The organism is Marinomonas sp. HM11-D (assembly GCF_057626615.1).
In genome coordinates this window covers 115,343-163,110 of sequence record NZ_JBMMKT010000007.1, presented here as the reverse complement: position 1 = coordinate 163,110, position 47,768 = coordinate 115,343, and the positions used below count along the sequence as shown (strand labels likewise).

The following is a 47,768-nucleotide window of genomic DNA, read 5'->3' as shown; positions in this document are numbered from 1 at the left end:
ATCTACCTACTTTATCACTGATAAATTTACATCTGCCCACGATTGTTTAACTCAGCGTATAAAACCAGTTCTTCATGAAACTGGTTTGTTTTTGAGACTTAGAAAGGCTTAGTGAATGGTCTCTTTTTAAGTTAGGTGGCTTATTACCACTTCACTGACAGCTATGCCCTGCCATCAACGCAATCCCATTCTTTGCCTTAGTTCGCCTGTTTGGCTGGAGCAGATTTGAGTACACTCCTAAAAAAAAGTACTTAGTTCAACTTTCAAGGAGAAAAGCAGCAATGACGCAAACCATAATTCCAGATAGAGATTGGTACATTCAGAAAAGCGAAGAAGCTGGCGTACCAGCTAAATGCCCTTATGCACACCATAAAAAATGCCCAAGGTATTGGGAAACAACTTCTTTGCTTATGGAGGCTCGTATGATTGCAGGAATCTCGAAGGAGGAAGATCAGGCGGCCTTACAATATTGGACTGATAATCAGATGCTAGCTGAATTGGAAGAAGATAAAACCACTGCAATGCTAGGAGAGTTTGGTGGTATTGATAGCATGTACAGGGCTTGCCCTGAAGTTGTATTTAAGTTTATGCATTACTATTCGGATAACTTGCTCAAATATATTGATGATGGTGATCGTGAGCATGGACATAGACTGATGGAAAGAGAAGGGCTTCAAAATAGCTGGAGGTCTAGATGGATGTATCTTCACGAAACTCATTATTTAGACTGTGAAGTCTTCAAAGATGTTCAGGCTTTCAATAAACAAAATACAACATCTTTTACTGATAGATTTCACTCCAGCATTAAACTCCAAATTAACCGTATGGATCGAGCAATGGAGGAGCGAGATGTTGGCGCAGCACTTCACGCAGTGGGATCTGCAGTCGAAGTTCTAGGCAAAGTTATTACTCAAAGTCCTGAAAAAAGAGGTAAATCTACCTTTCATTTTCGTGACTTCGAACAGTCAAGCAATCTTCCAAAAGAGATTAAGGAAGCCTGTAAAAAGCTATTCGTATTACGAGGTAATGAAAATAACGCAGGTCATGGCCATCTTGAAGAAACAAAGACAACCTTTGAAGAGGCGGCAGTTTTAGTTGCCTTGACTAAAGCAGTTATTGAAATGGAATATAGGCTAATGGTTGACTAGGCTGTTTCTGGAGCCTAGTTTCACATTCTAAATTATTGGACTTTGACAAATATTGCACCAAATGATGCCAAAAATCGTGACGCGTTACATTTACGCTATTAAACAATTTTTCAAAGTCTAGTCGTAACTCCCTATTTCTAGATTAAATGCTTTCTAAGAAAGCAAATTTTGGTCTAACGGAATAGACCAGCCTATGCTTAGAATACAATGAATAATTTATTGTTTTAAAAATTCTTCATGCTTCATTCCATGAGTTTGATTTGCGCTGACGGTCGAAGGGAGGAACGACCGGAGATGTGCGCAATCAAAGCTGGAAAGCCCGCAACCTCTGCGATCTACTTCAAATATGCGAGACCAATCGCCGAATACAATCGGCTCGTACAAATTAAGCTAGCTCAATTTTAAGTGTTTTGCCCAAGGCTTTTGCAGCGTTATCAAGGGTATGTAATGTCACCGAGGTGTTGTTCGGATCAAGCAGGCGATCTAATGCTGAACGGCTTGTGTTCATGCGCTTAGCCATGGTGCTTTTAGATATGTGCTCAAGTTCAATCTTTTTCTGGATTTCCCAAGCAATCACGCGTTTTATCGCAACGGCATTGGTTTCCGCTAATGCGCCTGTTTCTTCTAAAAAATCATCGAATGATGAACCAATATGTACATTGGGCATTTTCCACCTCTCACCTTAAGTACCAATATTGGTACAGATTCATTTTATTGCATGCTCAGAATTTGAGCAAATATTAGGCCTTACTATTTAGCTCAATCCCATGCGTTTGATTTGCGCTGACGGTCGAAGGGAGGAACGACCGGAGATGTGCGCAAGCAAATTGAATTGCATGGGAGGGAGCCGCAAAGCGGGTTGGGAGGCCGAGGTTGGAAGACCTGCAGCCCTGACGATCTATTTCAAAACTGCGATATCCATTCCCGCGGGAACCGCGGTCCTACAAAACTGCGATTTGCTTCAGATATGCAAATCCCAAACCGATGAAATCGGGGCAAGGATGCCCCTCCCACAAGGGCTAGTTTGCTGGAGAATAGCAGCTTCGGCAGTTAAGGGGTCAGAGCCCTTTTACACCGATATTGTTGGCGACGATCAGCTGATCTTTATAAGCAAGGGGTCTGACCCCTTGTCTATCGGCAATAAAAAAGGAGCACCGAGGTGCTCCTTTTAGGAAGTTAACGCGAAGTTAAGATTAGCCAGCTACGAATGCTGCTTTTTCTTCTTCTGTTACTTCTTTGATAGATAGCTTGATACGACCACGAGCGTCTACGTCAAGAACCTTAACGATTACGTCTTGGCCTTCTTCTAGTACGTCAGCTACTGCACGGATGCGCTCTTCAGCGATCTGAGAGATGTGTACTAGGCCGTCTTTGCCTGGAAGGATGTTCACGAAGGCACCGAATTCAGCTAGGCGAACAACTTTACCTTGGTAAAGTTTGTCTACTTCTGCTTCTGCAGTGATTTCATGGATACGTAGCATTGCCGCATCAGATGCTGATTTATCTGGCGCGTAGATACGTACAGTACCGTCGTCGTCTAGGTCGATAGAAGCGCCAGTGTCTTCAGTGATAGAACGGATTGTTGCACCGCCTTTACCGATAACTTCACGGATCTTCTCAGGATCAATCTTGAATGTCGCCATAGATGGTGCATTCGGAGATACTTCTGGACGAGCGTAGCCAATGACTTGAGCCATTTCACGTAGGATGTGCTTACGTGCTTCCATCGCTTGAGTTAGGGCGATGTCCATGATCTCTTCGTTGATACCTTCGATCTTGATGTCCATCTGTAGCGCTGTGATACCTTCTTCAGTACCCGCTACTTTGAAGTCCATGTCACCTAGGTGGTCTTCGTCACCTAGGATGTCAGTTAGGACTGCGAAGCCGTCGTCTTCTTTAACAAGACCCATTGCGATACCCGCAACTGGCGCTTTAAGAGGAACACCAGCGTCCATCATAGATAGAGACGCACCACACACAGACGCCATTGAGCTTGAACCGTTCGATTCAGTGATCTCAGATACTACGCGGATTGTGTATGGGAATTCGTCTTCTGAAGGAAGCACCGCTTGTACACCACGGCGTGCTAGACGACCGTGACCGATTTCACGACGACCTACACCGCCCATACGACCACACTCACCTACAGAGTAAGGAGGGAAGTTGTAGTGCAGCATGAAGCTGTCTTTCGATTCGCCCGCTAGACCGTCAGCGATCTGAGCGTCACGGCTTGTACCTAGTGTACAAGTAGCGATGGCTTGTGTTTCACCACGTGTGAACAAAGCAGAACCGTGAGTTTTCTTCAACATGCCTACTTCAACCGCGATTGGACGAACAGTGCTGTTGTCACGGCCGTCGATACGTGGCTTGCCGTCGATGACGCGACGACGAACGATGTTTTTCTCAAGCTTACCGAATGCACCGGCTACGTCAGCTTCAGAGAAAGCACCTTCTTCTGTTACTAGCGCTGCGATCGCTGCGGCACGAACTTCACCTAGTTTCGCGTAACGAGCCATCTTGTCAGAGATCGTGTACGCTTCTTCGATTTGCGCTGCGAAGCCAGAAGCTACCGCTGCTTTCAGTTCTTCGTTAGTCGCTTCTGGCGCCCAGTCCCAACGTGGTTTGCCAGCTTCTGCGGCAAATTCGTTGATCGCTTGAACAGCAGTTTGCATTTCTTTGTGTGCGTAAAGCACCGCACCTAGCATTTCGTCTTCAGTCAGCTCTTGTGCTTCAGACTCAACCATTAGTACGGCGTCTTTAGTACCCGCAACCACCATGTCTAGTAGAGATTCTGCTAGCTCAGAGTTTAGTGGGTTAAGAACGTAGCCAGACTCATCGTTGAAGCCAACACGTGCTGCACCGATTGGGCCGTTGAATGGGATACCAGAGATCGCCAGTGCTGCAGAAGTCGCAAGCATTGCTGGGATGTCAGCGTCTAGGTTAGTGTTCGTCGACATTACAGTACAAACAACTTGTACTTCGTTCATGAAGCCTTTCGGGAACAGTGGACGAATTGGACGGTCGATTAGACGAGACGTTAGGGTTTCTTTTTCTGAAGGACGGCCTTCACGTTTTAGGAAACCACCTGGGATTTTACCAACCGCGTAAGTACGCTCTTGGTAGTGTACAGACAGTGGGAAGAAGTCTTGACCAGCGTTTGCGCTCTTCGCGCCTACTACTGTTGCAAGAACCTGTGCATCGCCCATTGTACATAGAACAGCACCTGTCGCTTGACGTGCGATACGGCCTGTTTCTAGGGTAACTTCTTGATTTCCGTATTGGAAAGTTTTAGTCGTAATACTCACTCGTATTCCTTTAACTTATTTTTTGTAACTTTCTCCCAAAGACAATCTTTAGTAGCCAGTACTCAAATGTATTCTTAACTCTTTCAGCTCTTGATCGGGCCGCAAAACACATTTGAAGTACAGGCTGTCCCTTGGGAGGCCTATAAAGAAAAAAGGGCCATATTATATGGCCCTTTCTCTGTCTTAGCGACGTAGACCTAGCTTTTTGATCAAGCTAGTGTAACGTGCAGCGTCTTTACGCTTTAGGTAGTCCAGCAATTTACGGCGCTGGTTTACCATGCGAATTAGACCGCGACGAGAATGGTGATCGCCTTTGTGATCTTTGAAGTGATCTTGTAGACCTTCGATGTTCTTAGTTAGCAATGCAACTTGAACTTCTGGTGAACCAGTATCGCCTTCTTTTACTTGAAACTCAGCAACCAATGCTGCTTTTTGTTCTGCAGACAATGCCATAATCTTTATCTCCAATTAATATGCTATGAAAATGTCCAGGATAGCCGAGCATATTTTCAGTTACCCTAGGGCCGAGTATTCTAGCACTATTTTTTCGCTAACTCACTCGTATTTACTATTCGATGTGGCTTAATTTTGCCTTTTTTCACTTCGCCTAAGCCCATGAAAGCACGTGTGCCTTCCACGTATAGGCGTAGCAATTGACCTTCGTCGAAACCACGTGTGTCGTTCAGCAATCTACCAAACACTATATCTTGGGATTCTTGCACTGACATGACAACTTCCGGCAAATGCAACACGGCGGTATCCGAGCCCATTAGCTGTTGATCGAGGATGTCTTCACCTTGTTCGGCAAGGGCTTCAAAATCTTCGATGGTCAGCATGTCCGCCGGATCGTAACCCGCCGTCGACACCCGATGCAGGGTTTTAAGATGCGCGCCACAGCCCATGGCTTCACCGATATCTTCACCAATGGTGCGGATATAAGTGCCTTTGGAACAGCTAATGTCCAAAGTTAGGGTGTTTTCTGTGCGCTCTAGTACCTGCAAGTTTGAGATAAACACTTTACGGCGTTTACGCTCAATGGTGATGCCTTGGCGTGCGTATTCGTACAAAGGCTTGCCTTCGTGTTTCAACGCAGAGTACATCGGTGGTACTTGCTCGATCTCGCCACGGAAACGGTTTAATAGCGTTTCTAATTCGTCATCAGAAAGCTGGGGCACGGTTTCGTTGGTGAGGATATCGCCTTCTTTATCGCCTGTGGTGGTACGAATACCCAGTTCAATACAGGTGATGTAGCGCTTATCAGCGTCGAGCAGGAATTGCGAGAATTTGGTCGCTTCGCCTAAACACAGCGGCAGCATGCCAGTGGCAAGTGGGTCAAGTGCCCCCGTGTGTCCGGCTTTGGCAGCACGGAACACACGGCGAACTTTTTGTAACGCTTGATTAGAGCTCAGACCCAGAGGTTTGTTTAAAAGCACGACGCCATCAATGGCGCGCCATTGCGTTTTACCCATGGTAATCGCTTACTCTTCGTTTGAGTCTTGTTTCTGGTCCTTGCGAACAGCTTCGTCAATCAACGCTGACATGCGAGCACCGTTTACTACGCTGTTATCGTAGTGGAAACGTAGGTGCGGCATGATGCGCAGCTTCACTTCTTTCGCAAGACGGGAACGCAAGAAGTTTTTCGCACTTTCCAGTGCCGCTTGGTTTTCAGCCAAGCGCTCCGCGTTGTCATCAAGGCCTAGCACGGTGTAGTAAACATCCGCATACCCTAGATCTTTTGCAACGCGTACTTCGTTGATCGTTACCATACCCAGACGTGGGTCTTTCACTTCAAATTGTATTAGGGATGCCAGCTCCTTTTGGAGCTGGTCACCGATACGACTAGTACGACTGAATTCGCCTGCCATTATGTATCCCTGTATTAAAGTGTACGAGCGACTTCGATAGTCTTGAAGACCTCGATCTTATCGCCTTCTTTCACGTCGTTGTAGTTCTTAACGCCGATACCACATTCCATACCTTGACGGACTTCGTTAACAGCGTCTTTGAAGCGACGTAGAGATTCTAGTTCACCTTCGAAGATTACCACGTTGTCACGTAGGACACGGATTTTCTCGTTACGGTAAACCGTACCTTCAAGCACCATACAACCTGCTACTAGACCGAACTTAGGCGAACGGAATACGTCACGTACTTCTGCCGTACCTACGATTTCTTCACGTAGATCTGGCGTCAACATACCTGAAAGCGCTTGTTTCACATCGTCGATGATGTTGTAGATGACGCTGTAGTAACGTAGGTCTACGTTTTCACGTTCGATGAACTGCTTCGCAGAGTTGTCCGCACGTACGTTGAAACCGAAGATTACCGCGTTTGAAGCAAGCGCTAGGGTCGCGTCAGTTTCAGTGATACCACCGACACCGCTCGATACTACGTTTACTTTTACTTCGTCAGTACTTAGGTCAGTCAAAGACTTAGTCAAGGCTTCCAAAGAACCACGAACGTCGGCTTTCAATACGATGTTCAGCGTGCCCACTTCTTCTTGGCCCATGCCAGAGAATAGGTTTTCAAGCTTAGCAGAGTGCTGACGTGCGAAACGTACTTCACGGTATTTACCTTGACGGAAGTTCGCAACTTCACGGGCTTTACGCTCGTCGGCAACTACGATGAACTCTTCACCCGCATCAGGCGTACCGTCAAGACCTAGGATCTCAACTGGGATAGATGGACCAGCAGACTCAACTGTCTTACCGTTCTCATCCAACAACGCACGAACACGGCCCATTTGTAGGCCCGCTAGTACGATGTCACCTTTCTTCAGGGTACCGTTCTGTACTAGAACCGTTGCCACTGAACCACGACCACGGTCTAGGCGAGATTCAACCACTACACCTTTACCTGGAGCGCTTGGTACCGCAGTTAGTTCAAGTACTTCTGCTTGCAGAAGCACCGCTTCTAGAAGCTCGTCGATACCTTGACCAGACTTAGCAGAAACACCTACGAATTGAACGTCACCGCCCCATTCTTCAGGCACGACTTCTTGTGCTACTAGTTCGTTCTTAACGCGGTCGATGTCAGCCGCTTCTTTATCAACCTTAGTGATCGCAACCACCATTGGTACGCCCGCTGCACGAGAGTGCTGGATCGCTTCAATGGTTTGCGGCATTACGCCGTCGTCTGCCGCACACACTAGGATTACGATGTCCGTCGCTTGCGCACCACGTGCACGCATTGCTGTAAACGCCGCGTGTCCAGGTGTGTCAAGGAAGCTGACCATACCGTGGTCAGTTTCTACATGGTAAGCACCAATGTGCTGCGTGATACCGCCAGACTCGCCAGCAGCAACGCGTGTTGTACGGATGTAGTCAAGTAGCGATGTTTTACCGTGGTCAACGTGACCCATTACCGTTACAACTGGTGCACGCTTGATCGCTTCACCTTCGTAATCGATAGAGTCGATCATGTCGTTCTCTAGGGCGTTTTCATCGATGTACTTAACTTTGTGACCCATTTCTTCAACCACTAGGGTTGCTGTGTCACGGTCGATCGTTTGGTTGATGGTCGCCATCGCGCCCATCTTGAACATCACCTTGATCACTTCAGCCGCTTTGATGGCCATTTTGTCAGCCAATTCTGCAACCGTGATACTTTCAGGCAATGCTACTTCGTGAATGATCGGAGCCGTTGGCTTCTGGAAGCCGTGCTCTTGTTTCGCTGGTTTCTTAAGCTTGCGCTTGCCACCGCGACGAGAAAACTCATCGTCGTCATTCATAGAAATACGGCCGGAACGCTTCTGGTCCGCACGGCCACGTGGCTTGTCATCTTTACGATCGTTTTGTTGCTTAGGTGCAGCTTTCTTACCTTTCGGTGCTGGTCCGCTTTTGGCTTCACCAGCTGCTTGAGAAACCTTACGATTGGTTTTGGTCTCTTTCGAATTTTCCACGAGTTTATCCGCTCCCATATCGGAGTCGTTTGGCTCCGTTTGCTGTGCTGCTCGGTCTGCTGCTGCACGCTCTTGTTGTTGGCGTTCAGCGTCTTTACGAGCTAGTTCTTCAGCTTCGGCTTTTGCCTTAGCTGCCTGTTCGGCTTCAAGTTTTGCCGCCTCTTCGCGAGCTTTCTCAGCCTCGATACGTGCTTGCTCTTCTGCCGCGCGCTGCTCTGCTAGCACTTCTTGCTGGCGTTGTAGCTCTTCATCGACATCTGTGCGCTTCACGTAAGTGCGTTTTTTCTTAACCGCAACGTTAACAGTCTTGTTACCAGCCCCTGCTGAAAGCGTGCTCTTAGTGCGACGCTGAAGGGTAATGCGTTGCTCACCTTCGGCTTCACCTGAGTCGCCATGCTGACGCTTAAGGTAGTTTAACAGTACTTGTTTCTCAACATCAGACACTTCTTGGTCTGCGCTCTTATGAGGCAGACCAGCATCTTTCATCTGAGTTAATAGTTTCTCGACTGGTGTGTTCACCAGTTCGGATAATATCTTAACGGTTTGAACTGTCATTAAGTTCCCCCTTTTTACTCAGATTTTATTCAGATTCAGCAAACCATGGTGCACGCGCTGTCAAAATTAGTGCTGCGGCACGCTCTTCATCCATGCCATCAATCTCAATTAACTCGTCAACTGATTGCTCTGCCAAATCTTCCATCGTTACAACGCCTTTCGACGCTAGAACCAAGGCTAGGTGGTTATCCATGCCTTCCATTTCCAACAAATCTTGTGCTGGCTTCGCACTTTCAAGCTGCTCTTCTGCTTGCAGTGCTTGGTTCAATAGCGCTTCTTTGGCACGAGTACGTAGTTCGTTTACCAAATCTTCATCAAATCCGTCGATGTCTAGCATCTCTTCCATCGGCACATATGCAACTTCTTCAATGGTTGCAAAGCCTTCTTCGGCTAGCTGGATTGCTAGGTCGTCGTCGATGTCCAAAGCAGTCACAAATAGATCAATCAGCTTTTGTGATTCTTCTTGTTGTTTCGCTTGCGCATCTTCCGCTGTCATTACGTTTAGAGTCCAGCCAGTTAGAGCTGACGCCAGACGAACGTTTTGACCGTTACGACCAATCGCTTGAGCAAGGTTGTCACTCTTCACTGCTACGTCCATAGAGTGAGAGTCTTCGTCAATTACGATTGAGTCTACTTCTGCAGGAGCCATTGCGTTGATTACTAGCTGTGCTGGGTTGTCATCCCAAAGCACGATATCAACACGCTCACCGTTCATTTCGTTAGAAACGGCTTGTACACGTGCGCCACGCATACCGACACAAGCACCGATAGGATCAATACGACGGTCGCTGGTTTTCACAGCAATCTTCGCACGTAAACCTGGATCACGGGCTGCGCCACGGATTTCGATCACTTCTTCTGCGATTTCAGGTACTTCAAGACGGAACAGTTCCACCATGAATTCTGGAGAAGTACGTGAAAGCACCAACTGTGAACCACGGTTGTCTTCACGAATTTCTTGTAGCAACGCACGAATACGATCGTTTAGACGGAAGGTTTCGCGGTTGATTAGGGCGTCTTTTGGCAAAGATGCTTCAGCGTTTTCACCTAGGTCGATGATTAGGCTGTCACGGGTCACTTTTTTCACTTGACCGTGAACTAGTTTGCCTACTTTGTCGCTGTACTGAGCAACCATTTTCGCACGCTCTGCTTCACGTACTTTTTGTACGATTACTTGCTTAGCAGTTTGCGCCGCGATACGGCCAAATTCTTCTGATTCGATTTCTTCTTCGTAGATCTCACCAGCCGCGATGTTTAGACCCATCTCTTCCATGTCATCAGTGGTTAATTCTGAATCTGGAGCAGAGTAATCTTCGTCTGCGACGATGTCCCACTGACGGTATGTTTTGTAATCACCTGTACGTTGATCGATGGATACACGTACTTTTACTTCGCCTTCAAAACGACGTTTTGCAGCGCTTGCTAATGCAGTTTCTACGGCCTCAAAAATTACCTGTTTTGGTACATCTTTTTCGTTGGATACCGCTTCTACTACCAAAAGAATTTCTTTGCTCATCCTTTTAGCCTCTCTCAAAGGTTGAATAAATTAAAACTGAGGAACAATGTTTGCTTTTTCAATCAACTCGATTGGCAGCAAGTACTCTTCGCTATCTACGAGCAGCACCACTTCATCACCTTCAATGCCGGTGAGCTGACCTTTAAATTTGCGGCGACCATCAAACGGCACACGCAGGCGTAATGACACAACAGAACCAATAAAACGTTGGTACTGACTGAGTTCAAATAATGGGCGATCCAAACCAGGTGATGACACCTCTAGGTGGTATTCGCCAGAAATAGGGTCTTCTACATCCATAATCGCGCTCACTTGGCGACTGACGGATGCACAATCTTCTACATCAATTCCTTTCTCGGCATCTGTTTCTATAAAGACACGTAGAACAGAATCCTTGCCTTGAGAAATGTATTCGAGCCCCCAAAATTCAAAGCCCAAACCTTCAACAACGGGCCTGATAAGCTCTTCTAGTTGTGTGAACTTAGTAGACAAATGACTTCTCCGATAAAAAGCGTAGAAACAAAAAACGGGCTCGCGGCCCATTTAACAGTAGTTCAGATAGCAAAAAACCCCATAAAGGGGCCATCCAAACTATAAGATCTTCTCAGACCTTAATCTCATTATGTGAACATAATAAGACTAGGTTGGTTGCGGGAGCCGGATTTGAACCGACGACCTTCGGGTTATGAGCCCGACGAGCTACCAGACTGCTCCATCCCGCGTCAACGAGGGGCACATTGTACTACAACAATGCGCCCTTCTCAAGAAATGGTGCCGATGGCCGGACTCGAACCGGCACAGCCGTAGGCCACCACCCCCTCAAGATGGCGTGTCTACCAATTCCACCACATCGGCATTTTTTTGTAGAGCGTTACTCTACTGTAGGGATATCCTGGTTCGCTGCAGATTCTTCAGCGGCTGTATCAATCGCTGGCATTTCCACAGTTTCTTCCACTTGTGACGCGCTTGGTACGAAATCCAAACCGCCGTTCACAGTTTTTGCTTGCTCGCTTGCGAAAAACGCTAAGCCAAAGCTAGTCAAAAAGAATACAAGGGCAAAAACAGCTGTTAATTTACCGAAGAAGCTACCGCCACCTTGGCTACCGAACACTGTTTGTGATGCGCCACCACCAAAGGAAGCACCTGCATCAGCGCCTTTACCTTGCTGAATCAATACCAACCCGATGATAGCAACAGCAGCTAATACATGAACAACTAAAACTAAAGCTTCCATTTTTCTACTTCGCAGATTCTATGATCGAATTAAATTCTTGAGCATCCAGTGATGCACCCCCAACAAGAGCGCCATCGATATCAGCCTGAGCAAATAGCTCTGCGCTGTTAGATGCTTTAACACTGCCGCCGTACAAAATAGCGATTTTTTGCGCAATTTCAGCCGACTGAGTGGCAATGTTATCTCGAATACCTTTATGTACTTCTTGAGCTTGTTCTGATGTTGCAGACTTACCCGTACCGATCGCCCAAACAGGCTCGTAGGCAACTACAACTTTCTCGAACAACTCTACGCCGATTTCGTTCAACACTGCATCAACCTGAGCATTACACACTTCAAGAGTGGTACCTGCTTCGCGTTGTTCTAGTGTTTCACCGACGCATAGGATTGGCGTTAGGCCAGCAGCGATAGTTGCTGCGACTTTCTTCGCCACCTGAGCATCTGTTTCTGCAAACAGAGCACGACGCTCAGAGTGTCCCAAAATCACATGAGACACGGAGAAGTCTTGTAACATAGACAAGCTTACTTCTCCGGTGTAAGCGCCTGACGTGTATTCCGACACGTTTTGCGCTGCCAACTTAATCGGTGAATCCACCAATTGTTGTGCGACTAACGGCAAGTATACGAATGTTGGCGCCACCACCACATCAACGGTATCACAGGCGTTTAGGCCTTTAACCAGTTCAACTACGGACTCAGCAGAGCCATTCATTTTCCAGTTACCTGCGACTATCTTGCGACGTGTCATAGTGATACCCCTAATTTAGAGGCGCTCATTTTAGGCAATTGTCCAGCCCATATCAAGCGCTAATTACTGATTTTTAAGTTAAGAATCAGCCAATTGCTGACTCTTCTGTAGCGCAACCTGCTCTACTTCGGCAGCCAAATAGTCGACTAATTCGTCCACCATTTCTTGATCACGGCCTTCGACCATCACGCGAATCAGTGGTTCCGTACCCGAAGCACGCAACAAAACTCGACCAAGACCGTTGAGCTTTTCATTGGCCATGGCGATGGCTTTTTGCAAAGCAGGCTCTTCTGCCGGTGCGAAACGCTGGGCTACACGAACGTTTTTCAACTTCTGTGGAAACTTGATTAAGCCGGCAAGTAACTCATGCAGCGCTTTACCCTCTTCCACCATGGCACGCAACACTTGTAGTGCGGCGATAATACCGTCACCCGTCGTGGTGATGTCGCGGCAAACGATGTGACCCGAAGGCTCGCCACCCAACACCCAGCCATGCTGAATCAGTTTTTCGTTAACGTAACGGTCACCTACTTTAGCACGACTAAAGCCGATGCCATTTTCAGAAAACGCCAACTCAAGACCAAAGTTACTCATTAGCGTACCCACGACACCACCGTTAAAGCGACCCGTGTCCATCAAGTGGTTCGCTATGATGTAGAGAACATCATCGCCATCACAGACTTTACCGTTACGATCCACCAGGATCAGACGGTCACCGTCGCCATCTAGGGCAATACCGATGTCCGCTTGCTCCGCTAACACGTTTTTGCGGAGTAACTCCGGCTTAGTAGCACCACTGTCTTCGTTGATGTTCAAACCATCTGGGTTAACACCAATAGCAATGACTTCCGCGCCTAGTTCAGAGAACACACGCGGCGCCACGTGGTACGTCGCACCATCGGCACAATCGACCACGATTTTCAGACCTGACAACTGCAAACCAATTGGGAAGGTACCTTTACAGTATTCAATGTAACGCCCAGCCGCATCGTCGATACGCTTGGCACGACCAATTAGGCTTGAGTCGACCACTTGCATCGGCTGGTCTAGGTAATATTCGATCTTCTCTTCCATCTCATCAGACAATTTGCCGCCCTGAGCGGAGAAGAATTTAATACCGTTATCGGTGTACGGGTTGTGTGAGGCACTGATCACAATACCGGCACTGGCACGGAAGGTACGAGTTAAGTACGCAATCGCAGGTGTCGGCATCGGGCCTACCAGACGCACGTCCGCACCCGCCGCTACTATGCCCGATTCCAATGCTGACTCGAACATGTAGCCGGAAATACGCGTATCTTTACCAATCAGAATTTTCTTATCCTGCTCTTTGAAGACTTGGCCCGCAGCCCAGCCTAGTTTGAGCATAAACTCAGGTGTAATCGGCCCCTTGCCCACTTCACCGCGAATACCATCGGTACCAAAATATTTACGCATTACGGCTCTCTTCTATTTGATGCATCACTTTCAACATATCCACATGTGGCTTCACATCGTGTACACGGAAAATGCGCGCGCCTTTTAAATAGGTCGAAGCATTCGCGCCCATGGTGCCGTATAAACGTTCAGATACAGGCACACCTAGGATATCGCCGATCATGGTTTTACGAGACACACCAATCAGCACTTCATGACCTAAATTCAACAGACGCTCTGTGTGTTTAAGTAGGGTCGTATTATGGACTAGGGTTTTGCCAAAGCCGATACCCGGATCCAAGATAATGTTGTCTTTTTTGATGCCAGCACCGACACAGGCTGCAATACGCGCCAGCAAGTACTGCTCAACGTCTTCAATCAAATCTTCGTAAGACGGAGCGTCTTGCATATTCTGCGGTGTGCCGCGCATATGCATTAAGCACACCGGCAAGCCTGTCGCCGCTGTTGCCGCTAAGGCACCGTCACGTTCAAGGGAACGCACATCATTGATAAAGCCTGCCCCCAATTGCGCTGAACCAGTGATCACTGATGGGGTACTGGTATCGACCGAGACAATGGTGTCAAAACGCTGTTTGATGGCTTCCACCACAGGCAATACACGATCCAATTCTTCCTGTTCGCCCACCACCGCCGCGCCTGGACGAGTGGATTCGCCGCCTACATCAATAAAGTCGGCACCATCTGCGATCATGCGCTCTACTTGGCGCATGGCATCATCAAAGTTGTTGTGTTGACCGCCATCGGAAAAAGAATCAGGGGTGACGTTTAAGATCCCCATAACGCGAGGAAGCGATAAGTCCAATGACTTATCGCCAAATACCATTACAGACATTGGTTTGTTCACTTACTTTAGAAACAACACTGGCGAAGCTTACGCTTCGCCAGTTGGTTTTTGAGGAGCAGGCGCTTCATCTGGTGTGTCAGATGAGCCTGTCATTGGATCAGTAGAATCGGAGTTTTGTGGTTCAGCTGCTGGCGCCACTTCCGCTTCATTTTTGCTACTGTTACCGCCAGCCGATGGATCTGACCAGCCCGCTGGAGGGCTTGGTTTCTTGCCTTCCATGATTTCTTTGATCTGATGGGCGTCGATTGTCTCGTACACCATCAAGGCATCTGCCATCACTTCTAGCTTATCGCGGTTCGCCACTAGAATCTCAGTCGATTTCTGGTAACAACGATCGATAATGCCTCGTACTTCCGCGTCTAGCTTCTTACCCGTTTCAGGTGAGAAGTAGTTCGCTTTGGCACCCGTGCTGCCACCTAGGTAACCTGTTTGATCTTCTTCTTCGTAGGCAAATGCACCCAGCTCTTCCGAAAGACCCCATTTAGTTACCATGCTACGAGCAATGCTCGACGCACGTTCAATATCGTTTGACGCACCGGTCGATACACCGTCGAAACCGTGAATCAACTCTTCTGCAATACGACCACCGTATAGACTACAGATCTGCGACTCTAGGCCACGCTTACTTAAGCTGTACTTGTCTTCTTCTGGCAAGTACATGGTCACACCTAGGGCACGGCCACGAGGAATGATGGTGACCTTGTACACTGGATCGTGTTCCGGCATTAGGTAACCAACGATCGCGTGACCCGCTTCATGGTAAGCCGTGTTACGCTTTTCTTCTTCCTTCATCACCATGGACTTACGCTCAGCACCCATCAGGATTTTATCCTTAGCAAGCTCAAGCAATTCCATGTTGACTAGACGACGGTTAGAACGGGCTGCAAACAGCGCGGCTTCGTTGACTAGGTTAGCCAAGTCAGCACCAGAAAAACCTGGTGTACCACGGGCAATGTTCTTTGGCTCAACGTCATCTGCTACAGGCACTTTACGTAGGTGAACTTTCAAAATCTGCTCACGACCACGGATATCCGGTAGACCTACTGTTACCTGACGGTCGAAACGACCTGGACGCAATAGCGCTGGGTCTAATACGTCTGGACGGTTGGTCGCAGCGATAACGATGATACCTTCGTTACCTTCGAAACCATCCATTTCTACCAACAATTGGTTCAAGGTTTGCTCACGTTCATCGTTACCGCCGCCCATACCGGAACCACGGTTACGACCTACCGCATCGATCTCGTCAATGAAGATGATGCAAGGGGCGTGTTTTTTCGCTTGTTCGAACATGTCACGGACACGAGAAGCACCGACACCAACGAACATTTCAACGAAGTCAGAACCTGAAATTGTGAAGAACGGTACTTTTGCTTCACCGGCAATCGCTTTCGCCAACAAAGTTTTACCCGTACCTGGAGGTCCACACATTAGGATACCGCGAGGAATTTTACCGCCAAGGCGCTGGAACTTACCTGGCTCACGCAGGAAGTCGACTAGCTCTTCCACGTCTTCTTTCGCTTCATCACAGCCTGCCACATCGGCAAACGTGGTTTTAATTTGATCTTCTGGCAATAGGCGTGCTTTAGACTTACCAAATGACATTGGGCCGCCTTTACCACCGCCGCCACCTTGCATCTGGCGCATGAAGAAAATAAAGATCGCCAAGATCAATAGGATTGGGAAGCTGGCGACTAATAGCTGAGTCCAGAGGCTTTGTTGCTCTGGCATACGGCCTTCAACCACGACGTTGTTGCTGAGCAGGTCGTCCATGATTTTAGGATCCGCAGCCGCAGGGCGTACGGTTTCAAAGCTGTCGCCACCTGTACGTGAACCACTGATGGTATAACCATCAATAACCACTTTTGCGATACGGCCATCATGAACCTCTTGCACGAACTCGGAGTAAGAGATTCGGTTGGTATCCGAAGAGGTATTAAAGTTGTTAAACACTGTCAGTAGCACTGCAGCAATCACCAACCACAATAAAATATTTTTTAGCATATCGTTCAAGAGCACACCTCTTAACGGTTATTTCGCCAAGCGCCATCATGGTGCAGGAAAAGTAACCTTTAATTTGTCGTCCTAGTAAGTACGCTGGCAGCTCACGCTAACAGCATAGGGTTTACGGGTGACAACGAAACCTAGGGGTTCCGCATCGCTTTCAGGTACCTTGGTAACCTAAATTTGTCAGACCTCAACAAGCCACTGCTTGTGCGAAATCGGAAATCTCAATACACATATTGGGGCCAAGCCTGAAATTACAAGATATGGCGCTGGCTTTCCAACTTAACAAAGTAGTTTTTCGTATATAAAACGGCACAAAAGCTACCTACGTTGTCCATTAAGGTCATGGTAACGTCTAAATATACCAGATGCTACGAAGGCTCCGATATATCCGATCACTTATTGAGACTTTTTGACACGCTGATCGGCAAAATGTTCCGTCATTTAGAGATCGCTAGTTTTTGATCTTCTCGCGTTTCATCATACCTAATTCCATAGATATTCCGCTATAATATCGCTTAACCTCTGAAGCCTCCAATAAAGAGGGTCAACCAAGATGAGAAATTTTAACTATGAGTTTGACAAACGTTCAAAAAAAGCAATACCGCAACATTGGGCACTCACTTAACCCAGTGGTGACTGTCGCGGGTAACGGCCTAACGGAATCGGTTCTAACGGAAATCGACCGTGCCCTAGAAGACCACGAACTGATCAAAGTTCGCTACAGCGTGACTGACCGTGAAGCTCGCTACGAGTTGATCGAAGAAACCAGCAAAGTACTTAAAGCACAGATCGTGCAGACTATCGGTAAAGTAGCCTTGTTGCACCGCAAAGCACTTGAGCCGAACCCGAAGCTATCAAACTTGCTTCGCTAAGGATTCAAAATTAAGGCCAGCCATTGCTGGCCTTAATTTTTCCCGCCTCAACCTTTGAACTTCCGCGCCGATACAGTTTCAAATAAAGAAAAGAGTACGCGCCATGATTTTCATTGATACTGTAAATCGCATCACCCAGTTGCCAGAGCGTGAAGATCCAACCAACTTCCGCCGCCGTCGCTCGCGTACCGACAAGGACAGTTTGACTCTGAGCGAAGCCGCTGCACATGTGCAGCAAATCACCCTAACCTACGAAAGCGCCACGGATCTGACGCCCACTGATAGCATCATTGCCAATATGCTAGAGGCGATGCTGCAGCAAGTGGACGACTTGAACATTCATGTGGAAGCCCTGAGCCGCTTTGCCCCAGCCAATGATTCTTGGCAATTAACCCTGCAAACCCCACCGGTTAGCCAAGCTCAATCAAGACCCAGTTACGCCAACAGCGTCAAAGACTTGCAAAAAGATAAGCGTTTCAAACGCATAGAGCTGCATCTAATTGGTCAAGACAAGACCGATAAGGTCTGCCTGCTCACCTTTGTGCCACACCATTTGTCAGCCACATTAAATCAAGCACTGTTGCAGCTGCCACCGAAGCAGACCTTGCACACGCCCTACACAGTGCATGAGCTTGAACCCTTGCCATTGCATTGGCTATTTGAAATTGACCAAGATGGTGAAGTGGAGCCTTTGGCGTCGATTTACAACATCGACACCGCCACACCGGCGGATTACACGGCGCAATATAACGGCCTGCAGATTTGGTTTGAACGACAGGAAGACGCCCTGCCACTGCTTATCAGTGATCGACGCTTAGGTTATGTCTATTTGGGAAATTACGAGGCCTATAGTAACCGAGAGCATGAACCTGAAGCGGGTAATGACACCCCAGGTTCATTCGATACCAGTGCTTAGCCGATATTAGGAGAGCTTCTCACGCTGCAGTTTGCGGCGTGACAGCCACCAAACCGCCAGCGTCACCAAGGATACGATCAAGATAATGATCGTTGCCAAGGCATTGATCTTAGGCGACACGCCCAAGCGCACCGAGCTGAATACTTCGATCGGCAAGGTGGTCGAACCAGGCCCTGAAACGAAGCTAGCAATCACTACATCGTCTAATGACAAGGTAAACGACAGCAACCAAGCAGATACCAAAGCTGGCATAATGATTGGCAGGGTCACTTGGATAAAGGCTTTCAACGGCGTCGCCCCCAGATCCATCGCTGCCTCTAAGTAAGAGCTGTCCAACTCTTTCAAACGCGAGCTAATCACTACGGTCGCATACGCGGTACAGAAGGTCGCATGGGCTACCCAAATCGTCAGCAGACCACGTTGCTGTGGCCAGCCAATCACATCGGTCATGGACACGAACAACAGCAACAGTGACAAACCTATGATCACATCAGGCATCACCAAAGGCGCTGCTACTAGGCTATGCAGCATAGAGCGGCCACGGAATTTACCAAAACGAGTCAGCGCCACCGACGCCATAATGCCAAGTAGCACGGCTGTGTTTGCACTCCAAAAAGCCACCTGCAAACTGCGCCATACAGCTGTCATCAGGCCTTCATCACGGAACAACTCGCCATACCATTTGGTCGACCAGCCGGCCCAAACCGTCACCAGACGTGACTCGTTAAAGGAATAGATAATCAGACTCAACATTGGCAGGTACAAGAACGCCATGCCCAGCCAAAACATCACAGCAGAAAAACGAATGGAGCGTTTCATTTACCCTCCTCCCACTCTTTTTCTTGGTGTTTACGGAAGAAGTGAATCGGCACCATCAGGATTAACAACATGATCAACGCCAAGGCAGACGCCAACGGCCAATCGCGGTTATTAAAGAACTCTTGCCACAACACTTTACCAATCACAATCGAGTTGGTGCCGCCCAATAGCTCAGGGATAACGTATTCCCCTACCACTGGGATAAACACCAACATGCTACCGGCGACGATACCATTGCGTGACAGCGGGAAGGTAATATGCCAGAACGACTGCAAACGACGCGCCCCTAAATCCTGAGACGCCTCAATTAAGCTGTAATCGTGTTTTACCAAGTTCGAATACAGCGGTAGCACCATAAACGGCAAATAGGCGTAAACAATACCGATGTAGACCGCGATATTAGTATTCAAGATCGCCAGTGGCTCGTTGATCACTCCCGTCCACATCAGCAGATTGTTGAGCACACCATTGCTCTTCAAAATACCGATCCAAGCATAGATACGAATCAGAAATGAGGTCCACGACGGCAACAGAATCAGCAACAATAAAATCGACTGGGTGCTGGGCTTAGCACGGGCAATAAAATACGCCATGGGATAGCCAATCAACAGACACAAGAAGGTCGAAATGGCCGCCATCTCTATGCTGTTTAAGTAGGCCGTCAGGTATAAATCGTCTTCGGTTAAAAAGATAAAATTGCCGAAGTAAACATGCAGATCAAACGCCTGATCCGCCATCGACAATAACGCCGTATAGGGCGGAATGGCGATCTCGGCTTCAGCAAAAGCAATCTTTAACACAATTAAGAATGGCAAAGCGAAGAACAGCACCAACCATAATGTCGGCAGTGCAATCACCCACTTCTTACCGAGCTCTGCCCCGAGCTTAAATTGATCGATAAGCTTATTCATGGGCGCAATACCAAACCACTGTCGTCCGACCAATACACATAGACCTGCTCTTCCCAAGTCGGCGCATCGGCGAAACGATCTGAGTTCACCATAAAGGAGTTAAGAATCTTGCCGTTCTCAAGGCGGATGTGATAAACCGAGTGACCGCCAAGGTAAGCAATGTCGTGCACCACACCACGGCACCAGTTGTATTCACTGTCGGGTTGCTCACGGGAAATCATGGTTTTCTCTGGACGTACGGCAAACACTACTTTTTTATCTTCGATGGCAGTGGTCACACCGTAAGACACATAAAGTTTGTTAGCACACTCTTCCGAGTCAATCACCGCATGGTCTTGCGCATCGACGCAGATTTCACCATGAAACAGGTTCATGCTACCGATGAACTCTGCCGCTTGCAGACTGTTTGGCGCTTCGTAAATGTCGCGCGGTGTACCCGCTTGAACAATACGACCCTCTTCCATGATGGCAATGCGATTAGCCATGGTCATAGCTTCTTCTTGGTCGTGGGTCACCATCACACAGGTCACACCAACGCTCTCCAGAATATCCACCACTTCCAACTGCATGCGATTACGCAGCTTTTTGTCCAACGCGCCCATTGGCTCATCTAGCAATAACAGTTTGGGCGATTTGGCCAAACTGCGCGCTAAGGCAACACGTTGACGTTGACCACCGGACAATTGATCTGGCTTACGTTTGGCATACTTTTCCATATGCACCAGACGCAGCATCTGTACCACCTTGTCGGCAATCATGTTCTTTGGCATACAGTCCTGCTTTAAACCGTAGGCTATGTTTTGCTCCACCGTCATATGCGGAAATAAGGCATAGGATTGGAACATCATATTGATCGGACGACGGTAAGGCTCAAGCGAGACAATGTCTTCGCCGTCGAGAATAATCTGACCAGAGTTAGGCGTTTCAAAGCCTGCAAGCATGCGCAATAAGGTCGATTTACCGGATCCGGAGGCGCCTAATAGGGCAAAAATGTCACCCTTGGCAATGTCTAGTGATACATCGTTAACTGCGACTACATCGTCGTAGGTTTTAACAATACTTTTGATTTGAAGAAAATGGCCATCAGCGCTGTCACGCGTAATGCTCGGCTCAATCATTGAGATTCCTCAAGGCTAGGCATGCCTTTTAACTGAATTCTTAGACAGCCAGCGAGCTGAGCTCGCTGGCTAAGGTTGTGTTACTGACCTGTTTTGATTTGGTTCCAAGCACGAGTGATCGAACGTGTGGTACGTTGATCTAGCACTTTCGGCAACCAAAGTTTCGCACTTACATCCGCAGGTGGGAAAATGCTCTCATCGCCAGCAATTTCAGGATCTACCATGCTCATGGACGCTGGGTTAGCGTTAGCGTACCAAACGTAGTTGGTGATGTTGGCGGTAATCTCAGGACGCATTAGGAAGTTCATCAGCGTCAGCGCGCCTTCTGCATTCTTCGCATCACGTGGAATCGCTAGCATGTCGAACCACATTAGCGCGCCTTCTTTAGGAATCACGTAGCTGATTTCCACGCCATTGTTGGCTTCTTCAGCACGAGCGGCCGCTTGTGCTACGTCACCCGACCAACCGATCACGGCACAGATGTCACCGTTAGCTAGGTCGTTGATGTATTTTGAGCTGTGGAAGTAACGGTAGTAAGGACGCACAGACAACATCAGCTCAGTTGCTTTATCGATGTTTTCCTTGGTCATGTCGTTTGGCTTCAGGCCTAGGTATTTCATCGCTGAACTCATGACCTCAGTTGGTGCATCAAGCGCCACTACACCACAAGATTGCAGCTTTTCTAAGTACTCTTTTTCAAACACTAGCGACCAGCTGTTCAGCGGTGCATCGTCACCCAACAACTCTTTTACTTTTGCGGTGTTAATACCAATACCGGTCGTACCCCATAGGTAAGGGACCGCGTACTTGTTGCCTGGATCCACGTCTTCCAAGGCTTTCATCATTTGAGGGTCAAGGTTAGACCAGTTTGGCAATTTAGAGCGATCTAGCTCCATAAAAGCACCGGCTTTAATTTGCTTACCTAGGAAGTCGTTAGTGGGTACCACTAGGTCAAAACCAGATTGACCTGATAGCAACTTGGCTTCTAGGACTTCGTTACTATCAAAGACGTCGTATACCACAGACATACCGGTTTCTTTCTCGAAACTAGGCAGTGTTTCCTCGTCGATATAATCCGACCAGTTATAAAAGTGCACCACATCTTCTGCTTGTGCAGAGAACGAAACCATAGCCGTTGCCGTAAGGGCCAACGTCGAAAAGCAAGACTTCAATTTCATATAACTTCCCCTAGTCCGAGTAAATTAAAAAGCGGGCTATCATACTCATCCGCTTCTTGCAGATAAAGATCATGACGTGCAAAAACCACGCAATTCTGTATCTGACTTTGCCAATATCCCTAGCAAGCTTCATGCAACTTACTTGCCGACTCTAAGCAACTTTGTTTTTCCTTTTAAAACAAGAAAACTCACCTAGATAAATTAGCTTATATACAAACTTTGACCATAAAAAAACCCCCGCTGTTACGCGAGGGTTTCGAAGATCACTTTGTCTGCCTTAAAGCTGAGCCATTAAATGCTAAAGCTTGCCCCACAACCACAGGTTGAAGTGGCATTTGGGTTGGTGACGGTAAAACGCGCACCTTCCAAGTTTTCTTTGTAATCCACTTCTGAGCCAACCAAATATTGGAAGCTCAACGGGTCCACGACTAGCTTCACACCATTCTTCAACACTTCTGTGTCATCTTCCTGATGCTCTTCATCAAATGTGAACCCATATTGGAAGCCAGAACAGCCGCCACCGGTTACGTAAACACGCAACATCAGGCGATCGTTTTCTTCTTCCTCAATCAAAGACTGCAACTTGGCTGCCGCCGCATCAGTCATTGAAATGGGATCGGCTGATTCCACCATTACTTTCTCCACCAAAATACTGAGCCAACTGTTACGTTGCTATATGAATGGCGAGAATTATCCTCTTAACCTAGTAATTCAGTCAAGTATAGATCAGTGCTCGCGGGTCGCACGGAACGTCACTTCTGGGTAACGCTCTTTCGCCAAGTTCAAGTTAACCATGGTTGGTGCGATGTAAGTCAGGTTATCACCACCGTCCAACGCAAGGTTGATTTCGTTCTTACGTTTGAACTCTTCAAACTTCTTACCTGGCTCGCCATCGACCCAACGCGCTGTCGCAACGTTTACGCTTTCGTAGATGGCTTCAACGTTGTACTCGGCTTTTAGACGCGCAACCACCACGTCAAACTGCAGCACACCGACCGCGCCCACGATCAGGTCGTTGTTCTGAATTGGGCGGAATACCTGTACCGCCCCCTCTTCGGATAGCTGTACCAGACCTTTTAGCAATTGCTTTTGCTTCAATGGATCTTTTAGGCGAATACGACGGAACAATTCTGGTGCGAAGTTCGGAATGCCTGAGAATTTCAGGTTTTCACCTTGGGTAAAAGTATCACCAATCTGGATAGTACCGTGGTTGTGCAAACCAATGATGTCGCCGGCAAAGGCTTCTTCAGCACGAGAACGGTCTCCGGCCATAAAGGTTACCGCATCGGAGATACTGATCTGTTTACCGATACGCACATGGTTCATCTTCATACCTTGAGTGTAGGTACCGGATACGATACGCATAAAGGCAATACGGTCACGGTGTTTCGGGTCCATGTTGGCTTGGATTTTGAACACGAAACCAGAGAATTTCTCTTCGGTGGCTTCGACTTCACGCTCACTCGTTTGACGAGGTAGCGGCGCTGGCGCCCATTCTGTTAGACCTTCCAACATGTGATCCACACCAAAGTTACCTAGGGCAGTACCGAAGTACACTGGCGTTAGCTCACCTTCTAGGAACAATTCTTTATCGAACTCGTTCGATGCACCCAGCACCAGCTCCAACTCTTCACGTAGTTGCTGTGCTAGTTCTTCACCGACCGCGGCGTCTAATTCAGGGTTGTCCAGACCTTTAACGGTACGCACTTCTTGAATAGTGTGACCTTGACCCGTTGAGTAAAGAATCGTCTCATCACGGTAGATGTGGTACACACCTTTAAATAGCTTACCGCAGCCGATTGGCCAAGTGATCGGAGCACACATGATTTTAAGCTCGTTCTCAACTTCGTCCATCAACTCCATTGGGTCACGGATATCACGGTCCAACTTGTTCATAAAGGTCACGATAGGCGTATCACGTAGACGGGTAACTTCCATCAATTTACGAGTACGATCCTCAACACCTTTAGCCGCGTCGATCACCATCAAACAGGAGTCCACCGCCGTTAAGGTACGGTAAGTATCTTCCGAGAAATCTTCGTGTCCAGGGGTGTCGAGTAGGTTAACCAAGCAATCGTTGAACGGAAACTGCATCACAGACGTGGTGATCGAGATACCACGCTCCTTCTCCATTTCCATCCAGTCTGACTTCGCATGTTGATTCGAGCCACGACCTTTTACAGTACCCGCCGTTTGAATCGCACGTCCGAACAACAATACTTTTTCCGTAATGGTCGTCTTACCGGCGTCAGGGTGGGAGATGATAGCAAATGTTCTTCGCTTATTGATTTGATTAAGAAATTCTTGGTCTGCCATTGGTGCTTCTTCTATTTTGTACTCAGTTTTGTACACACTTTTTTAAAGTCGTACAAAGAGATAATTTGGTTTGCGCGGATTGTAGCAGACAAACAATTTCTACTCACTCTCTATCATTTGGGTCATGGCTACGACCACTTTAATCATGTGCTCTCGTTTCTTTTTGTCGTCTATGCTCATGACTGCTTGGACGAATTTGGCCAGTTCTTGATCTACTTCTCCCACGTCGTTTGATAGCGCTCCGACCGGTACGCCAAAGAATTTCTCTAGTCGACGACGCGTTCTGTCGTCTGGCTCTGTTTCGCCAAGCTCCCATGCTTTAATTGTTCGTACCGTCCTTGATATTCCGTCCGCCGTTTCCTTGCGGGTTTTGTTAGCTGCTATCCGTGCCGCTTTTACCTTTTCGGCAAATCGCATACCAGCACCTGTTTTATTTTTCTTGAATTATATTAGGTATTCTAAATATTTATGTTGGCATTCGGTTAATTTTATACGGACATTTGCACTGTCCGAATTCAGGATAAAACGGCCAGTCTTTACGCTTTATAGACAGTGTTGATCTAATCAACCTTCCAATCTCTAACAATCTTTACTACAAAGGCGCCGCTTTAAATCTTTGATCTAGCAGGAGGCTTTTATGATCAACCACGACGAACTCTCTAAATTCGCAGCACAAGCGGAGTCTATCGCCCACCTACTCTCACATGGGGAGTCGTTCACCACCCTCTCACCATCCATCATTGAATCCAGTTTGTGGCTGCTCTGCGATTTGCTGGAAAAAATTAATGAAATTATTGACGATCCAGCGGCATGCCGCGCGGTTGCTGATACTCGCTAGTTTTACACGGCGTTTCTGAGGCGCTTTTTACTGCATTTCTTTTCATTCGACTGAAATACCGTTTTTTGTCCAAACGCTTTATATACGCGCCCTGCGGCTTTCTCGTTACAGCTTTAAAGTTGCAGTAAACAAAACAACGCGTTTTGCGCGCAGGCGTGGGGAGGAGTGCTTTTTGGGGGTCGCGGGGCGCGGGATATTTTAAATTTTGGGCACTAAAAAGGGCGCTGTGTGCGCCCTTTCATTTGAGTAGTGGTTGGAGTCGAGCCGCTTGGTTGCTGGCTTCGTTGCTCTTAGCGGTGTATTGACCGGCTGTGGTTGGTGGTGATGTGGTCCCCGCTCCACCTGGGTCGCTCCATGTGTATGGGTGTCCGTGGCTTGCTGCAATTTTTGCGATGTCTGAAACGGTGATCATTAGTTCGTGAAGCAGCTTATAAATATTCTCTGCCTCACTACCCACCCAATGCTTTTTGGCGATGATGTCACGCACGTTACCTATGCGCTGCGTCATGTCTTTTTCTATTTCAGTCAGATCATTGAGACCTTTCTTTTCCCATTCGTCTGTCTCGTTGACTTGTATGTAGGCTTTCTCGCTTTGCTGCCAACGCTGTGAGGTTTCGGCCATGTTTGGCAGTTTCAGTCCATGTGGCAGTATCGAGCGAATGAATGGGTGCGCCGGTGATCCGTAGGCGAATGCCAGTTCGACTATGGTACCCACCAATGGCTTTGACCAGAAGCCACGCTGATCGGCACCGCTTGGCACCGGTAGTAATACGTCTTCTATGATCGGCAGGTCTGTGTCCTGTTCACCATGAACTGTTAGCAGTTGCACGGACACCGAATAAACCGGCTCTTCTTCTGTGACGGTTTCCGCCGCAAGTGGCTTGAGGATGTCGACGACTTCGGCCCACATAGGCAGATGCCAGCCGCTGGCCAGTTCTGGGTATTTGCGCAATAGAATGCGCTCTACGGTTTTTTCCATGACACCACCATCTTGTTGCCTTTCATTTGCACGCTGTACAGTCGATTGCCGTTTAGCTTGTAACCCGGCCTTAGACCTGGCACCGCTAGCAGCTCTGCTGATTGCGTGGCCTGTACCTTGTCGATGACATCGCGCGGCATATTTACTGGCGACTGTGGCCAGTGGCCGTCGCTCCATGAGCCCACATAGATGCGACCGTCACGCCGTTGCTGCCAGATGTAGTTTGGTATTTTGTAGACTTCCGACACCTTGCGCAGCATGTGAAAGCCTGATCCCGTGTTGATAAAGTAAGGGACCGGCTCATCTGCGTAGGCAGCACCACTTGGCAATGAGAAACCGCAGCCGCTTAGCTCTTTGGCTTTGGTTAGCACGTCACGCAAGGTGGCATGACGCATTGAAATTGGCATGCGCATTTCCATGGCATTAGATGCTTCTTTGCAGAATATGCGCTGTGATTTTGCTGTGGCACGTACTGATCTTTCCACGTAGCCAAAAAAATGGCCGTGCATTGCACCGCCATTTAATGAAAACGCGAAGTAGACTGCACCGCTTAACTCTTCGGTGGCTTCGACTTCAAAGGAAGCCACCCCGCAGGCGTTTGACGCTAGGCGCACATCTTGATCAATTACCGGATACCGGACGCCACCTACTTGTAATAGGTAGTTATACTTCATCCACCCCACCTTCATCTGATAGCGATTTGTCCATCCACGCTACTATCTTTTCTACACCGCCCATTGGCTCGGCTTCCGTTGCTGCACCAGCATTTGGCTGATCTGCCACCGGTACTTCTGGCTCTTGGGATTGGACGCGGCGCTGTTCGACTTTCTCTTGTACGGACACATGCTCGACTAAGACAAATGCGACATTCCACGCTTGGATGTCGCCCAGCTCTTGAGCATTGAAACGCTCGGTAAATCGCACTTGGCGAATATTGAATGCGTCCGCTGTTTTGTTGACGATGTTGTACCGCTTGCGGGAACCATCATCATTCTGGGCTGTGGCCAATAACACCAAATCCGCCAAGTGATCGGCGTTCTCATATTTGATATTCACTGAGACTCGCAGACGCTTTGGCTTGATTCCCCCTTCTGCTGCCGCTGTTGACGAAGACTTACCGGATAAGTCTTCGTCTGGCATTGGCAGCTCACAGGTTACTTTGTGTTCGTAACCTGCGATGGATGTGTCATCTAGTGCCAAGATCATACGATTGGGAATCGCTCTTTAATCTTCGCCACCGCCGCCAGCCCTGCGGCTTTTGCGACTTCCGCCCCTTCCGGGTCGCCTGCGACCTCTTTGCGGTAAGCTTCGGCAAACAGTGGATCAGACTCTCGGCGATAGGCTTCGGCGCGGCGCTGGACGTTTTGCGATAGCTCGAAATCACGCTGACGCACGACCGAGTCGATTTGCTCTGCATCCATGCCGAGACTGCGCATGTATGTTTCGCTGTAGTTTGTATGGCTTTCGCCTTTGTATAGGTAGCTGCTCATTTACCTTCTCCGGAGCGCTTGGCTCAGTAGTTTTTGCGTTAATCGCTTGGTGCTGGCGTGGCTTGCATGGCCCAGCCAGCTCTGTATGTTTTGCTGTATGTCGATCAGGTCAATGCGACCTTCAGCATACTGCTTTTCAAATCTGCGCAGCTTGGTTTTGATGCGCTTTACACTGCACTTTCGCAGCAGTCTGTGTGTCGAATAGATGCGGTAGCCGAGAAAATCCAGCGCTCGGCCATTGTGTTTTGCTATTGGAAACACTTGCGTCTTGCTATTCGTTTTCAGTCTCAAGCGCGACCACAAGAATTGCTCGATCTGATCTCGCCATGCGTGCAATTGCGTTTTGTTGTGGTGAATGATTGCAAAATCATCCATGTAGCGCATGTATCGCTTAACGCCGAGCGTCTGCTTTACAAACCAATCCAGCTCATGCAAATACACATTCGCGAACACTTGGCTAGTTAAATTTCCCAGCGGCATCCCAATGCCGGTCGCATCGCAAGGGCTGTTGTCAATAATGTAAAACAATAGTGCCTTGGTGCGCTGGCACCTTAGTTTTTGATCTAGTATCGCCTTTAGTGTGCCGTGATCAATGCTTGAAAAATACTTGCTTATATCCGCCTTGAGTGCAAAAGCCTTGCCGTGCTTGCGCTCGACTTGCTGCACGAACGATTGCGCACGATCCGCACCTTTATGCGTGCCTTTTCCCTTCCTGCACGCATACGAGTCATCTATAAATCGGCGATCAAACAGTGGCTCGATCACATTACATATTGCCCGATGCACGACCCTGTCTCGAAAATGCGGGGCGCTGATCAATCGGCGCTTTGGTTCAAACACATAAAAATGATGGTAAAGCGACATTTGATATGTCTGCCATATCAACTCATTTTGTATGCTGATCACATTCTCTTCGAGATTGTTAAAAAATGCTAAAGTTGCGCTGTGTGTTGTTTTGCCTGATCGGCACTGATAGGCCGCGTCCAGTATGTTTTCAAACTGAAATATTTGTTCGTATAAACACTCGCCTGACGCATCAAGCGAGGTGATTCGTGTTTCGGCGATTGCCGAGGATGCTGCATCCTTTTCATGACTGCACTGACAGCACGCCGTGGCGTGGGTGTTTCTGGCATTATCAAGAGCGGGGCGAAAACCGATGTTACTATTCGAGTTCGTGCGAGCGTTGTTCAGATTGAGCGCGCCCAGACCGGCGTTCGAGCCGTTGTTCCAATTGCCACCGCGTAGCGGGAATCGGTTCCGCGTATTCATTATGCAACAGCCTGTTTTTGTGGGTTGGCGGCTTTAATCCAGCCGCCGACCATTCTTCCAATTTCAACCAGCTTTTCAGACCAAAACTGATATTTCTTTATATCTATGTAGCGCAAATCTTTTGCTAGTCTCACTTGTCGCCTTAATATGGCTAGCTCAATATCAAGATCGGTTAGCGTCGTTTTCTTGTGATAGCGCTTGTATGCCGTAATAATTAGCCGCTGCACGGCCAGCATGGATTGACGTAATTCCGCCCCCAATACGTGTCTTTCATGTTTTGGAAACTGCTTAATTGCGTTGTATCCATACATAATCATTTCCCGACATTTTTCGTCGATCACTAAAGCTGTCACACGACCTCCATCGCTACATCTGACAAGTGATTTGCTGGGCTATCGCCCAGCGTTCAAAGATCCACTATTCACTACACAAATAAAGCGGGGCGAAAACCGATGCCACTAATCGAGCTCGTGCGAGCGTAGTTCAGATTGAGCGCGCCCAGACCGGCGCCCGAGCCGTTGTACCAAAGGCCACCGCGTAGCGGGAATCGGTCGCCATAGTTACGCGCCCAAATCGAGCCCGGCATAGCCGGATCGCCTGCCATTTCTACCAATGCACGGCGCAAATACTCGTTCGGCGCATAGTTTTCAGATTTAGCAATGCCCGCTAATACACTGGTATGCGAATACGGATAATCATATGAGTCGGTAGATGGGCCATTTCGATTCAAAATCTCGTTGCTTAGGATGATTTCGCCGACCTTGCCCGTGCCTTCCTGCGACGCGGATGTCGAATCGAAGTACGCTTGGTGGCGATACCAGTTTTCCTCGGCAATCGATGGATCGTTATCCAGCGTCATCAGGATCTGACCTTCATTGAGTTTAAATTGGTCGATCCACTCCAAGCAGTTACCCACTAGATCCTGAATGCCAAACTCGCCGTGGTCGTGCGCCCATGTGACTGGGCCTGCGCCCGTATCAGATCGAGCGGTGCCACTTGTATCGCCCGGCAAGCCGTTATCGGCGCGGGCGACCGTTTCCCACATAGCGTCATGGGCGCGGCCATAGTTTGTGTTGCCGCGTGGCTGGGTGCCATTTGCTAGCGACCACAACGCAATCGCCGCCCATTCGTGGATCGACATCATATGCCAGTCTTCGCCCTTCGCGACGCTCATGGCTTTGGATGCGTCGTAGTTGATCGATACGCGAGGCTGCACGCCACCGATAATCGAGCAACCGCCGCCCACACCCGCCGAGGCCATGTACTTGCCCACAAGGATTTCACCGCGAGCCACGCCGTTGGTTTGGAAGGCTGGATGCGTTCCCGTACCAAGCTGCAAGTCGACGCCCGTTTTCGCGAGAATTGCGGCGTTAATGTCTTCACAATTAAAGCGCGGAATCACGACCATGATGTTTTCATTGCCCTGATCATCGATGATCAGAGTGTTACGACCGCCGGAGGCTTTTTCGACGGCGTTGCGGTAGCCGAGATTGGCAGCGATGGTTAAACTGGCCACTTTCTCAGCGTAGGTTGCGTTTACATCGCCAATTGCCTGGGTGGCATCTTCGCGGATGGCTTCAAAACTCTCTTTTGCTGATTTCAGCTCAGCGGTGGCACCGGTGAGCGCCGTGGTTGCATCTGTCAATTCGCTCATATCTTACCTTCCAGTTTTAAAATTCGTTCGTGGTTCTTAATTGCGCTGGATAGCGCTGAAATTGATGCCCCTGCCGTCTGTATGACTGACATCTGCATCGCGTTGATCTCGTCTTCATAGTCGTACTGCCAGCTTTCCAGCGGCAGATCTGCCCCCGTCATGCGCTTCGCATTGCGGAATGGCACCACTAAGTTACGGTTGATTACCTGCCCAATACCTGCGCGCTTTTTATTCAATGGCAAATACTGGTACGCCAACAAAACGCCGGTATCTGTGACCACGCCGTAATAGTTGAAGTCGTAGTCGCCATCGCTGGCAGTCAGCACTAGCGAATAGGTGACCGCATCATCGTTGTTATAACGAGGCTGACCGATGGCAACCTCTCCACCGACACGATGTTGTGATGCTGGCAATCCGCTGGCTGGGTTGGCTTCGGTTGTTTCGTCTACACCTGGCACGTTGGCCAATACAAAGTGCGAAATAACGACCGGCTCTAGTGATGCGGTGCGCTCTGCGATGTAGCGCGATCCGGCATCTGTTACTGTTCCACTGACAATTTCTGACATCAGTCATTGCTCCTAATCATGTCTACCGAACGCTCTAATGACACGCTGGCAAATCCCAAATACATACCACTGGTGGTATCGGCTAAGGTCCATTCTGGCACCGAGCCCACACCATCCACGCTTCGATCAACACTGGTCGTCACGCACTGACCTAAAACAAAACCACCCACATCGTCGGTAAAAACAAAGTCCGCTATCTGCGCAGCTGTGTGGTATTGCTTCTCCACACTGGTTGATGCCACCGACACTTCCACATCGTCCATTAAGTCGATCAGCAAAAATTCATAACGGCGGCAGGTTCTGCCGTACTTGCGCACTATGTACTGGCCCAGCTCTGGATTGCGCGTGATGGCACTGTCTGCCATCCAAAGTGTGATCACGTCCCAATCTTTGTCTGGATCTCGTTCGATTTGCCCACGTAGCGGCACACCAAAACGCTCGAAAATCTCTTTCATACCCGCCGCTGATCCGGCGTCTTGTGCGTTTTTTACAGCGAACGCCACACGCTTTCTGAATAGGTCTTCTGGCTCATCGGAGAAACGGTCAATGTCGCGCTGGTAAGCAAGCAACTTGAGCACCGCCACATGACATGTTTCTGCGTCTGTTTGCTGTAATGGCGTCTTGACCCAGCTCTCTACCTTGTCCCAATAGTCACCAAAAGCCGTGGCCAGTTTTGTGACTTGCGGTCCACCTTGTAGCCAAACGGGTAACTTAAAGCGCTCCATCAGCTCACCCCTCAACCACTGATAGCGACGACAAACGCGGCACTGACATTTCGCTCACAATGTCCCCCATGCTGAATTCGATACTGATCACATCAGGAAATAGGCCGTATAGCTCACTGGCTAAACGAGTGAACGAAAAGCGCGACCATGGTGACGTGGTGGTCATGACATAGGCGCTGTTTGCACGAAATGCCGACTCGATCGCTACGCCTATCTGGGCCAACATTTCGTCTCGTTCTTGGCTAAGTAGCGAGGTTGGCAAAAACACTGTGGCCGTTAAGTTGTGCTGTGTTTCTGGCATGGCAAAGGCTTTCAGGTCATCGCCTTGGCCGTGGTAGCCCTCTTCCATAATCATGCGATTAATGGTGGCGATGTAACTTGCGCTTGGCGTGGCCAAATCAAATAAAATGTATGCATTGGCGGAGCCCGGGCCCCGCGGTGCATCATGCTCAAACCAAATTTTGTCCGCGTCGACGCCTACAAACTCAGAGATCAGTGCTCGGTAAACACCGTCTGTGTGGTACATGCTCAGCGTGTTGAACGCTGCACGGATACGCACTCGGTACGCTTCGATGTCTTCCACATCGGCGCCTATCTGATCGATCCATCCCGTTGGATTAATCACAGAAAAGCCGTCCGCATCTGAATTGGTGAAGTAGCCAGACTCTAAGTTGTATTCCGCGCCCGCCGCTTCCGCCTGCACCTTTACAAAACCGCTTAAATCGCCAATGCGTAGCACTTTGTCTTCTGTGGTGATCAACGTATACACCGCACCGTTAATCGATTCGGTCCATACTTTGGTTCCGGCCTTTATGGTTTGCTCAGCGCTGGCATCTTCACGACTAAACAGCACTCGCCCCTGAGTGATGGCGGCCGCTTTACGGGTGACGCCGTAACTATCGCCCCACAGTTCAATCCATGTTTCACCGACTGTTTTTAAGAAGAACTGCGGCATGACGCGCTTTATCAATAGCTCTTGGATCAGCCACATGGTTGGCTTGATCACCAACTGGCGGCAGATTCGCCAAAACGGTGAATAAGCCGAGTCATTGCTGATCTGCGAACCAGCGTCCGTTAGCGTCTGCTGAAATTCGGCTACCATGCCTTCTTCTGTGGTTGGCACACCCGAGTCATTTAGGATCTTTTCAAATTCACTCATACGCGCACCGTGATTTTTTCGTTATCAATGGTTCTGGCTTCACAGATCAGGTCTTCACCTTCCAAACGCACGCGCGCAGTACCTGGGATAATGCGCAGGTCCTCTTCAATCTCTAATTGGATCGACTTGCATTTGGTGGCCACGCGCACCTGACTGCGCTCACCAACTAGATCTACTGCATGACCTTTTTCACGAATCATGTGGCAGATGTCCTGCGCGACACAGTCAGCGGATGCGGTTAAATCCGGCTCACCAATACCAGACAGCACCAAATCATCTTCTAAAACCAGTAAATCAATACTCGCCATACTTAGCCCGCCGCCATTTCCATTTCGTAAGCCAGTTCATCACCGCGCACGCCCGTGCCGTGGTTGTGTACTTCGATTTTCTCCACATGGGTTGTGCGTGAATTGCCACCCCACATGTTGCTGATACTTTGCATCAAGCCGCCTTCTTTTTCGGTTTGCGTTGGCTCCGAACCCGGTAATGCCAAACCACCTAGTGCCGCGTTTTGCTCGACAACGGTTTCAGCGACTTTAGCCTCTGGGGCGTCGATACCTGGCAACCATGACAACTTGCTTTGCATCCAGTCAGATGCATCACCCAACGCCGATAATGGATTAAGGTCAGATAGCCATGTTTTGAAACCAGACCACCATTGCTTGATCGACTCGAATGCATCCAGAGACAAATCCCACTGCGGCATAAGTACCAGTGAGTCAATCCATACCTGGAAGTCACCCCATTTCTGTTTCACTCCGTCGATCAGTTCGCCGCCTAGGTTCCAGTTGGGTACCAGTGTTAGTGAGGCAAACCAGTTTTTAACGCCCTGCCATTTCTGCATTAGCCCGTCGATCAATTCAACACCTAGGTTCCAGTTGGGTGCCAGAGTTAGCGAGGCAAACCAGTTTTTAACGCCCTGCCATTTCTGCATTAGACTGTCGATCAATTCGCCACCTAGGTTCCAGTTTGGTGCCAGAGTTAGCGAGGCAAACCAGTTTTTAACGCCCTGCCATTTCTGCAGCAGGCCGTCGATCAGTTCGCCGCCTAGGTTCCAGTTTGGCACCAGTGCTAGCGAGGCAAACCAGTTTTTAACGCCCTGCCATTTCTGCATCAGGCCGTCGATCAGTTCGCCGCCTAGGTTCCATTTGGGTACCAGTGTTAGCGAGGCAAACCAGTTTTTAACGCCCTGCCATTTCTGCATCAGGCCGTCGACCAATTCGCTGCCTAGGTTCCAGTTGGGTACCAGTGTTAGCGAGGCAAACCAGTTTTTAACGCCCTGCCATTTCTGCATCAGGCCGTCTACTAATTCGCCGCCTAGGTTCCAGTTGAGGGCTAGTGTTAGTGAGGCAAACCAGTTTTTAACGCCTTGCCATTTCTGCATTAGGCCGTCGATCAGTTCGCCGCCTAGGCTCCAGTTTGGTACCAGTGTTAGCGAGGCAAACCAGTTTTTAACGCCCTGCCATTTCTGCATCAGGCCGTCGATCAATTCGCCGCCTAGGTTCCATTTGGGTACCAGTGTTAGCGAGGCAAACCAGTTTTTAACGCCCTGCCATTTCTGCATTAGGCCGTCGATCAGTTCGCCGCCTAGGTTCCAGTTGGGTACCAGTGTTAGCGAGGCAAACCAGTTTTTAACGCCTTGCCATTTCTGCATTAGGCTGTCGATCAGTTCGCCGCCTAGGTTCCAGTTGGGTACCAGTGTTAGCGAGGCAAACCAGTTTTTAACGCCTTGCCATTTCTGCAACAGGCCGCCGACCAATTCGCCGCCTAGGTTCCAGTTTGGCACCAGTGTTAGCGAGGCAAACCAGCCTTTAACGCCCTGCCACTTCTGCAGCAGACCGTCGATCAGTTCGCCGCCTAGGTTCCAATCAGGCGTAAAGGATGTATTGGCGAACCACGTTTTAAATGATTGCCACCAGTCTTGGATCTTCTGGAATGCACTGATTACTGCGTCTACTGCTTTGATGCCGAGATAGATAGGCGCGAAGATGAATTTCATCCATGCATTGTTTTCAAATAGGTTTTTAAGCCATGACCAGCCTTTGTTTACGGCGGCGGTGACTTCGTCCCAGTAGATGATCAAGCCAGCGATTGCCGCGACTACCGCGACGATACCCACCACGATCCACGTTAATGGGTTGGCCAGTAATGCAGCGGTGAATGCCCAAATGGCTGGCAGTGATGTAAGGATCGATGTTTTAAGGATGCCAAAGAATGCCGCAACCGCTGGACCGTAAAGAATGAATGCGAGCATGGCGGTGCGCATTGCCCAGAGGGCTGCGGTTTTTAGCCAGATAGCCGCCGTGACCGCAATGGTTCGTGCTTGCCACAACTTGGTAACTACCATCATGCCTACCATTGAATAGCGAGCCAGACCGATGGCCAACGATAACGCACCGCCCACGGCGATTAGGCCGATCAACGCGGCCCCCGCCAAGGCGATCCATTTTGTAAGTTCTGGGTATTCGTTTGTCCAGGCAACCATCATGCTAGTGACGCCCACCAAATAGGCGATAAATGGTTCAATCGCTGGTAAGGCTTTTTGTGTTACGGCAATAAATACCGCCTGAATCCCCGACGCAATTTGCGCCCATGGGTCTTTCATCTTATTCGCCATTTCCGTGGCTTTTTGCATGCCCGTTTGTTCGCCTAGTTTGGCAATATCGCCACCTAGCTTGCCAATGTTCTGAGACATCAACTGAATGAAGCCGACCGCTTCACCATCAAACGCACCCGATAAGAATTCTTGCGCCTCCAAAGCGTTCATGCCTTTCATTTGGCCTTGGATCATTTGCAGGATGTCGACAACTGGCAGTAGGTTACCGCTTGAATCGTTGAAGTTGAGCCCCAGATCACTCTGGGCACCTGCTAGCCCCTCTAGGAAGGCGCCGTATTTTGTACCTGCTTCTGAACCGCTCATGGTCGCTTGAAGCGAGCCAAGCACAGCCATCTGCTCTTGTAGACTAACGCCCATGGTTTGCGCACCGGCACCTAGTGACTCAAACGCACTCGCCATTTCTGGACCCGTGGTTTTAAACATCTGCACCGCTGCAGCCGTTTTACCCGCGAGCTGTTCTACCCACTCGCCCTTGCCCATTTGGTCTGCTTGCTTTTGGAAAATGCCGTACATAGTACCGACATAAGATGTGATATCACCCACGCTGGCTTTTGTTGCCTTGGCCAATGTACCCGCAGCCGTTGTAAAGCGTGGCAAGTCGTCGCCCGTTAAACCCGCAATAGCGGATTGGATGTCATAGGCCGAGCGCACATAGTTGGATGCGCTATCCCCAAACTCGATAGAGTATTGAAGCCCCGCCTCATTGAGCTTTTTCATGGTGTCGTCAGCCACATCGAGCGACGACACTTCCCGCAATGCATTATTTAAATCATTCGCAGGATTGACCGTGGCCATAAAGGTACCAGCGGCACCGATCAGCGCTGTAACACCCGCAGCCGTGCTTTCAAAGGCTTTGCGTGATTGGCTAGTCACCTGTTGAATAGTGCGCTGAATACCGCGCATAGGCTTAGTGACCTTATCCAACAGGCCGATAGTGAGCATCAATTTATCCAGTTGCTTCATATCATTTATCTACCAGCAAATGCTTTTGATATGCCGTTCGTTACGGCGGCGGTTTGTAGTTCTAGCTGCCTTTCTTCGAGCCATAGGGCACGGCCCCATGATTCGGCGTCATCTTGCGCATGAGGCAGATGCTTCATGCGCAATGTGACCAGTTGCTCTATGCTGTTTCGTCGGCAGAAGTCGCGGTGCTCTTCTGCAGCTTTACCACTTCCGGTAACCCCTGCCCCATCTCCTCTGAGATTTCACCGACTAGGTTCATCACCACCAGTGCTTTTGGTTGACGCTCTTCATCTGCAATCACTTCAAGCAGTGATGCGCGCTGCTCTTGCACAACGGTTTTGGTCAGCAGGTTAAACCCTGCTTGCGTTGGCTTACCCCCTGCCATGGTGTCTACAAATTTGTTGTAATCAGCGTTAGCAACCTTGAATGTGAACTCAGATGCGCCGATACCCAAAACGATTACTGTCATGTGTTTTCCCCTGCTGTTTCCACTTGCTGTTTAGCCAGCTTTAGGTGCTGGCTCTTAAACCAAAAATTCGTTAAAAATGTCGCGATACCGATTACCAGACCACCAACCGCTACCCACTCGTTGACTGACAATCCGGTTAAAAATGTAAAGATCGACACCCAGTAGTTAGCCGTTACGTTGGTCTGTTCCATGTGCCCTACTTTTTAATTGCTCCGATGCTCTTTAATCCGACTGCGGCGAATACCACAACGGCCATCAAATCCCCTAAATCCACGCCTAGCCCTTTAAGCGCCTGAATCCCTGCATTAGCCGAGTCGATAAAACGAGTGTCACCCGTCCAAGCACTGGCCACCGCTGATAGGAACAACAGCACAAACGGACTGGTGATAATCAGCGTGACGTATTCGTCTTTCCAAGTGCCTGACTCATTGCGTTTGCTGATCGCTTCCCACTCGGCATTGCTTAGCTGGATGTTAAAGTCGCCCGCTTGCTTGGCCATCTTGATTTTGGCTTCTGCAGTGTCCTTTGCCGCTTTGCGGGCGGTGTACGCTGAGTAAGCGTCCGATAGTGGCTTAGTTAAGCCACTTAAAATGGTTCCAATAGCTGACAACATCACGCCACCTCCTGCATCATCGATACGTGTGCAACATCGATCACTCGACGTGTCCAGCCGCGACCGTAAACCTTCCAAGTTGATAACGCCGCGTAATGCGCTTGGCGTTCTGCCATCATCTTGACCACGACATCACACGCATCTACATCATTGGCTTTGGCAATGGTCACCGGACCAATGACACCATCATCCACCACGCGAATAGCACGCTGTAGAAATCGCACCGCTTGGCGGTTGCCGCAGTTCACAGCACTATCAAATAGAGCGATGGCCACAGATGCTGGCAAGTTGTCACACTTGCAGGCATTCCAGTACGATTCTTTATAAATCGCACCAGCTTGCTCTTTAGTTAGGTTCTCGATAGCCACATCACCCTTTCCGTCTGCATCCAAATCCGCCATGCCATCAACAACACCATCGCGGCGATCTGAAATGCCAAATCGAGTTTTTCCACCTGGGTCACGCGGGTCATTTACGAACCCACCTTCATGTTTCAGCACTAAGTCAAATGCCATTAGAAAGAGTGATTTCATGACTTACAGTCCTAGCTCGGTTAGTCGGTCTTGATCCAGATACGGCACACCGTCGATCTCGATAAACTTAGAATCCGTTACTTGGTAAGGAATGGTGTGCTCTAGTTTTGAGCCACCCTCGCCATTAGCATCCAGCAGACTAGAAACAGTAAGTTTGCAGCCGAATACCGCTACTTTAAGCTCTTGGTCTACCGTTTTACCTAGACCAATAATGTCGAACGGCTCTAAGCGCTGGAACGATCCAGCAGATTTAGCCTCAGCAACAATCAGCTTAAAGTTTTCGGTATCCACACGGATTTCACCGCTAGCTGTGGTAGCACCTCCCACGTAACCATTTGTCACGCCTTGCGTGGTGGTTGCGCTCATTCCGTCTTCAATCGAAACGGTAAACTGGTTGATCTTCACCAGCGTAGTACCGACAGTTACATATACATCTGCACCCGAAATATGCTGAGTCATGATCAGTCTCCAGTTAAGTTAAGAGCCACGTAAGCCTTGATGGATTTCGGGCAGTTGAATGGACGCACAATGATGCCGATTGCCACTTCTGTGCGAGTTAACCAAGTGATGGTCACATCACCGTCTTGCGGCGGCTTAACGTCACCAGGCATTTGCACGCCACCCAAAACAAACGATTTGGACATGTTGATCAACGGACGCATAAAGTAGGTTTGGTGCGATAAAATTGACGCAGCGGTGCTGTTTAGCTGGCGGTTACCGACCTTTTTGATTGCTAGAATGCGCACTTTGCGCTTCACGCTGTTCACCACGCGCAGGTTTTCAATCACGGCAAAGTCACTGCCCTCTGCTGCGAGCGTCATACCGTCACTGCAGTAGATGCCGTCGTAATCTGCGTAGATTTGTGGCACTGAACCACGCGCGTCGTTTAATGCTTTGGCGTGCGACATGTTGAATTGCACACCGTCTGCGTCTTCTGGCAGCGAAACAAAGCCCACGATAGAGCCAGACGCCACGCGCATTGGTGTATCTGCGATGGATTGTGATTCGTGACATAGGCGACCCGCCAGCACACCTAGCCAGCCGTCCCATACATCTGGCACCAACATGACACCATCTGCTGCGATACCGTCTTGCATGGCATCAAAACGCGCAATGAACTGCGCCCATGTTTCGAGCTCACCCAGTGGAGCGCAGCGGCCCATAATAAAAATGTTTCGTGCGTATTCGTTTTCAGCATTGGCAACGGCGATGATCAGATCATTCACGGATGCTTGATCCGGTAGCGCATCACACACCACCACGCCTTCACAGACGATGTTAATGTCCATGGCATTGTTGAATGCTTCCGACCACGTTTGACCATCCGCCAATACGATGGCCACACAGGTCCAGTTGGTACCCGCATTTAAACCGGCCAAATTGACCATGGTTTTTAGCGAGCTATCATCGGCGCCTAATACTTCGTCCAAATCACTGGTTTGGTCGATGTATTGCACCGTGCCCTTGTTTGCTGTCGCAGTACCAATGAAAATCAGCTGGCGTTCTGGCTCTGTAAAGCCACCGCTACCCGAGTCCACCGCTTCTACACTTACCTTGCCTAATGCCATGATTAGCCTCTATTTATCTCTTTGGTGATGACCTCGAAGGCCATCTGCTTTACCCATTGGGCGTCATTTGGGAAGAACTCGCGGGCTGGTAAATCCACTGACCACGCTTTCTTTCCTGCCTTTCTCCCCTTCAGCTCATACAGCAAACCAAGCGCCTCATATTTCGTTAGGTTCTCAGTGATGTATCTGCGACTGATCTTTTTCCGCTTGCCGTCTTTTCGACGTGAACCGCTCCAACCTAGGCGCAGGATTTCCCGCGCTTGGGCCATGGTGGCCGGTTCGTTTTTCCATTCGTTCACTTGCTGGGCGGTCATTGGCCGCGCCCGCATTTGCATTTTTTGGCCTTCTTGGTGAGCCGCCGCCATCTTGCCCATCACTTGGTTTCTAAAATCCACGGTGACGGACATTTCTTTTGATCGTTGGCGAATGTTTCTCCCTTTCACAAAGCCGCTTAGCATTTGGCCTTGCTTGGTTCTTTTCTTTTTCCGATCAGCAAATCGCTGACCTCGCACGTTGGCTTGGTTGCGCACATTCTTTCTGGCTTGCTTTTTGACTTCTCGGCCAACCTGCCCCAGTGCGCGTTTGCGTCGCTCTCTTGGCAACGTCAGCAGTTTCAATTCCGCTGCCAGTGCGCCTTCACCTTTCCAAAAAGCGCTTAAACCGCTACTCGCCATTTACGACCTGTGCGTTTTCTGCGATGTCGTAGGCTGGGTCCGCTAATCCCCATGTTCTGCCGCTCATGGTGATGTTGCCGCCCTCGGCTTCTATGATGTAAACGTCTTCTTCAAACTGCAGCGTGATTTCGATGTCTGCGGTTTCGTTGTCCAGTACATCCACATCGATGTTTAGGTCTGGGTCGTCCAGTTCGCTACGGTCGTCGTTTTCGCCCAACCATGTCACCAACTGAGCGAATAACTGCTCTACCGGATACCGTTTGTAGGCGTAGTGTTCGATAGAGAACACCGCTCGGTATTGCTGGGTGTACAGCAGCACATTGGTGCCGTCGTACTTGCCGCTGCCACGCAGTTGGATGTTTTCCACCCACTGATCCATCTTGTTGGTTTGGATCATTCCGCTGTCACGTAAAAACATGGTGAGCTGGCCAAACTTTTTCATATGGTCGATGCCCTAAAGCCGTTGGCGTGGTGACGCTTACCCAGTGCGCCTAGCTTTGCTGCTGCGTCCATTAGTCCTTTGCTAACCTGGTCAATGGCCGCGTGTGCCGCTTCGGTCCAAACGTCCTTGATCACTTCGCCGCGCTCGCCTTGGATCTCAGCCGCAGCTTTACGATTAGCTGTCTCGAAATACTTGATCAGGCCAGAACGCGCCTTACCCATCACCGCTGTTTTGTAGGCGTGGCTTAGGGTTTCGTTGTGTTCTTCCAGTGTTGCCACTTGGTCAACGCTTTGCAGGATCAACACGTAGTCGATCAGCTCTTCGTTGATTTGGTACATGGCTGTTTTCAGCTCTTGCACCAGCGTTACTTCTTTGTATTCGCTTGGCAGACGGTAGATGTCGATAAACGCCTGCACTTCGATATCAGGAAAGAACGCATGGGCATTCACGATAATCTCGGTACTGGTCGTGTTGCCTGTAATGCCGTTTAAACTCATGGGCGTTCTCTCCTATTTGTTAAAACACAGGGCAATCGGCTTATGGTCATTGCCATGACGACTACGCCTCAGCCGTTGCCTGTGTCGCTTGGGGAGCTGGTTAATCTTTGATGTTTAGCTTTGCTTTCATCGCATCGATGCGCTTTTTCACCCCTGCACGATCATTGATCGACATAGCGGTTTCATACTCATCAAGCGCGGCTTTATATTCCGTAAGCGCTTCAAGGTGCTTACCCAACATGGCGTGCATCTTGCCCCGCACGACAATTGGCACTTCCCAGCCTTGCGCCTCCATGGCCTCGACCACTTGCTGCAGGTATGGACCAGCGGAGCGTTCCGCTTCCAATTCAGCCTTGGCCCAGTCATAGACGTTGTCGCAAATGTAGGTGTAAATGGTTGAGTTAAAGCGCGTTGGCATTTTGTGAATGCCTTGCTTTGCCAGGTACAAACCTACATTCACCGCGCGTGGGATGTCAGCTAGATCAAATAGCCAGATCATGAACCAGACGGCGGCAATATTTGGGTAAGCCGCTGCGCTTTCGATGTACTTCATCACGAACGCTTCTAGGCGTTTGACGGCTTCGGCTTTTACCGGTGCGCGGTCTGCGATGTCTTCGATAGTGCGTGTTTCTTCAATGCACTTGGCCACGGTTTCTTTGGCTTCTTCTAGCTCTGGGTTGCCGGTGCCTTCTTCGCTGTCTAGGCGTGCGCGTAGTTCGCTGATGTCGTCATCATGTGAAGTGACACGGTTATCCAGTTCACTAACTTCGTCTTTTAGTTCATCAATTGAGCCATCTAGATCACTCACTTGATCATCTAGCTGATCAACTTTGCCTTGCGTTTCAGTTAGGTCGTGGTCCATGTCGTCCACTTGACCTTCCAAACCATCGACTTTGTGGTCTAGGTCTTTGATTTGCTGGTCCGTTGCTTTAGCCATTTTCTGGCGTAGCTTGGATGGCTTTTTAGCCGGTGCTGCACTGGCTTCTGCTTTGGTCTGTTCCGCGTGCTTTTTAGCAGCGGCTTGCTGTTGTTCTGCTTGCTTCTTTTTCGCCGCCAGCTTTGCCGCGCGGCGTTGTTGGATTACGCTCATGTGATGGATTCCCCCGTTGGCTTATTCAAGAACACTCAGCTAGGCCAAGTATTCTTTGGTAAGCCTTTGATCAGTTCCTACCTAAGGTGCAACGTATTCCGTCACGTTGGTGGCCGCGAACACTGCGCGGTACTCTTCGACGACATAGTCTTCGTTGAATGAGTTGAAATCTTCGACTTGGTCTTTCTTCGGGTTGTCGATGATGTGACGACGCCATGAGCCTTCTTGACGATAAATAGAAAGGTTCTCGTAGAACGTGATCATGATGGCGTTCTCTGGGAAGAACGGCGGCGTCTCAGCACGCAAACCGCCGTAGGTATCCAGCAGTCGACCACCATCCAAATGGCGTTTCTCGCTTGGCTTCTCTCCACCCGCTTCGTAAAACTTGTTTTCAGCTAGGCTGATCAAGTTACTACCGACGAACACACGCAAGCGCGGATCATTACGGAAAATCGGATCGATACTGTCTTTCATGGCACGCACTAGCGCATCAAGGTTGGCGTAATCACCACCCGCACCAACAGTGATTGCACCATCGTCGATCTGCTCTGCTGACTCTTCGCGGATTTTCTGGAACCAACCTTTGTTTACGTCTTGGCCCATTGGGTTTGCCACTGGGTCAGTGGTTGCGGCAATCGATGTGCCGTACCAACCAATACGCAAGCGGTCATTGGCAATCGCCATACGACAAGCCGATGCATACATTTCAGCAAACTTGCCTTCATCAACATGCTTCCACTGATCAACGATGCCGTACTTTAATGCCACGTCAGCATTGGTCTGACGCAAGTGAAACCCATGTTCGTCTAGACCATGCAAGCTGCGCGCAGCACGTTCACCATTTGCACTGGTATCAGTACGACCAGCGATCAAGCCCGTGACAAATAGGCCAAGTTTTTTACCAACCTGCTCTGTCACCATCACGTTGCCATTGATCTTGCCAAGGAATGGCAAGCCATCCTCTACGGCTTTTAGAAATAGCTTTTGTACTGCTGCTGGCGTGACTTCAAATTGCTCACCCTGCTTAACGCCTGCCTTTTCGTGCAAACGGTTCATGTAACCGTTTAAGCGAATACGACCTGTTGCGGATAAATTCATCTAGTTTCCCATCCTGTTAAATTCGTGTTTTAGCGGCTCCCCAGACGCTGCGTTTTAGAACAGATCGAATTCTGTATCTTGGCTTTCGCCCTTGCTTTTCGGCGGTGGCGTACCGGCATCTTTCAGCGCTTCGTTGAAGTCGCTTTGCAGCTTGGCAAAGTCTTTCTGCAACTGATCAACGCCCTCTACCTGCGTTTTGTATTCGCCGTTTTCTTTTTTCAGCGCTTCGATTTGGCCTTGTAGCTCTTCAATTTTCTGTGAATAGTCAGTGCTATCAGGCGGCGTTTCTTCATCGCCCTTAGTGCCTGATAGCGCTGCAACTTGCTCACTCAGCTGAGTGAATTGCGTTTGCAGTTTTTCTAGTGCTGCGTTGCTCATGTCGTTTTCCTGCTCTGGGGAGTTAGTGCTAAAAAAGCGTTTGAAAAAGCCTGGGCGCTTTTCTACTTCTGCGGCCAGTTCTTCGTCTGAAAATGTATTGAATTCGATGGTGACCGCTTCGCCTTGAGCGAATAGCTTTTTGGTTTCGTTACCTGCGCTGAACTCTAGGCGGTCAGTGCCAAGGCTGGCTGGCGTGTCGGTGATGGCTAGGTGTGTTAAGTAGGCTTTACCCGTACCAGCAAAGTTTTCTGTCACTTGAATGCTGGTGAATAGCTTTTGGCCTTCTTTGTTAAGTTCAATCAAGCGCTTGTTTGGCTCGACTTTCACAAATAGGCATAGGCGGTCTTTGGTATCTGTTTCGGTTTTGACTTTCGTCACGCGACCGTAGTTACCAATCCAAGAAATATGGTCTTGAAAGATGCTGGCAGTGTATTCGTCCGTGTCGTAGGTTTCGGCCATGTCCTGCAGCCACTCGGTTTTAATCTCTCGATCATCTACCGTGCTACCTGCTGTTGCGACCTTAAACCAGCCTGATTCTTTCGCCATTTTTGAACACCTGTACCGTTGAATTCGTCATTAAGTGGTTAAACGATATGCGGCTAGGTGGGCGCTCTCAAGCAGGTGAATTGTTTAGAATTGCGATTTTTAAACATTCGCAACTAATTGTAATTATTAGAGTTATTTGGTGTTTGGTGGGTCGTTAAGATGGGCTCATGGCACATTCTCAAGAAACGATCGACTATGCACGTTTATTATTTATCCAGGCACACAAACCCTCGGAGATTTCCGCACGCTTAAATGTCAGTGAGCGCACTGTATTCAACTGGATAGAGAAATTTAACTGGAAAGAACTGCGAGCATACGACACGGCTGAGATTGAAATTAGCCGCCGCATTGCCACGCTATCTAATAGAGAGAACAAAACCCCAGCAGAGTTAAAAGAACTGGAATCACTATGTAAGGCGTTTGGCTCGCTCAAGCAGGACTTGGCCAAAGCTGAAAAAGTCATGGCCGAAGCCCAAGCACTGAAAGAAGGCCGACCCGACGCGGTAGCCGGTGCCCAAAGCCGAGCAAACCGCCGCAATAATAAAGGCCGCAAAGCGAAACCTAAAAACGATATCAGTGAGATTGATCTATCCAAGTTTGACGAATGGGCCCACGAAAACCTATTCGACTATCAAAAGCTGTGGCGATCAGTCGCCCACGACCCAGACCTACGTCGTAACCGCTTCATTCTGAAAAGCCGCCAGATTGGTGCGACCTATTACTTTGCGTGGGAAGCATTTGAAGACGCCTGTAAGAACGGTGAAAACCAAATATTCCTATCGGCATCGAAAGATCAGGCACGAGTATTCAAGGCTTACATTCAGGCATTCGCTCGCAATACATTTGAAATTGAGCTGAAAGGCCAAGACTTTATCGAGCTGACTAAGGACGGTAAAACATGGGCCACACTGTATTTCTTATCCACTAACGCCAGCACTGCACAGAGTTACCATGGACACCTTTACATCGATGAAGTGTTTTGGATCCATGGTTATGAGAAATTGCAAAAAGTCGCATCCGGTATGGCAGCCCATAAGAAATGGCGTCGTACCTATTTCTCTACGCCATCCAGCTTGCAGCACCCAGCGTATGAGCATTGGTCTGGTGAGAAATTCAACAAAGGCCGATCCAAGGCGCAGAAAGTCGAAATCGATCTATCAGATAAGACGCTTAAAAAAGGCTCACTGGGTGGCGACAAAATATGGCGTCATCTGGTCACGGTGGAAGATGCCGAGAAAGCCGGTTGTACCCTGTTCGATATTGCCGAGCTTAAAGCCGAGTACAGCAAGGAAGACTACGCCAACTTGTTTGGCTGTAAATTCATTGACGATAACGATTCGGTATTCCCATTCACCACGCTGCAGAAATGTATGGTGGATGCGTACAGCGCATGGACCGATGTTGATTTTGATAGCACATCGCCAGTGGGCAACCGCCCTGTTGCGATTGGTTACGATCCTAGCCGTGTGCGAGATAACGCGGCATTGGTTGTACTACTGATCCCACTGCATGCGGGTGAAAAGTGGCGTGTGATCGAAACCCAACAATTCAAAGGCGTTACGTCGGTGTACCAAGCCGAGCGCATCAAAGAGGCTTATTCACGTTACAACGTGGCATGGTGTGGTATTGATACCACCGGCATTGGTTGGGACACGTACCAATGCTGTTTAGACTTGCAGCTTAGCCACTTGGTGCCAATCACCTATAACCCAGCCGAGAAGACAGACCTCGTTACCCGAGCAAAACGCCTGATCGATGGCGGACGCTTTGAATACGATATTGGCAATAAAGAAGCGACACAGTCTTTAATGCTGATCAAGCAAATCACAACCCACGGCGGGACGCTCACTTACGGCGCCGCACGCACTGGCAAAGTTGGCCACGCAGATATTGCATGGGCGATCTTCCACGCCATGAAAGCCGAACTCCAATTCACCAAATCGAAGAAAGCCGAAACACAGCGCGGCAAAACACGCTTAGCCATTGGCTAGAGGATACCGAACCATGAACACTAAACCACGTCAACGCTTACCCGCCACCATCGAAGGTGAGTTCAACCGTGTAGAGGAAACCCTACCCGCTACTACCCAGCCAGCTAAGGCGCGGGCGTTTAGTTTTGGCGATCCAGAACCGGCGCTAAGTGGCGGCATTACTGACTATCTGGGGATTTTTGCGGACTATAACTCGCTGTATTACATCCCGCCTGTCAGTCTATCCGGTCTATCCAAAGTGCTGTCCGCTAATGGTACCCACGCCAGCGCGCTGGCATTCAAGCGCAATCAGCTGCTGGCCAACTGGAAAGAAAACCCACTAATCGATAGAAAGGAAATCCGCGCGGCGTTTCAAGATTATCTTGTCTTTGAAAACGCTTACTTCTTAGCGATCCGCAACGGGCTTGGTGGTGTGAATCGTTATGTTCGTTTACCCGCCATCAATATGCGCGTAGGCACGGATAACAATTACTGGTTGCTGGATAACAAAGGCACCATGACGGAATACGCCGCACAGGACATCATTCATCTAAAAGGCACAGATGTACGCCAAAGTATTTACGGTGTGCCGGATTATTTCGCGGGTGTGCAATCCATTCTATTGGGGGAAGCGGCCACACTGTTTCGCCGTCGCTATTACCAAAACGGCGCCCACGCTGGCTACATTTTTGTCACGTTTGATTTGGATGATGGCGAAGCGGCTGACATCGAAGAGGCCATTGCCAACACTAAGGGACCAGGCAACTACCGCAGCATGTATCTAAATATGTCGTCGATGGTG

General features: G+C 49.1%; 51 protein-coding genes and 2 tRNA genes (1 of these 53 cut by a window edge). 6 read left to right on the top strand and 47 right to left on the bottom strand.

Annotated features, from left to right (window positions below):
* The first annotated feature begins 281 nt into the window (after positions 1 to 281).
* Positions 282 to 1,148, top strand: a complete 867-nt coding sequence (locus ACOSVP_RS11890) for a hypothetical protein (protein WP_487347722.1) — start codon at positions 282 to 284, stop codon at positions 1,146 to 1,148.
* A 385-nt stretch (positions 1,149 to 1,533) separates the two neighbouring features.
* Here the strand turns inward: ACOSVP_RS11890 and ACOSVP_RS11885 are convergent, their stop codons facing one another.
* From ACOSVP_RS11885 to ftsH, 15 genes are all read right to left on the bottom strand, one after another.
* Complete coding sequence (locus tag ACOSVP_RS11885; RefSeq protein ID WP_487347721.1) at positions 1,534 to 1,815, bottom strand: helix-turn-helix domain-containing protein; 282 nt, start codon at positions 1,813 to 1,815, stop codon at positions 1,534 to 1,536.
* Between the two features lie 526 nt (positions 1,816 to 2,341).
* On the bottom strand, positions 2,342 to 4,453 hold the full coding sequence (gene pnp, locus ACOSVP_RS11880; protein WP_487347720.1) for a polyribonucleotide nucleotidyltransferase: 2,112 nt from the start codon (positions 4,451 to 4,453) through the stop codon (positions 2,342 to 2,344).
* Positions 4,454 to 4,636: 183 nt separating this feature from the next.
* Positions 4,637 to 4,906, bottom strand: a complete 270-nt coding sequence (gene rpsO, locus ACOSVP_RS11875; RefSeq protein WP_487347719.1) for a 30S ribosomal protein S15 — start codon at positions 4,904 to 4,906, stop codon at positions 4,637 to 4,639.
* Between the two features lie 86 nt (positions 4,907 to 4,992).
* On the bottom strand, positions 4,993 to 5,922 hold the full coding sequence (truB, locus tag ACOSVP_RS11870; RefSeq protein ID WP_487347718.1) for a tRNA pseudouridine(55) synthase TruB: 930 nt from the start codon (positions 5,920 to 5,922) through the stop codon (positions 4,993 to 4,995).
* 9 nt (positions 5,923 to 5,931) lie between these two features.
* Entirely contained in the window at positions 5,932 to 6,318 is a 387-nt protein-coding gene (gene rbfA / locus ACOSVP_RS11865) for a 30S ribosome-binding factor RbfA (RefSeq protein ID WP_055463873.1), read from the bottom strand.
* Positions 6,319 to 6,332: 14 nt separating this feature from the next.
* Complete coding sequence (gene infB / locus ACOSVP_RS11860) at positions 6,333 to 8,909, bottom strand: translation initiation factor IF-2 (RefSeq protein WP_487347717.1); 2,577 nt, start codon at positions 8,907 to 8,909, stop codon at positions 6,333 to 6,335.
* Positions 8,910 to 8,934: 25 nt separating this feature from the next.
* Positions 8,935 to 10,425, bottom strand: coding sequence for a transcription termination factor NusA (gene nusA / locus ACOSVP_RS11855; protein WP_487347716.1), 1,491 nt, complete (start codon positions 10,423 to 10,425; stop codon positions 8,935 to 8,937).
* Between the two features lie 30 nt (positions 10,426 to 10,455).
* Positions 10,456 to 10,917, bottom strand: coding sequence for a ribosome maturation factor RimP (rimP, locus tag ACOSVP_RS11850; protein WP_487347715.1), 462 nt, complete (start codon positions 10,915 to 10,917; stop codon positions 10,456 to 10,458).
* A 153-nt stretch (positions 10,918 to 11,070) separates the two neighbouring features.
* A tRNA-Met gene (locus ACOSVP_RS11845) sits at positions 11,071 to 11,147 on the bottom strand.
* A 47-nt stretch (positions 11,148 to 11,194) separates the two neighbouring features.
* Positions 11,195 to 11,280 (bottom strand) — tRNA-Leu (locus ACOSVP_RS11840).
* Between the two features lie 16 nt (positions 11,281 to 11,296).
* Complete coding sequence (secG, locus tag ACOSVP_RS11835; protein ID WP_487347714.1) at positions 11,297 to 11,659, bottom strand: preprotein translocase subunit SecG; 363 nt, start codon at positions 11,657 to 11,659, stop codon at positions 11,297 to 11,299.
* Positions 11,660 to 11,663: 4 nt separating this feature from the next.
* Positions 11,664 to 12,407, bottom strand: a complete 744-nt coding sequence (gene tpiA, locus ACOSVP_RS11830) for a triose-phosphate isomerase (RefSeq protein ID WP_487347713.1) — start codon at positions 12,405 to 12,407, stop codon at positions 11,664 to 11,666.
* 78 nt (positions 12,408 to 12,485) lie between these two features.
* Positions 12,486 to 13,844 (bottom strand): phosphoglucosamine mutase, encoded by a 1,359-nt coding sequence (gene glmM, locus ACOSVP_RS11825; RefSeq protein ID WP_487347712.1) that lies wholly within the window; start codon positions 13,842 to 13,844, stop codon positions 12,486 to 12,488.
* Positions 13,837 to 14,676, bottom strand: coding sequence for a dihydropteroate synthase (folP, locus tag ACOSVP_RS11820; RefSeq protein ID WP_487347711.1), 840 nt, complete (start codon positions 14,674 to 14,676; stop codon positions 13,837 to 13,839). The genes glmM and folP overlap by 8 nt, the downstream gene beginning before the upstream one ends.
* Before the next feature lie 39 nt (positions 14,677 to 14,715).
* Positions 14,716 to 16,701, bottom strand: coding sequence for an ATP-dependent zinc metalloprotease FtsH (ftsH, locus tag ACOSVP_RS11815; protein WP_487347710.1), 1,986 nt, complete (start codon positions 16,699 to 16,701; stop codon positions 14,716 to 14,718).
* Between the two features lie 566 nt (positions 16,702 to 17,267).
* On the opposite strand from ftsH, the gene ACOSVP_RS11810 reads away from it, so the two are divergent.
* Both ACOSVP_RS11810 and ACOSVP_RS11805 read left to right on the top strand, forming a co-directional pair.
* Positions 17,268 to 17,570 carry a YhbY family RNA-binding protein gene (locus ACOSVP_RS11810; protein ID WP_487347709.1) on the top strand — a complete coding sequence of 101 codons (303 nt, stop codon included), beginning with the start codon at positions 17,268 to 17,270 and terminating at the stop codon, positions 17,568 to 17,570.
* Positions 17,571 to 17,673: 103 nt separating this feature from the next.
* A complete protein-coding gene (locus ACOSVP_RS11805; RefSeq protein ID WP_487347708.1) occupies positions 17,674 to 18,486 on the top strand; it encodes a hypothetical protein in 813 nt (270 codons plus the stop codon).
* Between the two features lie 6 nt (positions 18,487 to 18,492).
* On the opposite strand, the gene ACOSVP_RS11800 is transcribed toward ACOSVP_RS11805, so the two are convergent.
* The 7 genes from ACOSVP_RS11800 to ACOSVP_RS11770 all read right to left on the bottom strand — a co-directional run bounded on the left by ACOSVP_RS11800 (position 18,493) and on the right by ACOSVP_RS11770 (position 25,245).
* Positions 18,493 to 19,305 carry an ABC transporter permease subunit gene (locus ACOSVP_RS11800; protein ID WP_487347707.1) on the bottom strand — a complete coding sequence of 271 codons (813 nt, stop codon included), beginning with the start codon at positions 19,303 to 19,305 and terminating at the stop codon, positions 18,493 to 18,495.
* Complete coding sequence (locus ACOSVP_RS11795) at positions 19,302 to 20,216, bottom strand: ABC transporter permease subunit (protein WP_487347706.1); 915 nt, start codon at positions 20,214 to 20,216, stop codon at positions 19,302 to 19,304. Before ACOSVP_RS11795 ends, ACOSVP_RS11800 begins: the two co-directional genes overlap by 4 nt.
* The gene (potA, locus tag ACOSVP_RS11790) at positions 20,213 to 21,334 is read right to left on the bottom strand and encodes a polyamine ABC transporter ATP-binding protein (RefSeq protein WP_487347705.1); all 1,122 of its coding nucleotides are present in this window, start codon (positions 21,332 to 21,334) and stop codon (positions 20,213 to 20,215) included. The genes ACOSVP_RS11795 and potA overlap by 4 nt, the downstream gene beginning before the upstream one ends.
* A gap of 80 nt (positions 21,335 to 21,414) precedes the next feature.
* Positions 21,415 to 22,512 (bottom strand): polyamine ABC transporter substrate-binding protein, encoded by a 1,098-nt coding sequence (locus tag ACOSVP_RS11785; RefSeq protein ID WP_487347704.1) that lies wholly within the window; start codon positions 22,510 to 22,512, stop codon positions 21,415 to 21,417.
* 291 nt (positions 22,513 to 22,803) lie between these two features.
* Complete coding sequence (gene erpA / locus ACOSVP_RS11780; protein ID WP_487347703.1) at positions 22,804 to 23,145, bottom strand: iron-sulfur cluster insertion protein ErpA; 342 nt, start codon at positions 23,143 to 23,145, stop codon at positions 22,804 to 22,806.
* A 93-nt stretch (positions 23,146 to 23,238) separates the two neighbouring features.
* On the bottom strand, positions 23,239 to 24,828 hold the full coding sequence (gene prfC, locus ACOSVP_RS11775) for a peptide chain release factor 3 (protein ID WP_487347702.1): 1,590 nt from the start codon (positions 24,826 to 24,828) through the stop codon (positions 23,239 to 23,241).
* A 99-nt stretch (positions 24,829 to 24,927) separates the two neighbouring features.
* On the bottom strand, positions 24,928 to 25,245 hold the full coding sequence (locus ACOSVP_RS11770) for a helix-turn-helix domain-containing protein (RefSeq protein ID WP_487347701.1): 318 nt from the start codon (positions 25,243 to 25,245) through the stop codon (positions 24,928 to 24,930).
* 220 nt (positions 25,246 to 25,465) lie between these two features.
* Here ACOSVP_RS11770 and ACOSVP_RS11765 point away from each other — a divergent pair, with 220 nt between their 5' ends.
* Positions 25,466 to 25,666 carry a hypothetical protein gene (locus ACOSVP_RS11765; protein ID WP_487347700.1) on the top strand — a complete coding sequence of 67 codons (201 nt, stop codon included), beginning with the start codon at positions 25,466 to 25,468 and terminating at the stop codon, positions 25,664 to 25,666.
* 238 nt (positions 25,667 to 25,904) lie between these two features.
* Here the strand turns inward: ACOSVP_RS11765 and ACOSVP_RS11760 are convergent, their stop codons facing one another.
* The 25 genes from ACOSVP_RS11760 to ACOSVP_RS11640 all read right to left on the bottom strand — a co-directional run bounded on the left by ACOSVP_RS11760 (position 25,905) and on the right by ACOSVP_RS11640 (position 44,996).
* Positions 25,905 to 26,645, bottom strand: coding sequence for a hypothetical protein (locus ACOSVP_RS11760; RefSeq protein ID WP_487347699.1), 741 nt, complete (start codon positions 26,643 to 26,645; stop codon positions 25,905 to 25,907).
* The gene (locus ACOSVP_RS11755) at positions 26,630 to 27,319 is read right to left on the bottom strand and encodes a hypothetical protein (protein ID WP_487347698.1); all 690 of its coding nucleotides are present in this window, start codon (positions 27,317 to 27,319) and stop codon (positions 26,630 to 26,632) included. Before ACOSVP_RS11755 ends, ACOSVP_RS11760 begins: the two co-directional genes overlap by 16 nt.
* Positions 27,309 to 27,851, bottom strand: coding sequence for a baseplate complex protein (locus ACOSVP_RS11750; protein WP_487347697.1), 543 nt, complete (start codon positions 27,849 to 27,851; stop codon positions 27,309 to 27,311). Before ACOSVP_RS11750 ends, ACOSVP_RS11755 begins: the two co-directional genes overlap by 11 nt.
* A complete protein-coding gene (locus ACOSVP_RS11745) occupies positions 27,848 to 28,135 on the bottom strand; it encodes a hypothetical protein (RefSeq protein WP_487347696.1) in 288 nt (95 codons plus the stop codon). Before ACOSVP_RS11745 ends, ACOSVP_RS11750 begins: the two co-directional genes overlap by 4 nt.
* Positions 28,136 to 29,404, bottom strand: coding sequence for a reverse transcriptase/maturase family protein (locus ACOSVP_RS11740; protein WP_487347695.1), 1,269 nt, complete (start codon positions 29,402 to 29,404; stop codon positions 28,136 to 28,138).
* Positions 29,404 to 29,757, bottom strand: a complete 354-nt coding sequence (gene avd / locus ACOSVP_RS11735) for a diversity-generating retroelement protein Avd (protein ID WP_487347694.1) — start codon at positions 29,755 to 29,757, stop codon at positions 29,404 to 29,406. The genes ACOSVP_RS11740 and avd overlap by 1 nt, the downstream gene beginning before the upstream one ends.
* Positions 29,758 to 29,828: 71 nt before the next feature.
* Positions 29,829 to 31,058: a hypothetical protein gene (locus tag ACOSVP_RS11730; protein ID WP_487347693.1), complete on the bottom strand. Its 1,230-nt coding sequence runs from the start codon at positions 31,056 to 31,058 to the stop codon at positions 29,829 to 29,831.
* Positions 31,055 to 31,624 (bottom strand): phage tail-collar fiber domain-containing protein, encoded by a 570-nt coding sequence (locus tag ACOSVP_RS11725; RefSeq protein WP_487347692.1) that lies wholly within the window; start codon positions 31,622 to 31,624, stop codon positions 31,055 to 31,057. Before ACOSVP_RS11725 ends, ACOSVP_RS11730 begins: the two co-directional genes overlap by 4 nt.
* Positions 31,624 to 32,349, bottom strand: a complete 726-nt coding sequence (locus ACOSVP_RS11720) for a phage tail protein (RefSeq protein WP_487347691.1) — start codon at positions 32,347 to 32,349, stop codon at positions 31,624 to 31,626. Before ACOSVP_RS11720 ends, ACOSVP_RS11725 begins: the two co-directional genes overlap by 1 nt.
* A gap of 4 nt (positions 32,350 to 32,353) precedes the next feature.
* Positions 32,354 to 33,508, bottom strand: a complete 1,155-nt coding sequence (locus tag ACOSVP_RS11715) for a baseplate J/gp47 family protein (RefSeq protein ID WP_487347690.1) — start codon at positions 33,506 to 33,508, stop codon at positions 32,354 to 32,356.
* On the bottom strand, positions 33,505 to 33,816 hold the full coding sequence (locus ACOSVP_RS11710) for a DUF2590 family protein (protein WP_487347689.1): 312 nt from the start codon (positions 33,814 to 33,816) through the stop codon (positions 33,505 to 33,507). Before ACOSVP_RS11710 ends, ACOSVP_RS11715 begins: the two co-directional genes overlap by 4 nt.
* Before the next feature lie 2 nt (positions 33,817 to 33,818).
* Positions 33,819 to 37,088, bottom strand: coding sequence for a phage tail tape measure protein (locus ACOSVP_RS11705; RefSeq protein WP_487347688.1), 3,270 nt, complete (start codon positions 37,086 to 37,088; stop codon positions 33,819 to 33,821).
* Positions 37,089 to 37,093: 5 nt separating this feature from the next.
* On the bottom strand, positions 37,094 to 37,225 hold the full coding sequence (locus ACOSVP_RS11700; protein ID WP_487347687.1) for a DUF6890 family protein: 132 nt from the start codon (positions 37,223 to 37,225) through the stop codon (positions 37,094 to 37,096).
* 20 nt (positions 37,226 to 37,245) lie between these two features.
* The gene (locus ACOSVP_RS11695; RefSeq protein WP_487347686.1) at positions 37,246 to 37,557 is read right to left on the bottom strand and encodes a hypothetical protein; all 312 of its coding nucleotides are present in this window, start codon (positions 37,555 to 37,557) and stop codon (positions 37,246 to 37,248) included.
* Positions 37,554 to 37,748, bottom strand: a complete 195-nt coding sequence (locus tag ACOSVP_RS11690) for a phage holin (protein WP_487347685.1) — start codon at positions 37,746 to 37,748, stop codon at positions 37,554 to 37,556. Before ACOSVP_RS11690 ends, ACOSVP_RS11695 begins: the two co-directional genes overlap by 4 nt.
* 5 nt (positions 37,749 to 37,753) lie before the next feature.
* Positions 37,754 to 38,170, bottom strand: a complete 417-nt coding sequence (locus ACOSVP_RS11685) for a hypothetical protein (RefSeq protein ID WP_487347684.1) — start codon at positions 38,168 to 38,170, stop codon at positions 37,754 to 37,756.
* Positions 38,170 to 38,703, bottom strand: coding sequence for a glycoside hydrolase family 108 protein (locus tag ACOSVP_RS11680; protein WP_487347683.1), 534 nt, complete (start codon positions 38,701 to 38,703; stop codon positions 38,170 to 38,172). The genes ACOSVP_RS11685 and ACOSVP_RS11680 overlap by 1 nt, the downstream gene beginning before the upstream one ends.
* A 3-nt stretch (positions 38,704 to 38,706) precedes the next feature.
* Entirely contained in the window at positions 38,707 to 39,162 is a 456-nt protein-coding gene (locus tag ACOSVP_RS11675; protein ID WP_487347682.1) for a phage protein, read from the bottom strand.
* Between the two features lie 2 nt (positions 39,163 to 39,164).
* Positions 39,165 to 40,271 carry a DUF2586 domain-containing protein gene (locus ACOSVP_RS11670; protein WP_487347681.1) on the bottom strand — a complete coding sequence of 369 codons (1,107 nt, stop codon included), beginning with the start codon at positions 40,269 to 40,271 and terminating at the stop codon, positions 39,165 to 39,167.
* 2 nt (positions 40,272 to 40,273) lie between these two features.
* Positions 40,274 to 40,945, bottom strand: a complete 672-nt coding sequence (locus ACOSVP_RS11665; protein ID WP_487347680.1) for a phage virion morphogenesis family protein — start codon at positions 40,943 to 40,945, stop codon at positions 40,274 to 40,276.
* Positions 40,935 to 41,387, bottom strand: coding sequence for a phage tail protein (locus tag ACOSVP_RS11660; protein WP_487347679.1), 453 nt, complete (start codon positions 41,385 to 41,387; stop codon positions 40,935 to 40,937). Before ACOSVP_RS11660 ends, ACOSVP_RS11665 begins: the two co-directional genes overlap by 11 nt.
* On the bottom strand, positions 41,384 to 41,884 hold the full coding sequence (locus tag ACOSVP_RS11655; protein ID WP_487347678.1) for a head completion/stabilization protein: 501 nt from the start codon (positions 41,882 to 41,884) through the stop codon (positions 41,384 to 41,386). The genes ACOSVP_RS11660 and ACOSVP_RS11655 overlap by 4 nt, the downstream gene beginning before the upstream one ends.
* A 100-nt stretch (positions 41,885 to 41,984) precedes the next feature.
* Positions 41,985 to 42,974 carry a phage terminase small subunit gene (gpM, locus tag ACOSVP_RS11650; protein ID WP_487347677.1) on the bottom strand — a complete coding sequence of 330 codons (990 nt, stop codon included), beginning with the start codon at positions 42,972 to 42,974 and terminating at the stop codon, positions 41,985 to 41,987.
* Positions 42,975 to 43,055: 81 nt separating this feature from the next.
* Positions 43,056 to 44,072 carry a phage major capsid protein, P2 family gene (locus tag ACOSVP_RS11645; protein WP_487347676.1) on the bottom strand — a complete coding sequence of 339 codons (1,017 nt, stop codon included), beginning with the start codon at positions 44,070 to 44,072 and terminating at the stop codon, positions 43,056 to 43,058.
* 54 nt (positions 44,073 to 44,126) lie between these two features.
* A complete protein-coding gene (locus ACOSVP_RS11640; RefSeq protein ID WP_487347675.1) occupies positions 44,127 to 44,996 on the bottom strand; it encodes a GPO family capsid scaffolding protein in 870 nt (289 codons plus the stop codon).
* Positions 44,997 to 45,163: 167 nt separating this feature from the next.
* Here ACOSVP_RS11640 and ACOSVP_RS11635 point away from each other — a divergent pair, with 167 nt between their 5' ends.
* Together ACOSVP_RS11635 and ACOSVP_RS11630 are read left to right on the top strand one after the other, a co-directional pair.
* A complete protein-coding gene (locus tag ACOSVP_RS11635) occupies positions 45,164 to 46,987 on the top strand; it encodes a terminase large subunit domain-containing protein (RefSeq protein WP_487347674.1) in 1,824 nt (607 codons plus the stop codon).
* Positions 46,988 to 47,000: 13 nt separating this feature from the next.
* A protein-coding gene (locus tag ACOSVP_RS11630; protein ID WP_487347673.1) for a phage portal protein crosses the window boundary here: on the top strand, positions 47,001 to 47,768 show its 5' portion. Its footprint extends 321 nt past the window's final position; 768 of the gene's 1,089 nt are visible here — the first part of the coding sequence; the start codon lies at positions 47,001 to 47,003; its stop codon lies beyond the right edge, outside the window.

What these genes read in the sequence shown, in the direction of transcription:
- ACOSVP_RS11695 (WP_487347686.1), bottom strand. Translation starts at nt 37,557, where the DNA reads ATGACAGTAATCGTTTTGGGTATCGGCGCATCTGAGTTCACATTCAAG.
- ACOSVP_RS11890 (WP_487347722.1), top strand. Translation starts at nt 282, where the DNA reads ATGACGCAAACCATAATTCCAGATAGAGATTGGTACATTCAGAAAAGC.
- ACOSVP_RS11675 (WP_487347682.1), bottom strand. Translation starts at nt 39,162, where the DNA reads ATGACTCAGCATATTTCGGGTGCAGATGTATATGTAACTGTCGGTACT.
- glmM (WP_487347712.1), bottom strand. Translation starts at nt 13,844, where the DNA reads ATGCGTAAATATTTTGGTACCGATGGTATTCGCGGTGAAGTGGGCAAG.
- folP (WP_487347711.1), bottom strand. Translation starts at nt 14,676, where the DNA reads ATGTCTGTAATGGTATTTGGCGATAAGTCATTGGACTTATCGCTTCCT.
- ACOSVP_RS11770 (WP_487347701.1), bottom strand. Translation starts at nt 25,245, where the DNA reads ATGCGATTTGCCGAAAAGGTAAAAGCGGCACGGATAGCAGCTAACAAA.
- ACOSVP_RS11885 (WP_487347721.1), bottom strand. Translation starts at nt 1,815, where the DNA reads ATGCCCAATGTACATATTGGTTCATCATTCGATGATTTTTTAGAAGAA.
- ACOSVP_RS11685 (WP_487347684.1), bottom strand. Translation starts at nt 38,170, where the DNA reads ATGTTGTCAGCTATTGGAACCATTTTAAGTGGCTTAACTAAGCCACTA.
- ACOSVP_RS11745 (WP_487347696.1), bottom strand. Translation starts at nt 28,135, where the DNA reads ATGAGCAGCTACCTATACAAAGGCGAAAGCCATACAAACTACAGCGAA.
- ACOSVP_RS11665 (WP_487347680.1), bottom strand. Translation starts at nt 40,945, where the DNA reads ATGGCGAGTAGCGGTTTAAGCGCTTTTTGGAAAGGTGAAGGCGCACTG.
- secG (WP_487347714.1), bottom strand. Translation starts at nt 11,659, where the DNA reads ATGGAAGCTTTAGTTTTAGTTGTTCATGTATTAGCTGCTGTTGCTATC.
- ACOSVP_RS11645 (WP_487347676.1), bottom strand. Translation starts at nt 44,072, where the DNA reads ATGAATTTATCCGCAACAGGTCGTATTCGCTTAAACGGTTACATGAAC.
- ACOSVP_RS11800 (WP_487347707.1), bottom strand. Translation starts at nt 19,305, where the DNA reads ATGAAACGCTCCATTCGTTTTTCTGCTGTGATGTTTTGGCTGGGCATG.
- ACOSVP_RS11635 (WP_487347674.1), top strand. Translation starts at nt 45,164, where the DNA reads ATGGCACATTCTCAAGAAACGATCGACTATGCACGTTTATTATTTATC.
- ACOSVP_RS11640 (WP_487347675.1), bottom strand. Translation starts at nt 44,996, where the DNA reads ATGGCGAAAGAATCAGGCTGGTTTAAGGTCGCAACAGCAGGTAGCACG.
- truB (WP_487347718.1), bottom strand. Translation starts at nt 5,922, where the DNA reads ATGGGTAAAACGCAATGGCGCGCCATTGATGGCGTCGTGCTTTTAAAC.
- ACOSVP_RS11690 (WP_487347685.1), bottom strand. Translation starts at nt 37,748, where the DNA reads ATGGAACAGACCAACGTAACGGCTAACTACTGGGTGTCGATCTTTACA.
- ACOSVP_RS11805 (WP_487347708.1), top strand. Translation starts at nt 17,674, where the DNA reads ATGATTTTCATTGATACTGTAAATCGCATCACCCAGTTGCCAGAGCGT.
- ACOSVP_RS11710 (WP_487347689.1), bottom strand. Translation starts at nt 33,816, where the DNA reads ATGGCGAGTATTGATTTACTGGTTTTAGAAGATGATTTGGTGCTGTCT.
- erpA (WP_487347703.1), bottom strand. Translation starts at nt 23,145, where the DNA reads ATGGTGGAATCAGCCGATCCCATTTCAATGACTGATGCGGCGGCAGCC.
- rpsO (WP_487347719.1), bottom strand. Translation starts at nt 4,906, where the DNA reads ATGGCATTGTCTGCAGAACAAAAAGCAGCATTGGTTGCTGAGTTTCAA.
- infB (WP_487347717.1), bottom strand. Translation starts at nt 8,909, where the DNA reads ATGACAGTTCAAACCGTTAAGATATTATCCGAACTGGTGAACACACCA.
- ACOSVP_RS11730 (WP_487347693.1), bottom strand. Translation starts at nt 31,058, where the DNA reads ATGAGCGAATTGACAGATGCAACCACGGCGCTCACCGGTGCCACCGCT.
- ACOSVP_RS11740 (WP_487347695.1), bottom strand. Translation starts at nt 29,404, where the DNA reads ATGAATACGCGGAACCGATTCCCGCTACGCGGTGGCAATTGGAACAAC.
- ACOSVP_RS11795 (WP_487347706.1), bottom strand. Translation starts at nt 20,216, where the DNA reads ATGAATAAGCTTATCGATCAATTTAAGCTCGGGGCAGAGCTCGGTAAG.
- ACOSVP_RS11700 (WP_487347687.1), bottom strand. Translation starts at nt 37,225, where the DNA reads ATGAAGCATCTGCCTCATGCGCAAGATGACGCCGAATCATGGGGCCGT.
- ACOSVP_RS11725 (WP_487347692.1), bottom strand. Translation starts at nt 31,624, where the DNA reads ATGTCAGAAATTGTCAGTGGAACAGTAACAGATGCCGGATCGCGCTAC.
- ACOSVP_RS11810 (WP_487347709.1), top strand. Translation starts at nt 17,268, where the DNA reads ATGAGTTTGACAAACGTTCAAAAAAAGCAATACCGCAACATTGGGCAC.
- potA (WP_487347705.1), bottom strand. Translation starts at nt 21,334, where the DNA reads ATGATTGAGCCGAGCATTACGCGTGACAGCGCTGATGGCCATTTTCTT.
- ACOSVP_RS11760 (WP_487347699.1), bottom strand. Translation starts at nt 26,645, where the DNA reads ATGGAAAAAACCGTAGAGCGCATTCTATTGCGCAAATACCCAGAACTG.
- ACOSVP_RS11750 (WP_487347697.1), bottom strand. Translation starts at nt 27,851, where the DNA reads ATGATCTTGGCACTAGATGACACATCCATCGCAGGTTACGAACACAAA.
- ACOSVP_RS11755 (WP_487347698.1), bottom strand. Translation starts at nt 27,319, where the DNA reads ATGAAGTATAACTACCTATTACAAGTAGGTGGCGTCCGGTATCCGGTA.
- rbfA (WP_055463873.1), bottom strand. Translation starts at nt 6,318, where the DNA reads ATGGCAGGCGAATTCAGTCGTACTAGTCGTATCGGTGACCAGCTCCAA.
- ACOSVP_RS11680 (WP_487347683.1), bottom strand. Translation starts at nt 38,703, where the DNA reads ATGAAATCACTCTTTCTAATGGCATTTGACTTAGTGCTGAAACATGAA.
- ACOSVP_RS11720 (WP_487347691.1), bottom strand. Translation starts at nt 32,349, where the DNA reads ATGGAGCGCTTTAAGTTACCCGTTTGGCTACAAGGTGGACCGCAAGTC.
- prfC (WP_487347702.1), bottom strand. Translation starts at nt 24,828, where the DNA reads ATGGCAGACCAAGAATTTCTTAATCAAATCAATAAGCGAAGAACATTT.
- ACOSVP_RS11655 (WP_487347678.1), bottom strand. Translation starts at nt 41,884, where the DNA reads ATGAGTTTAAACGGCATTACAGGCAACACGACCAGTACCGAGATTATC.
- ACOSVP_RS11785 (WP_487347704.1), bottom strand. Translation starts at nt 22,512, where the DNA reads ATGAAATTGAAGTCTTGCTTTTCGACGTTGGCCCTTACGGCAACGGCT.
- ACOSVP_RS11715 (WP_487347690.1), bottom strand. Translation starts at nt 33,508, where the DNA reads ATGAGTGAATTTGAAAAGATCCTAAATGACTCGGGTGTGCCAACCACA.
- tpiA (WP_487347713.1), bottom strand. Translation starts at nt 12,407, where the DNA reads ATGACACGTCGCAAGATAGTCGCAGGTAACTGGAAAATGAATGGCTCT.
- ACOSVP_RS11705 (WP_487347688.1), bottom strand. Translation starts at nt 37,088, where the DNA reads ATGAAGCAACTGGATAAATTGATGCTCACTATCGGCCTGTTGGATAAG.
- ACOSVP_RS11660 (WP_487347679.1), bottom strand. Translation starts at nt 41,387, where the DNA reads ATGAAAAAGTTTGGCCAGCTCACCATGTTTTTACGTGACAGCGGAATG.
- ACOSVP_RS11670 (WP_487347681.1), bottom strand. Translation starts at nt 40,271, where the DNA reads ATGGCATTAGGCAAGGTAAGTGTAGAAGCGGTGGACTCGGGTAGCGGT.
- nusA (WP_487347716.1), bottom strand. Translation starts at nt 10,425, where the DNA reads ATGAGCAAAGAAATTCTTTTGGTAGTAGAAGCGGTATCCAACGAAAAA.
- gpM (WP_487347677.1), bottom strand. Translation starts at nt 42,974, where the DNA reads ATGAGCGTAATCCAACAACGCCGCGCGGCAAAGCTGGCGGCGAAAAAG.
- ACOSVP_RS11765 (WP_487347700.1), top strand. Translation starts at nt 25,466, where the DNA reads ATGATCAACCACGACGAACTCTCTAAATTCGCAGCACAAGCGGAGTCT.